The sequence below is a fragment of the Caballeronia sp. SEWSISQ10-4 2 genome (assembly GCF_030464885.1).
In the GTDB taxonomy this organism is placed as follows: Bacteria; Pseudomonadota; Gammaproteobacteria; order Burkholderiales; family Burkholderiaceae; genus Caballeronia.
The window spans coordinates 1-51814 of record NZ_JALPRJ010000061.1 but is presented as its reverse complement, the minus strand read 5'-3'; the positions used below and the strand labels follow the sequence as shown (position 1 = coordinate 51814).

The following is a 51814-nucleotide window of genomic DNA, read 5'->3' as shown; positions in this document are numbered from 1 at the left end:
GGGGGGGGGGGGCGACTCGGCACCGCATGGTTTCGTTTTTTGTGGCGCCTGGCAACGCCGCGAGTCGTGATGCCGCGCATCGAGACTCGAATAGAGCCGTTCGTGGCTTGAAGAGGAAGCATCCCTGCGCCGAAGCGCGGAGCCGACGAAAGCCGGCGGATGCTGACGCGAAGCCAAAAGACGCAGAGCTCACACAGAGGGCCAACGTCCTGAAGCCGAGCCCTTCCAATTCAATCCGAAGTCGGAACCAAAATTTGGCTCCCGGCAATCGCCAGATGCCAATTCCCGTTGTGCTAAGGCGTATGCAAAAAAGAAATGCCGGATCACGGGGTGACGAGTGCCGCCACACGGCATCCGCGCCACTTCAACCGCTTCAGGCGCCCATCCGTAAATTCAATCCGCGATAGCAGCCTCGGTTTGAAACCGAGAACCGCTGAGCGCACCGAACTTTATGCGCATAAACCCCACGAAAAACCACCCGAACGACCCACTAGCTGAGTTATCTCTAGAAAAATTGAGTTTTCAATGTAAAATTCCAAAAGCTAAATTTGGGAGCAAAACGTGGCAGCTGAAATCGTTGCAATCACGCAGCAGAAGGGTGGAGTGGGGAAAAGCACGATAGCAATGCATCTCAGCGCCGCGTTTCACGAGAAAGGGAAGCGAGTGCTGGTCGTCGACGCCGACGGGCAAAACACCCTGGTCCATTGGGCCAGCGCTGCGTCCGACGAAGCCAGCGGTATCCCGTTTCCGATCGTGAACCTGTCCGAAGCAGGAGCCCAGATTCATCGAGAGATCAAGAAATTCGTCAATGACTACGACATCATCGTCGTTGATTGCCCGCCCTCCATTACCGAAAAGGTTTCGGGCGTCGTCCTCCTCGCTGCGACAGTCGCCATTGTCCCAACGTCATCGTCGCCTGCCGACTACTGGTCCAGCGTGGGCCTCGTCAAACTCATTCAGCAAGCACAGGTCATGAACGAAGACCTGCGCGCGGTTTTTCTTCTCAACAAGACCGAGGAAAAACGCATGCTGACGCGCGAATTGAAGCGCGCGCTGGAAGAGCTAGGCTTTCCTTTGCTTAAAACGCAGATTCCAACCCGCGAGTGCTACAAGCAGGCGATGGCTCTAGGGCAAACGGTGCTTCAGATGAGCGACCGGGGCGCGCGACTGGCAGCCATCGAAATACGTGCGTGCGCAGACGAAGTTCTCGCCATGCTTCCCTGACTTTATGCGCATAAAGGACCCTGAATGAAACCAACCCAGTTCGCAAAAGGCTTCAAAGCCCGGCCAGATACCACTAGCAGCGAGAAGCGCACAGCCCTTGATCGCATTAACGCTATCGACGAAATCGTCAATCAAGAGGCAGGGAACGATAGGCAAGTCGCTGGTCGTTCAAGCGCCTACACCGAAAACGAGTTTCACGACGACCCAGCGGCGCAGGAGTCGGAACAATTCAAGGCATGGCGTCGAAATAACAGATACGTACACGGCCAGGTGATCGAGCTGCCGTTAAAGGCCATCAAACCCAGCCCGTTCAATCCCAGGCATTTTTATCTGAAGGCGTCCATAGCAGAGCTGGCCGTAAATCTGGCGAAACAAGGCCAGCAGCAAGCCATTCACGTGATCCCCGATCACGAAAACCCTGGCACATTCTTCGTCAGCGACGGTGGTCGGCGGGTACGGGCATTGAAGGAGGCCAACAAGGAAACGGTGAAAGCGATCGTCATCGACCTTCCTATTGGCATCGAGAGTTACAAGCTGGGTTATGACCTGAACGTACAGCGAGATTCACAAACCGTCTTCGACAACGCCGTCGTCTGGAAACGCTTTCTCGACGAAAGCTACTTCCAAAGCCAGCGAGAACTCGCCGACCACCTCGGTCTCGATGAATCGACGATCGCCGTTGCCTTGGCTATCGCGAAGTTACCCGAGAACATAATGCATGAAATGGTCGCCAGACCGGATCGATTCGGCTCGAACATGGCTTACCAGGTCTCGCGTTTTCATACAGCGCGCGGCGCGGATGCCACGCTGCGGCTGATCAACAAGATTGCATCCGACGATCTGAGCACCCGGCAAGTCGCGGACATTGTGAAAGGCCGTGCGAGCACGCAAGAAACGCCCAAACCTGCAGGCCGTCAGCGCTATGCGCAGCGGCTGGAAATCAAGCTGGAAGGGGTTGCGGTGGGCGATCTCAAGACGTACGGCGACGACAGGCTGGAGTTGCGCTTACGTGGTTTGTCGAAAGACAAGCGCGACGAAATCCTTCAACAGCTCGAGAAGATGCTGCAGGCGAATCCAGTAAAACGATAAGGTAAGCGGGGTAATAAAAGAACTCACAAAGAACTCACAGAGGGGCAGACGCTACAAAGCGCAGTCCCTCTGCTGCGTTCTCATGCAACGCGGCTTTGATTCAACGTGAACGCTAGCAAGTCGCCGTCAGTCGGCTCGCCCCATGTCTTGCGCGCGAGCCAGTCGAAAAACGAGGTTTCTCCCATTTTGGAATCGAGGCCGCGCTTGCGCCAGTCATCGCGCATATGTGCGCCGAGCTCCGGCAACACATCTTCCTCAAATGTCTGACGCGCCAGCTCCCGTTCAGACTCACCTTGTTCCTCGTACAGCGCACGCGCTTCCTTCCTGCGATACACGGAATATTCGCTCAACAAACGCGCCTTCAGATCGTCGGCCGGCGCCCCATTGGTTTTCACCGGAGCAGCGGCTGCCGGCAACGCTTCGAGCGGAGGCGCGTAGCCCTTCTTCAGAGCATCCTTGAAAAGCGCCGCGGCACTTCGCACCGGCGGCAGTGACGTACTTCGCATTCTCTGCTCGGTCATCTGCAACGCCGCTCGAATCCGGTTTTCCTCGCTGTCTGCGTAGAGCGTTTGCGCGTCTTTCAACGGAATCCCGATCTTGACCATGCGGTCGACCAGCGTACTGTCGAAGACGTTCGGATGTTCGTCGAGTGCGAGCATCGGCTGCTTGCGTTCAGTCACGCGAAACTGGATTTCAGCCACCCGCCGACCTTCCCGATGCTCGATCAACTCGACGAAGATGTTGGTGACAGCGTTGACCTCCGCAATCGCGGGCCGAAGATAATCGCGCTTGAAATATTTGTATTCGCGCTTCGCTTCGTCGCCAGCCTCGGTATCAGGCGTTCCGGAGAGGATAGGCCGCCACCATTCCCAGGTCTCGCGCATGGTGAGATGACTCGGATTCGTCAGATAACGGACGCAGATTTCGTACAGCGCAAGGCCCGCGCTGCTGCGGAGTTGACTTTGGAACTGCAGACTCAGGCGTGCGTATTGCACCGGGTCGAGCAGCTTTTTCTTGATCTTGGGCGCGAAGGAGAACTCAACCCACACACGGCGCGTGGCAGGGTCTTCGAGAATTTCCGCGTCGGCAATCAACGTCGATATGCCCCACTTGCGCCCGGGCTTTTGACTCGACGTGCCCGTGCTCCACTCAACCTGCACCGACACCATGCGCCGCAAATGCTCTTTCACCAGCGCGGTATCGTTGGAATCGAACGCCGAATTCGCGACAATGTCTGATAACAACGCGCGATAGGTATCCCCGGATTCGTCCGCCTGCTGAGCAACGGCCAGCAGTACGTTGAATAACTTGCGAGTCAAAAGCGTGATCTTCCCGCTTTTTGGCTGAATGGCGATGGCTTCGACGGCTTTTCGCAGCTCAGCCGAACTCGGACTCACCACATCGGTCTTCTTCGCGCGTTTGGTTGCCATGCTGGAGTCAGGAGAATTTTGGGAAAGCATACTCATGACGGTGAAGCTCGTCTACAGGTGCGCACTCACCCTGTAGCGGTGAAGGGGACGTGCCACACACGACTCACTGAGGTGCGCTCCTGAAAACTCTCACCTTCACCGTCACGCGTCATCTCATTTATGCCCCGTGCCATGCGGGTAAACGGATTGGGCGCTTGTGGAATCGAATCGCGGCGCTTCGAAGCTGATCCCGTATCTCCTCACCTAAAATTTTTTTACGCGTCCCTGTGGTTTTTACGATATTTCCCCAGAAGGCGAAAATTCGTAAAAGCGCAGAGAAATTGCGGTAATCGTCGCGATATCAAAGCTTTAGACTCTGATAGCACGTCAGTTGCCGCCCAATCGATCCCGCAAAAGCTCACCCTAGACCCTGCGGAGAGCCCCATTCAGCCGAGTTGGTGTTTAAGAACAAGCCTCCGAAGCTCACTCCCGTGCTCCCGCATAACCTCACCTTTGGGAGTTTCCACGGGTAGCTGTATCGACACATGCTGTCTACCGGCCCCCGCAAACCCTCACCTTTGCAGTCAAGAATGGAAGATTTGATCGGTTTCAGCACTGCAAAACCCCGCTTAGCGCCCAAAATCGGCCAAATATGATCCTGTAAAAGCTCACCTCTCCCGGTTTTCTGTACGCCAACGATAGACCGCATCTCTGCGCAACTCCTCCCGAAAACACTCACCTTTACTGGAATATGGACGTACGGTGATGTCATAAAATGTATTTAAATCAAACACTTAAACTAAATCTGGTTGAAAATGTGTATGCATGGCTGCTCCCCCGGATCGCGACATTGAGACCGCTACATCCCGAAAAGCCTCACCTTTGGTCGTCGCCAACGGAATCAGCGCGATCGCAGACAATCCGAGCCAGCTCCTGAAAACCCTCACCTCTAGCTCGATTCAACGCAAATACCCCTTAAAACCAGCGAGATAGTGGAAGTGCATCGGTTCAAATAGAGCAGCACCCATCTCCCGTATTTCCTCACCCTAACCCGATTCCGTGCCGCGCACACTGTAGCTTCGGGCGCGATCACGCCCGGATAGGCTCACCCTGAGATGTGTTTGGCCCCTGCAAAGTCTCACCTATAGGTAAAAATTACCTATATCGGGCGGGAAATTTCGTATTTTCTTTATCCTGCAAACGCTCACTGAAGAAACCGAGGATTTCAAATGCGTTGTACCGCAGCATATGGGCGCCGGCCGAAGCAGCCCCCGTATTTACTCACCTTGCTAAAACAGCAGCCTCCCGAACTCGCTCACACTTGCTCCTGTGACTCCTCACGTTAGCCCCCGAACCTATACACCGATCACCCCCGCGTTACCTCACCTTCTATCCTGCAAACACTCACCGATGAGCTCTGAGAGCCTTATCTGGTAAGGCTTTGCCGTGGCGTTAACGTCTTTAACTAGGGTTCAAAGGTGTTTACTTCTAATACTCTCAAGCAGCAGAGCGATCATAGAAATAGAAGCGTGAAACAACACCCCCGTGAAACACGAGCGAAAATGGGGAGATTGAAAAAAGATGCTAGTAATCAAAGGCTTGACGGATTAACCTCGACATGTTTCACGGATGCCACTATGACGGTTGTGTGATACGAAGCGCGCCGCTAACAAGAAAGCGCAAATCATTACCGCTTGGTGGATTGACTTCAAATATGTAGCGTTTGATACGTAAAGTATTATTATACGAACGAAATTAATTCGGAGCTTCCTATGAACGACGAAGAACGCCTCGCGCTGCGGACGGAACTCGCGACTATGCGAACTAGTGGCGCGCGTCGGCAGGATCTGTCGCAGCACGCTTGTAAGCGACTTTTCTTCGATTTCGGCATCCGCCCTTCAATGGCCACCGTCAGAGATCTGACCCAAACCGGCAGCGCAAGCGATATCCCAAAGGACATCGATGCGTTTTGGGCTCGGATTAGGTCTGCCTCGCGTGTTCGCATCGAAGGCGGAGCGCTTCCCGAAGGATTGCAGGAACGAGCGGGTGAATTGCTCGGCCAGCTTTTTCAGGAAGCGCAGCGATTGGCGATCCAATCGCTGGAAACGGAGCGCCATGCAGCAGAGGATGACGTCGATGCCGCGCTGGGCCGGCTTCGCGATGCAGAAGTGCGTTGTGCGACGGTTGACGAGGCACTTCGTCGAAGCGAAGCGCGTGCCGAAGCTGCGTTAGCCCGCAATTCCGTCCTGGAGATTGAATTGGGTTCGTTTCGCGGCCGGGAGCTGGAGGCACAAAACGGTCTGCAGGCGTCGATTCATCGGCTCGAAGGCGAACACGCCGCGCTTACCCAACGGCTTGAAACTGAGCAAACCGCGAACGCCGCGTTGCGCGACCGCGTGGATGCGTTGAACGCCGAGCTGCGGCATAACACCGAGCATTACGCGCAACAGATCAAGGATGCGATCAGCGAGGCTGAGCGCCGAGTCAAGCCCATGCTCGTGGAACTTGATTCGCTGCGCGGGATGGCCGCTACTTATCAAGCGGGCGTACGTCAGGCAAGTCAGAAGGAATTCGATTTTATTCAACAACTTAGCATCGCAAAGGCGCGCGCGGATCGCCTGGAGCTGCGAATTCGCGAGCAATCCGACGAAATCGATGCCCTGGCCCTCGAACGTGACGCTTTGCGCGGACAAAGCGGAATGAGCGAAAACGTCGCCCGGCTAATTTGCTCGATGGTCGAGGAAGGACGACTGTCGACACAGGAAATCCGCGCGTTGGGAACCGATATCGATGGCTTTGTGGCGGTGCCAGCCCGCTGCCCCAGGTGTGTAACCGGAGAACCGGAACTTGCGCAGCACGACAATGAGTTCGAGTTGTCCTGTCCGGATTGCGAACGCTCGTCAGGCGCGACCACGTCCCGACTACTCGCCGTAGCCCGTTTTCACTCCGCCGACATGGTCGACGCAAGCGAGCAGATCGAAAGGTGAGCCTTTTCGGGAGGTGAACGTTATTCGAATCCGCGGCTTTCGTCTTGGCTGCTTTCCCGCGCCTGGGCTAGATCCCGCTCCCGTATTTCCTCACCTGTCCAGTTTTGCCATGCTCGATACAACCGATGTGCCGAGATCTGCTGCTGAAAACCCAGCCATTGTCCGACGCGTTCTGGTGCCGTGCCGCTTTCGAACAAGCCGGCGGCAAACGTGTTGCGCAAGGTTTGTGGACTGGCGCGCGCGGCTCGCGAATCGGCAATGCCGGCGGCCTCGATCACGGCATCGACGGCGCGCAACATGGTGGCTTTGTGCATCGGGCGCCCTGAGGGGGCGGATGGAAACAGCAGGTCGCCGAGCAATCTTGCTGTTTTCCGCTCGCTGATCCAATGGTCGAGCAACGCAATTGCAAATGGCGCGAGCCGGGTTTCTCTATTCAGTGCAGAATTTGCGGCCTCGACAATTAGCCACGGTTGATTCCAGGCATAGTTACTAACGGTCAACGCTGCCGCTTCACCTGTTTTTACCCCGCCGCCCACGAATGCGCCGACCAGTGCACGGTCACGGCGCTCCCGCCAACGTTGTGCCGCCGACAAATCACCTAACGGCGAGAAAAGATAATCAACCAAGGCTGCTCGTTCACCGTGGGCGAGAAACCCGGTTGGTTCGTTCTCGCGCGCGTCGCGCCACGAAGCTTCGCCGTCCTGGGCAATGAAACGAGCCGGGTTTGTCGATGCCATTTCGATTTGGCGCACATAGTCGAGTACGCGCTCAATAAGACGCAGATACCGCACACGCTGCGGTTTTCGAACATCTAGTTGAGTGACAAACTGCTCGATGGCGAGCCGATCAACCGTTCGGAGATCGGTGCGTTTGACGCTCAGCCATTCGAGGAAGAGTCCCCATTGCGCCCGGTAGACGTGGGCGGACGATGCTTTGAACGCTTGTTGCGCCATCCAGGAGTCGAACGCGCTACGCGGATCCGCATACCAGCTGGCGCGCTCGTGATCGAAAATCTCTTGAGTTTCGGCGGGTGCGGGCATTGATCCGTAAATCCGTTAGTTGTAAAACTTCATGTAGCAGATTATGCGATGGCTGACGGCGATGTGCATCGGAGGAATTTTATCAATGTGCTCGAGTGCCGCGAAATTGTCGCGTGCACCTGGCCGCCGGTTTCCCGGCGGCCAGGTCGACATTCGCGCCCGAGCAATCGTCTCTCAATGTGCGACGGCGACAGCCAGTTCCGGGTGTCCGGCACGTGCCGCGCAATCGTAGGCATCCACGGCAAATACAAACACCGGCGGCAATGCATTTGACGTCCCGAAATCGACGAGATCATCGGTTTCGGGAAAACTCATGTCGGCCGGACGCGCAAACAACTCGCGGAGTGCCGATTCGTGCCGCCCCGCAAAACCCAGGTCCGCGAGTGCTTCCGCCTCGATAGCCAGCAAGAGCCGCCAGGTCAACGGCACGCCCTGCACAATGTAGCGCGTTGCTATATCGCGCGTGATCCGCTCGAGGTCGCGCACTGTGCGCGCAAATTCGGGGGTGTCCATACGATCTTCGTCGAAGTCCATTTGTTGTCTCCTCCATTCGTGCCATTGCGCCAAGATGTGTACTGTACAAACATACAGTGTTTACCGCAATGTTCCTCTAGCGTCGCGCTGACGGCCGCGCGCGTATGTGCGATTCCGCCTACGCCGGAATCAGACGTGTGCGGCTGTTCCACGGCGCTGAAAATAGCCATTCTGATTACACGTTCAGGGCAATTTCCCTGACATGCGCCGCGAATTCCATTGGACCGGGAATCGCGTTTCGATACGAAAGGAGATCAAGATGAATAAGGATCAGAAAGACGGCGTGGTGAATCAAGCCAAGGGCAAGGTTAACGAGGCTGTCGGCAAGGTGACTGGCAACAAGGCCCGGGAAGCAAAGGGCGATATGCAACAAGCAGCCGGCAAGGTGCAGAAAGGCATCGGCGACGCGCGTGAAGACGTAAAGGATGCTTTCAAGAAGCATTGATTGATTGCGTCCGGCTGCCGCGATTAGCGGACGTTAACGGACGGCGTGCCATGCGCTAGGCTACCGCTGTCGATAAAATCAATTGGCCGTTCCAATGCGAATTGGAACGGCCTTTTCCGCTTACTTCATCTTTCGTTGAACGCCTCGCATGTTCAGGACTAGACGTTTATCAACCGTTGTTTGTCCTGAACGTTCCTTCGGCTAGCGAGTTATCGGATCAGCTTCGAGTCGGCATATCTGTTTTCCGACAGCTGTTATGCGAGCTGAATCGTGCGAGAGTCCGGTTTTTCTAAGTCCACGCCCCATCCGATGGTGGTGCCCCAGCTTTGAGGCACAGCCGGAAAACTTTATGCGCATCAAGTTTCGGGTTCCGGCACCGGGCACAGCTAAGCCGACTAAGCCGCTTGGCTGACGTTCCGGACGACCAACGTCACTACAGCGGGTTCTCCAAGAAATCCTTACGCCCGATGTGTCCAAAGGGATTCGGTTCCGACGTGCGAGCGACGCGCGTTTCGTTGCCTATCGCGCGATATCGACATGTCCCGATTTCACACAAATGCACATAGCGTTCATGTAAAGTTCCGCTCGAACTTCATATAAAAAGGCGTGGTCGGGAAGACTGCGACGGCGGAACGCACAGGTTTTAACCCGAATGAAAACGTCAGCGATAATCTCAAAAGGAATCCACGTTCCACTCTTGCTGGCGGCGCTTGCGGCATTTGGCGCGGCATCCAATGTCTCGGCAGCTGAAGTGTGCGGTGACGGTTTATGGGGGGACGCGATGATCGGTTCGTATCACGTTCATCCCAAAAAACACTTCGATCAGTTCAATCCGGGCATTGGCGTTGAATGCTGGGTTGCGCCTCAGTGGGCGCTGACTGGCGGGTATTTTCGGAATTCGCTTTCCGCGCCGTCGTTTTACGGCGGCGGTGTCTGGGCGCCGGAATTCGCGCGTTGGGGTTACGTCCGTCTGGCCGCAATGGGCGGCTTGATATCGGGATACGACTACGGCAAATGGGGCATCGGCCACGATCACAAGGTGGGTCCGGTCCTCGCGCCGGTCATCATGGCGGAGTACGGGCGTGTCGGCGCGAACATCATCCTGATTCCTCCGATTCCCTCCAGCGATCTGCCCTTTACGCTCGGGTTTCAGTTACGAATCCGATTTTGGTGACAATGCCGTCCCTACGCACCTTGAAACCGCTACTTCCTGCTTTGCACGAAAATACGAAGTAACGACTCGACCTGCCTTTGGACGCTGCGATTCGTTTCGACAGGCTTGCCAGCGGTCGTCCCCACCCCCTTTTACATGCTCGATCAAAAATCCGATACGTAGTCCAGATCAAAACTATCTACTTAGTAAAACTGGACAAGCATCCAGGACTGTTGACGCTTTAAGTCTGGCTCCCGTATCAGCTCACCTTGGTGTCGTGAACGTTTCTGAACGTCATGCCCGAAAAATAGCCTTCTACAAGATTCGCTCGTACATTACGAACCTTCATCGGTGAGTGTTTTCGGGAGCCGCAACCCAAACACAGCATCCCACCAAATCGAGCCGACTCAAGACATCTGCTTCGCGCCTTTCGGCGCTCATATCTTTTCGTTCCTTACCAACGGTCTGTCATAAACGGACTGTATTCTCAGCGCCATCGTTTCGGTGCATCGCTCTGCTTGCTGCGCGCCTGGCGTATCCGTTCACTCCGATCCTTCCTGAGAAAGCCATGCGAACGTCGAAACTTCGACTCTGCGCGCTCATAGTCGCGTCGATACTCCCCGGACTGCTGTTGTCTGCCTGCGGCAGTTCGGATAGTCCCAGTCAATCGGCGTGCGGTGGCGCGTCTGTGACAACCAAGATGAGCTGTCCGCCCAGCGCTACACCCGCTTCGTCATCCTGAACGTTTTCGATACCATCGACATAGTTCGTAAAAACGGCGGCTGTACGTCCGCGAGTCGCCGATCATTCCCTGCAGAACACAAAAAAGGTAAGCGCATGGTCACGAAGAGCCGCCGCGATTTTCTGAAAATTTCTGCCAGCCTGGCGGGTGCCGGCGCGGCAGCGTCACTCTTTCCGGAGTCGATCCGCAAGGCACTGGCGATCGAACCGAATTCCGTTACCGGCACGATCAACGATGTGGAGCATATCGTCGTGTTCATGCAGGAAAACCGCTCGTTCGATCATTACCTTGGACATTTGAGTGGTGTGCGAGGTTACAACGACCGCTTCCCCGTGACGCTTCCGAACGGTCTGCCTGTATGGTTCCAGCCGCGTCAGGAAAATCAGGCGCAGACCATCGTTCCGTTCCGCTACGATACGACCAACCCGGCCGTCAACGCGCAATGTATTGGCGGCTTGCCGCACACGTGGGCGACCACGCATGGTGCAATCGACAACGGCCGCGCCGACAAATGGGCGGTTCAGAAGACCGACATGACGATGGGTTATCACGTGCGCGCGGACATTCCGTTTCACTACGCGCTCGCCGACGCGTTTACGGTCTGCGACCACTATTTCTGCTCGATACCCGGCAACACGCATCCGAACCGGATGTACCTGATGACCGGCATGGTCGACCCGACCGGTGCGGGTGGCGGCCCGCTGCTCGACAACACGGACTATGTCGATAACCAGTTCGATACGCTCAAGCTGGCGCCCTTCAACTGGACGACTTATCCCGAGCGGCTGGAGGCGGCCGGCATTTCGTGGCAGGTGTACCAGCAGGGAACGAACTTCGATAACTACACCGGCAACTACGGCACCAACGTGCTGGCGAACTTCCAGAACTACGTGAATGCGCCGGCCGGTTCGTCGCTGAACACGAAGGCGATGACCGCTCGCACGATCACGCAACTCAAGGCGGATGTGGTGGCCAACGCCTTGCCGCAAGTCTCGTGGCTGCTGCCGCCAGCGGCATACTCGGAGCACCCGAAATTTACGCCGCTCTACGGCGCGGAATACATCTCGACGATCCTCGATGCGCTGACCGCCAACCCGAGCGTGTGGAGCAAGACGGCTCTCTTCATCATGTATGACGAGAACGATGGTTTCTTCGATCACATGGTGCCGCCGCAAGCACCTACTTTGCCGGGCTCGGGCTTGAGTACGGCGGACATCACGCTCGAACGCCATACGGTGGTGACCGCGGCGCAGGCCAGCACATACACCGCGGACAACTTGCCTTACGGTCTTGGCCCGCGCGTGCCGATGACGGTTGTCTCGCCATGGAGCAAGGGTGGTTTTGTCTGCTCGCAAGTGTTCGATCACACGTCGGTGATTCAATTCATCGAACAGCGTTTCGGGGTGATCGAGACGAACCTCACGCCGTGGCGTCGTGCGATATGCGGCGATTTGACGTCGGCGTTCGATTTCTCGAAATCCGACGCCACCGTTCCGGCGCTGCCGAGTACGACGGGATACATTGCACAGGCCGACATGCAATGCGCGTTGCCGACCAGCCAGACTGCGCCAGCCGCCACCGCGCCGCAGGTTATCGCGGCGCAGGAGCCGGGCACGCGTCCGGCGCGTCCGTTGCCTTATGAGTTGCATGTGAACGGTGCGCTGCAGGTGCAAAGCCAGACGTACACGCTGAGCTTCGCGAATACCGGTAAGGTGGGCGCAAATTTCTATGTGTACACCGCCGACGCAACGGCGATGCCGAAGCGCTATACCGTCGAGGCAGGCAAGCAGCTTTCCGATACTTGGCCCGTCGACAAGAACGGTCAATACTCGTTGAGCGTGTTTGGTCCAAACGGGTACTTCAGGCGCTTCACGGGTGCGCTCGCAGCCGACGCCGCCACGCCGGCCAAGATACTGACGTGCTACGACGTGGCTAACGGCAACGTCTATCTGACGATCAGCAACCAGGGCACCGCGCCGGCGGACTTCACGGTCACCGATCTTGCCTACGGCCAGCCGCCGCGATCGTTCAGGGTGCCTGCGCTCAAGACCACGGAAGATCACTGGGACCTGTCGTGCAGCAGTAACTGGTACGACCTGCAGGTCACGATGTCGGGCAACTCGGCATTCCAGCGCCGTATCGCGGGTCACGTCGAGACCGGACGTGCGGGCACAAGCGATCCGGCTGCCACAGCGCCGGTGACGAAGCCGGTCTGACGCCTATCGACGATAGATCGCGCCGGCTTCGGCCGGCGCGCATCGAAGCGATTTACAGCGGCGCTTCGCTGGAGTCGATGCTGCCGCTGATCAAACGATAAAACGCACGACCCGCGAGCCGATATAAGCTGCCCAAGGCGAATTCCACGGGCATCTTGCGCGCGATCATATCGTCTACTATGATAGACGATATGACATCAACAATAGACGATACTGGACCCCGCATAGCTCGTCGTATTCGGCTTGAGCGAAGTGCGCGCGGATGGTCGCTAGCGGATTTGGCTGAATCTTCCGGCGTCGCCAAGGCGACGATCAGCAAGATTGAGCGTGAGGAAATGAGTCCGACCGCCGTCACGCTGGTGCGACTGGCTGCCGCCTTCGACCTGACCCTCGCGGGTCTTTTGGTGAGGGCAGAAGGTAACGGGGATCGATTGTCGCGTGCCGTCGATCAGCCGCTCTGGCGCGACCCCAAAACCGGCTATCTCCGCAAGCAGGTATTCAATAGTCCAGATCACCCGGTGGAGATTGTCCAGGTGGATCTGCCAGCCGGACGACACGTGGTGCTGCCGCCATCGTCTTACGCGTTTATCCGCCAGGTTGTGTGGGTGTTGGCGGGCGATCTCGTCATCCTGGAAGGCGGCGAACGACATGTCCTGGGCACCGGTGATTGCCTGGGATTCGGACCGCCGTCGGAAGTGACCCTGGCCAATGAAACCACTACTACCTGTACCTATCTTGTCGTTCTCGCCCGGACTTAGCCGCCATGTCAAAGATTGAAATCAGCGAACTAAACGCTTCGTCGAAGCCCTGCAAGATGCTCAGCGGTCTTTTGATGGAGACAGTTGCTAACGGCGGCTCGGTAAGCTTCATGCATCCGCTGCAGCCTGAAGTAGCAGAAGCGTTCTGGTCCGACGCACTGGCGGCAGCGACCCGCGATGAACGAATTGTTCTGGGTGCCTGGGACGGTGAGACGCTGGTCGGAACGGTCACTCTGTTGCTCGACTGCCCGCCCAACCAGCCGCACCGGGCAGAAATTGCCAAGCTGATGACTTGCCTGAGTCATCGGGGGCGAGGTGTGGCAGCGCTGCTGATGCAGGCCGCCGAGGACCTGGCCGTGAAGCGCGGGCGCACGCTATTGGTCCTGGACACCGCCACCGATGGCGGGGCGTCGACGCTCTACGAACGCCTCGGGTTCACTCTTGCCGGAGAGATTCCGGACTATGCGCTAAAGCCGCATGGAGGACTGACCGGGACAAAAATCTATTGGAAGCGAATTGGCGAGCGCGCCTTAACCGGTCATTGATCCGCTTAGCCATTGAGTCGACTACTCCGAACGTCTTCGCTGCCTGCATCTCGTGTCGTGAAAATCGGCGCATCGTGGCCGCGTGTAGCCACAGTGAAAACTCCTCAGCGATGCTTAGGTGAGAGTATTCGGGAGCGCTGCACATGAACTCGATATAAGCCAGGAAGACGGTCGGCGCAAAGCTGCGTCAAGGTGAGCAAAGGCCGCCAAGTTCAGCCTTGAGCGCCGCCAATTTCGAAGTGAAATTCTGCTATCCCATCGACACCGCCAGCGACTTTATCGCCGGGATTCAACACGCCAACACCCGCCGGCGTGCCGGTAAAAATCAGATCGCCGGGCTTGATGACAACCGCTCGCGAGACGTGGCTGACGATGTCCGCTACCGGCCAGATCATATCGCCGAGATCACCTGTTTGCCGCGTCTCGCCATTGACGGACAACCAGATGGCGCCGCTACCCGGATGACCGATCTCTGTGGCACGACGTATGGATGTCACCGGCGCAGATTCGTCGAAGCCTTTGGCCCAGTCCCACGGACGGCTCATCTTCTTCGCGACCGCTTGCAGGTCGCGCCGCGTAAGATCCACGCCAACGCAGTATCCGAATACGTACGATAGCGCGTCCTGCGGTTCGATCTGCCGTCCCTCTTTTCCGATGGCAATGACCATCTCTATCTCGTGGTGCAGATCCTCGGTCATCATCGGGTACGCGAGTGTTCCCGCCGCGGCCACCACGGCATCGGCGGGCTTTGCAAAGAAGAACGGCGGTTCGCGGTCGGGGTTGGCTCCCATCTCGCGTGCGTGATCGGCGTAATTGCGCCCTACGCAAAAGACCCGGCGTACAGCAAAGGAGGCGCTCGATCCGGCGACGAGCACAGCGACGGTCTGGGGAGTGGGAAAGACGTATTCGGTCATATCGGCGAACTCGAAGGTAGAGGTTGTTTGGCGCGGACTACCGCAACACCCACAAACAATATGCTTCGCGCACTGTCCCGTGCAGGACAAATCCGCCCCACGCCTTGGATTAAATTGCTCTATTTCCGGCCGCGTGACCCAAAGGCCGTGCAACAACCGATAACTCGAATTGCAACGCACGGTACTCGGTAGGCGACGTCCCCACAGCCTGGCGAAAGCGCCTGGTGAAATAAGCCTCGTCGCGAAAGCCGACCACGAACGCGATGTCTTTGACGCGACGTGTATCGTCCGCAAGCAACGCTTTCGCCCGGCTGATTCTTTGATCCGTAACCCATTGCACAAAGGTTCTGCCGGTCTCTTTTTTCATCAGGCGGGCCACATAGCCGGGTGTCAATGCGGCTGCATCGGCCGCCGACCCCAGCGATAGCGTATCGTCTTCGAGATTCTCCAGAACATGGCGCATCACTTTGCTGATGGAGTCGCGGCGGTTGACTGCGCGCTCGTTGAGCGCCGCCAGCCGCAGAAGCGGGTCCGCGTATCTCGCGCAAACCAGTCCGATCAACTGCAGGAGGTAGCCGCGAAGCCGGCTGGTCGCGCCAAACCCGCGTGCACTGTCTATCTCCATCATGAGGTGAACGATACGTTCGACCTCGACGAGATCGGAATCCGTCAGCCTGAAATCCATCTCGTCTTGAAAGCGGAAAGGCGCCAGCTCCGGGAGGCGGATGATGGGAATACTGCCGAGGTCGATCCGGCCATCGACAGCATCGACATCCAGACCGAGGAAGTCCAGCGCAAAGTTGATCACGATGAACCGCGAGTGTTCAGGGTGAGGAATCATGTGCAGACGGTGCGGTGCGATGAATGCAAAGGAACCGGTTGGGAACGCACGCGTTACGTCGCCGATCTGCTGCTTCGTATCGCCCCCCAGATTGATCTGGACCTGGAAATAATCGTGCTTGTGCGGTTCCGTGATGGCCGAGCGCAAGGTCTGGTCGCGAATATAGAAGTCGAGGCGGTCGCTTCGTTCGGGCATTGCGTAGGTGCGGGACGTGCGTTTGGCGAACGCGCTCATTGGCATGAACTCCTTTCCGGGTTCTGCGTGAACAAGCGCCAAGCATACCGCTTCGCTTAACGATCTGCCTTTTGCCAGTTGACCCTATTCCCACTAAGGCCTTCCATCAACACGAGAGCCCAAAAGCCACATGAACAGTAGGGTGGGAAATATGAATGTCCGGCAAGCGGTAACATCATCGTGATGCCTGAAGTTTGGGCGCCGATCCGTCCGGCGTGATCGAAGCCAGGGAAAATGCGGACATCACGCGGGCACCATCTGTTGGGCATATGAATGGCCCACGTCACTGACCTATAAGCGTTCTATGACCTCTGTTCTTCTACTCGAAAATATCCACGACACCGCGATTGCGCGTTTCAGCGAAGCGAAACTGGAGGTCGAGCGTCGCGCGGGTGCGCTCGCCGGCGGGGAATTAACGCGTGCACTTCAAGCACACAAGCTCATCGGGATTCGATCGGCAACGCATCTCCGGCGAGAGGAAATCGATGCCGCGCGTCACCTGCTCGCAATAGGCTGCTTCTGCATTGGAACCTCGCAGGTCGACTTGACCGCGGCTGCGCATGCGGGGATCCCTGTTTTCAACGCGCCGTTTTCGAATACGCGCTCGGTGGCTGAACTGGTGATTGCCGAAGCCATCTTGCTGCTGCGTCGCGTGCCGGAGAAGAGCGTGCTGGCGCATGCCGGGACATGGGCCAAGGGCGCGAGCGGATCGTTCGAAACGCGGGGCAAGACCATTGCGATCGTCGGGTATGGGAACATTGGATCGCAGGTCGGCGTGCTGGCCGAAGCAATGGGAATGCGGGTCGTGTATTACGACGTGCAAGCGCGGTTGTCACTGGGTTCCGCCCGCGCGGCACAATCGCTTGCCGACGCGGTATCGCACGCGGATGTCGTGACGCTCCACGTACCGGCGACACCCCAGACGAACCGCATGATCGACGCAGCGACGCTTGCGTGTTTCAAAGCCGGCGCGATCCTGATCAATGCATCGCGCGGTTCAGTCGTCGATATCGACGCGCTCGCGCAAGCGCTGCAGGACAAGCGGTTGGGCGGGGCTGCCATCGACGTATTCCCGGAGGAGCCGAAGACCAACGCCGACATTTTCAAAAGCGTGCTTCAGCACCTGCCGAATGTAATCCTGACGCCGCATGTGGGCGGTAGCACGGAGGAAGCGCAGGAAAACATCGGGACCGAAGTCGCGACCAAACTCATTTCGTTTTTGACGACAGGCGACACCGTCGGGTCGGTCAATTTTCCCCATGTCAATCCGGGGCCATTGGACGCGCCCGCGCGCCTGCTCAACGTTCACGGCAATGCTCCGGGTGCACTTGCCACGCTCAATACGCGGCTTGCCGGAGAGGGCGCCAACATAGTTGCGCAGCATCTGCAGACGCAGGGCGAGACCGGCTACGTGGTAACGGATCTGGATAAAGCGCCCTCCAGCGAGTTGATACAGGCACTGGGCAAGGAACCCGGTTTTATCCGGACGCGCCTGCTGGTGAAGTAATCCAGCTTCATGCAAGGCGCGTTAGATTGCGCCTCCTCCATCAACAAGTGTCGGGATGCTTAGCTTATTGTGCGCAGTGTGAGACGACCCGAGATCAACACTGTGCCAAAGGCATTTACCCACCCTGACTAAACCGCTCTTCCTGAACCGGAATGCCAAGCCACTGGAAACATTGGCTTGGCAATGAGCCGCATGCAAGCGCGTCGCTCCAGCTAGTCCTCCCTGCCTATCCCACTCCATGCACCATCCCCGGGCGTCGGCCAATATTCTTACCAGAATGGCGGATATAGCATGCGGTCGCGTCCTAGGATAGTAGAGCGTCAGCACTCACACGCGGAAGACGCTGTGAGGCGATCTAGTCCCTGCACGGTGGTGCGTTCCCGATGATTCGAGGAGGACTATGCTCGACGATTCTCTTCCGATCCGAAACGAGATGATGACTCCCCGCCAGCGCTGGACGATCTTGCTCGTCAGCATTGGGGGCGCGCTTGAAACTTTCGACTTTGTCATCTATGGATTTTTTGCGCACGAGATAGGCCGTGAGTTTTTTCCGGCTAACGTCGGCATGTCGGCGGATACGCTGTCGTATGCGGTCCTTGCAATTGGTAATCTCTCAAGACCAATAGGCGGAATCTCCCTCGGCCGTCTCGGCGATAAATACGGGCGGCGATCCGTCTTCACCGTTTCGGCGATGGTTGCATCGGTCTCCACCCTGCTCATTGGAATGCTCCCTTCATACCGTGCGTGGGGCATGACGGCCGCCGTGACTTTGCTTCTGCTGCGCCTTACACAGGGTTTTTGCGTTGGCGGCGAACTGTCCGGCGCGGTCGTCTATGCCGTGGAAATCACGCGTGAGAACCGTGGCGTCTTATGCGGCATGGTGTTTTTCGCCGTCAACATGGCGTTGCTGCTTGCTGCCGGAATTAACCTGACCGTGCAAATGGTGCTCACGCCGGACCAAGTCAGCTCGGTCGGATGGCGCATCGGTTTTCTGCTGGGTGGCGTTATCGGGCTGCTCAGTTTCGTTCTGCGCCGTACCCTGATGGAGACGAACGAGTATGTGCAAACCGTCGGTGCGCGGCATAAGGAGCCGCTCGCCGTGTTGTTTCGCGGGCATCTCAAGCCCCTTGCAACAGGCATTGCGGCAACGGTACTGGTGGGAGCGTCCAATGGCCTGTTCGTCGCGCACATGCCCACTTATCTCCGGCAGCTTGGCTACGACCCTCAGCGGATCGCGATGGCGCAGACCCTGTACGTGATCGTTGTCTCGGCGTGCATCCTGGTCACGGCGCGTATGGGTGACGTGCTGCCACGACGTTATGTCTTTCGATTGGGCGCCGTGTTGTCGGCGCTGTTCGGCCCCGTTTTCTACGTGACAGTCGCCCGTCATCAGGCCAGCCTGCCCGTGTTGTTCGTGTTGTTCGTGATGGCCGGCATGGTTGCTTCGTTCGCCAACGGAACCTTCGCCTGTGCGATTGCGGAGCTCTTTCCGGTCGGCGTGCGTTTCAGCGGCGTGGGCACCGCGATGAATCTCGGTCTGGCTGCATCGATAGGAACGGCTCCCCTGATCGCCAACGTTCTGGTAACCCGAACGCACTGGCCTCCGGCACCCGCGCTGTTCATGATGCTGTGCGCGACGTTCGCATTCATGGCGTCTTTCGGGATGAAAGATACAAGAGGAGCCGTTGGCGCTTTGTAAAGCGCACACAAGAATCGATCTCGCTGGAGGGCACATGAAGACACACGAACCCATCACGATCGGAAACGTAGAGCTCGACATCGAGCGCTACGAACTGCGCCGCGAGGGGCAGCACATTCGTCTTGAACGCTTGCCGATGGAATTGCTGATTTTCATGGTGTCCCGCGGCGGCGAACTCGTGACGCGTGCCGACATTGTCAGGACGCTATGGCGCGGCAACGCTTTCCGGGACACAGACAACAGTATTAATACGGCGATCCGGAAGATCCGGATCGCGCTTGGCGAAAATCCCGACGACCCGAAGTATCTGCTTACTATCAAGGGCAAGGGGTATCGTCTCGATGGCGTGCGAACGTCGTCCGCAGAACCGCTGACCGCCGCGCCAGCCGCCGTTCGCGTACTGGTCCTGCCCTTTGAAAACAAAAGCGGTGATCCGACCCAGGACAGCTTCTGCGATGCGCTCGCAGACGAGACTTCCGCCAACATCGGCATGCTGCATCCGGAGCAGATCTACGTCATCGCGAGGACAACCGCTGCGCGTTACCGGCACTCCAACAAAAGCATTGCGGAGATGGCGCACGAGCTGGCTGTCGACTATGTGCTGGAAGGTTCGATCACGCGGGAGGGCGGGCGGGTTCGCATCCTGGCGCAGTTGATTCGCTGTACCGACCAGGCGCAAATCTGGGGCCGCGCCTATGAGCCGGTGGCACAGGGTGCGCTGGATAGTCAGAAAGAGGTTGGGACTGCGCTGGCCCGTGAAGTGTCGCCGACGCTCGCTGAACAGCAGCAGCATATGCTGGCAAGACGGCTTCCCATCGATCCGGCTGCCCACGATGCGTACCTGCGCGGCCGGTATTACTGGACCCGTCGCGTTCATTTCCACGCGGGATTTGCCGCCCACCATGCGCTGAGCGGCGAGGACTTCACCCGCGCGCTCGGCTACTTCGAGACCGCCATCGAGCGTGATCCGACCTACGCGCTGGGTTACGTCGGCTTGTCGAATATCTATGGATCGACCGCGACACACGGCCTTTTTGCACCGTCGCAAGGTTATCCGAAGGCGCGGGAAACCGCGCTTCGCGCGTTGGAACTGGACCCGGACCTGCCTGAAGCCCATCAGGCACTGGCCGGCGTGCACTATTTCTATGACTGGGACTGGCGCCGGGCAGAGGCGGAATTTCTCGAAGCGCTGCGTCTGAATCCTAATCACGCTGAAACCAGCCGCCTCTACGCGAGACTGTTGCTGGTGCTTGGACGAGAAGCGGAAGGACACGCGCAGTTCGAGCGTGCCGAGCGCTTCGATCCGCTCGGTTTTGAAGGCTCACGAATATTCGGCATGGTGCAATCGGGCCGGTACCAGGATGTCATCAGGGAGTTCCTCGCCGACGGGCGTGGCAATCGGTCGTCGCTGATCTATCAGGTGTTGTCGATCGCGTTCGAAGTGCAGGGCATGCACAAGGAGGCGGTCGAGGCGACCCTCGACGCGCTGACGCGGTGTAACGAATTCGCTCGCGCGGAGATGATCCGGACGGTGTGGGAAGCGGGTGGCTACGACGCGCTCCTGCAGTGGTTCTTGCAGGATTTGCTGGCGCGGCGGCAGAGGGGTTATGTATCGCCGCTGCTGTTTGCGGAGATCTACGCCCGGCTGGGGAGGCAGGACGAGATGTTTCATTGGCTTGACGCGGCGCTTGCCGAACGCTCGTCTCGCCTGTGCGAACTTCGTACGAATGCGTGGTTTGATCGATACCGGTCAACCGGGCGGTTTCGCAATGTCGAAAGGAGGATTGGCTATTGAGGGGGTGGAAGCGTTGGAGAAAGATGAACCGGTCATGGATTCCCGGCACGCCGAGCACCTGGCAAAACTCAGCGTGCCGGCTCGCCCCCGTTGTGCGGATACGAGCACCTGACCACGTCACTGACCGTGATAAAGGTCTTGCAACCGGGCTTTCTCTCCGGATTGCTGCGAACGAAGGAGGTCTTGATAGACCTGTTGCCGGGTAATTCCCTTCGGTGCTCCTGCATCGCTTCTGGACATATCCGTCACGCCGCCGACGTCCTGAGCAGGCTGTGCGGTTTCCATGGTCGCAGCCTGTTCTTGCGCCCATGCGTGTCCAACGACGAGGGTGGCTGCGCATGCCACCACGATTCTAAACGTCTTCATGTCGAGTGCTCCACAAAAGAAGGTCGGACACGGTCAGCAGATCGCTGGCCGAAAAAGGCGATACCGGACGATTCAACGCTTGTGCGGTGCGCAGTCCGGATCGCGTCCGCTCATGTTGCGACGCCGTTTCATGGAACTCCATCGACGCAAGATGAAGAAATCGTTAACGTGCTGCACGTACCGTAAAAGAGTTAGGGACGCTAAAGATACGCGCACCGTCCGTGCAGCCAGGACCTGGCACGATGCCGCCAACGGCGGCTTGAAATCGGCCGGTGGATTGAGCCATGAACCAATGAGCGAGGACGGCGCTACGCGATCCAAGCCGCTTTCTCCGGCCCGATTCGATCGGTTATATTCGTCATGACGTTTAACGTAGCCGCTTGGGAACTGCGTGAGTACAAGAAGATGAAACCGCTTATCCAGTACTGCGCGTGGTGTTTGCTGGCACTGGCACTGGTAGCCAGCCAGTCAGCGCTCGCCGACGACTCCCTCAGCAACCGCGGAAACGATCCGTTTTTCCAGATTTCCAAAGCGATCCCGCAATGTCCAACGCCCTTAGGACCGTTGGAGACGGAACAGGAGTGGCTGGCAGAAGGCCATTACCGCATCGAACGCGGCAATAGCTGCTGGGTGGAGGGGCGGTGTCGTTTGTCCAATGCGTATCGCTACGATGCCGAGATAGCCGAAGCCGTTCAGCGACGCCTCAGCACCATCAATCCCGCCACACATTGGCGCGAACAATCCTCGTTATGGCTGATGCTGCAGCGAAGGTTTATCTATGTGCAAGGCTGTGTATCGCCCGGTTTCGATAAGGATAAGTTCCTGTCCGAGCTGGCAAAAACGGCGGATGTCGATCAAGTCATCGACAACATGACCACCGATCCCAAGGCGAATCCTTTACCGTATAAAGCGCTCGCGGATCCGCTCAAGGCACCATAAAACAAGGAGAAAAACGCAGATGAAGGTCAAACGAATCGTCGCCAACCTTGCAACGCAAGACGTTGCGCGGGCCAAGCGGTTCTATCAGGATGTTCTGGGTCTCGATCTGCTGATGGATCACGGCTGGATCCAGACTTACGGTTCCCAGACAGAAATGAGCGTGCAGATCAGCGTGGCTTCGGAGGGCGGATCCGGCACGCCGGTGCCGGATCTGTCGATTGAGGTCGACGACGTCGATACCGCACTCGAGCGCATGAAGAGCGCGGGTTTCCCGATTGAATACGGACCCGTCGATGAACCCTGGGGCGTCCGGCGTTTCTATGTCCGCGATCCGTTCGGCAAGCTCATCAATGTTCTCGCGCACGCATGAGTGCAGAGCCCGGTGAATCGAACCCTAATACCCCTGCGGCACATTCGCTTTATTCCCCGCCAGCGGCGAACCATAACCGCCGCTTTGCGTGTTATTCGGCAAGCCGTTGACCAGCTGCGCACGCGGATCGGTAGGATTCAGGTTCAACTCGCCCGCTTGCTGATTGCCGTGCGTCGGATACTCGCTGCCGAGCGGTGCATTTGGCATCAATTTCGTACTGTTAGCCGCTGCGTGCATGTCGTCGTTTGGGCTTAAGCCCATGCTCATGGTTTGCGCATACGTCGCATGAGTGGCAAATGACGTGACGAGCACGGCTGCGGACATCGATAAAACGCGTTTCAACTGAACGATGATGGTCATGACTGAACTCCGGAATAGTGAGTCGGGTTTCGTGTCCTTGTCGTTTTATCGCGTCAGGCCGGCACGCGTTGTTGTCTGTCAAAAGCTTGTCAAAAGAACGCGATTGCGCGCTCGCGGAGGCCTCGCGTCACTTCTTCGCTTTCTTAAGCTTAGCCTCGCGTTTAGGCCGTTCATCGATAATTTTTGTCCGGGTTTTGTTCTTCAGCTTTTTCCATTGCTTGCATTCGTCCTTGGTTCGCAAGCAACCGGTGCACAGCCCGGTCTTGCCATCGAATTCGCAAATGTTGATGCAGGGTGACTCCACAGCCATTAGAAATCCGTTGCGCGCGAACGCTTTATTTCGACCCGGGAAATCTCGCACGATGTATGCCCGTGGACCTAAAACATAATCCCGATGGGGACAATAGGCGCGCGCCGTCGTGGGCATGAAAAGCGCAACCCGGGACTGAGCCATACCGGATGCTAAGATTTGGAACACTTCGCTCGTTGCACTGTGCCTGACTTACCGGCTTTTGCTTTCGACCATGCAGAAACCTCTGCTGTTTTCCACGCTGAGCCAGCTCGAATTCGAGCGGGCCGTGCTTGGGCGCGTCGTGGCGGGCATGCCGCTGCAAGAGGTGCTCGAACACGTGATTCATCGGGTCGAAAACCGCTCCGAATTGCCGTTGCGCGCTTCCGTGCTGCTCGTGGATGCCACCGGGAAACGCCTGGTTCACGGCGCTGCGCCGAGTTTGCCCGACGACTACAACCGCATCGTGGACGGTCTCGAATTCGGGCCGCTCATGGGTTCGTGCGGGGCGGCGGCGTTCCGGGGCGAGCCGGTGATTGTCGAAGATATCCAGACGGACCCGGTCTGGGCGGCTTTCCGCGATATCGCCCGGCAATACGACCTGCGCGCCTGCTGGTCCATGCCCATACGCGCCGCGGATGGCCGCCTGCTCGGCACCTTCGCCAACTACTACTCCGTGCCGAAAACGCCGTCGCGCCAGGAACTGGACGACATCGCGCAAGTGGCGAGCGTGACGGCGCTCGCGATAGAACGCCATGCGGGCGACCGGGCGTTGCGGGAAAGCGAAGAGCGTCTGCGGATCGCGCAGCAGGCCGGCGGAATTGGCACCTTCGAGTTGTTTCCTCATAGCGGGCGGATGGCGGTATCGGAGGAACTTTGCTGGCAATGGGGTTTGACGCCGCGCCATGAATACCATCTCGACGATCTGCTGGAACTCGTGCATCCCGAGGACCGTGAACGCGTGCGCGCCGGGCATCTCGACATGCCGGCCGGCGCGCTTGATTACCTCGAATACCGGATTCGCCGCCCCGACAACGGCGAGGAGCGCTGGATGGCGCGGCGGGGCGAAGCGATCCAGGACAATGCCGGCGGCTTGCGTTATCTCGGCGTGACTTACGACATCACGGGGCATAAGCGCTTCGAAGAGCGCTTGCGGGTCAGCGAGTCGCAATTGCGGCGCCTGAACGACTCGCTGGCCGCGGAAGTCGACGCCCGCACCCGCGAGCGCAACAGCATCTGGCGCAATTCGCGCGATCTGTTCATTGTCGCGAGCAGTGCGGGCGTGCTGCGCGCCGTCAATCCGGCATGGACGGATATTCTCGGCTTTCGTGAAGACGAACTGATCGGCAAGTCGTTCGCGGAGATCGTTCATCCCGACGACGTGGAGGCCACTGAAGCCGCGTTGCTATCGGCGGCTCGTTCGGGACTCGTGCGTTTTGAGAACCGCAATCGCCACAAGGACGGCTCTTACCGATGGGTATCGTGGGTCGCCGCGCCCGAAGGCGACACGCTTTACGGCAACGGCCGCGACGTCACCAGCGAAAAGGAAACTCAGCGCGCGCTTCAGCAAACCGAAGAAGCGCTTCGCCAGGCGCAGAAAATGGAAGCGCTTGGGCAACTGACGGGCGGGATTGCGCATGATTTCAACAATCTCCTGCAAGGCATTACAGGGCCGCTCGAACTGATCCGCCGATACACCCAGCTCGGCCGGACGAACGACATCGACCGTTTTATTTCGATGGCCATCGGTGCTGCAAACCGGGCGGCATCGCTCACACACCGGCTGCTGGCGTTCTCGCGGCGGCAGCCGCTCGACCCCAAGCCGGTGAACGCGGACGAGCTGCTGCATTCCATCGACGACCTGCTCAAACGCACGATGGGCGAGGCGATCGAGACGCGCGTGGTGCGCAATCCGCACCTCTGGCTCACGCGCTGCGACGCGAACCAGCTCGAGAACGCGTTGCTGAACTTTGCGATCAACGCGCGCGACGCCATGCCGGAAGGCGGGCGTCTGACGCTTGAAACGGACAATGTGGAGCTCGGCCACGACTTCGCCGCGCGTCATCCCGATGTGACGCCGGGTTCCTACGTGATGGTATCGGTGTCGGATACGGGCGCCGGCATGCCCGCCGACGTCAAGGCGCGCGCCTTCGATCCGTTCTATACGACCAAACCACTGGGCCAGGGAACGGGGCTGGGTTTGTCGATGGCTTACGGGTTCGCCAAGCAGTCGGGCGGGATTGCGACGATCGACAGCGCGCCCGATGTGGGCACGACCATCCGGCTTTATCTGCCGCGCTTTTCCGGCGATCCCGGCAAGCAGGAAATCACGAGCGAACTCAACGAGGCGCATCGCGCGGCCGGGCGGCACGCGATCCTGGTGGTGGAAGACGACGCTTCCGTGCGTGAACTGGTGTGCGAAATCCTGCGCGATCTGGATTACGAAGTGCTCGAAGCCGTCGACGGCCCGTCCGGGCTGGTCATGCTCAATTCGCGCGCACGTATCGATCTGCTGGTGACCGACGTCGGGCTTCCCGGGCTGAACGGCCGGCAGCTCGCGGACGCCGCGCGTGCGACACGGCCCTCGTTGAGAGTGCTGTTCATGACGGGTTATGCGGAAGCGGCGACCCGCGCGAACGGTTTCCTCGACACCGGCATGGAAATGATTACCAAGCCGTTCACGCTGGAATCCATGGCGAGCCGGATTCGTCGAATGGTCACGCCGGGCGTGACGGGGGAATAGGCGCGCGCCGGTGCACCCGTACTCCCGCAAACACTCACCTTTTAGCTCCCGTATACACTCACCTTTTTGCGTGAATGGCATGTCGCTTGCTCGGGACAACGCAACGCTCCTTCGATCCCCGAGACTGCCGGACACCGGCTCGTGGCAAACCAGATCGAAATGTGTGCGCAAACGCTGCGCTGCTGCCAGCAATCCCGTGCCCTTCGCGTGGCCCTTAACGAGAACGATGTCATGACTCCAGATCCCGTGCCCCGCCGGCCGTCCGCCACGGTCTTGCAACCTGAAGCACCGGGTTTGCGGGCGCTGACATCGCTGATTACCGGCGTGGTCGTGATTTGCACGCTGTATTTCGGTCGCGCGGTGTTGATTCCGATCATTCTCGCCGTGTTGCTGAGCTTCCTGGTTGCGCCGTTCGTCGATTTGTTGCGGCGGTTGAAGTTCGGACAAGTGCCGTCGGTGATCGTGGCGGTGCTAACGGCGCTGGCGGTGCTGACGGCCGTCGGCGCGCTGATCGGCGCCCAGGTGGCGCAACTGGCCGGCGATCTGCCGCAGTATCAGGTTGCGGTGGAGCGCAAGATCAATGCCGTGCAGGAGAAGACCATCGGGCGGGCAGATGCGATTCTCGGCAAGACGGCGGCGGCGCTCAAACGCCTTTCGCCGAATCGCCAGGACGAGATTCGCAAGAACGAGGAAAACCCGGCGGCGTCTCCCATCGATTCCCCGATGCCAGTCGAAGTGCACGAACCATCACCGTCGCCGGTGCAGCTGGCGCAGCGGTTTTTATCGCCGGTGATCAGTCCGCTGGAAACCACCGGCATCGTGCTCGTGGTCGCCATCTTCATTTTGTTGCAGCGAGAAGACCTGCGCGACCGCCTGATCCGGCTGTTCGGCTCGCGCGACCTGCACCGCGCAACTACCGCCATGGACGAAGCCGCTCGCCGGCTATCGCGCTATTTCCTCGCGCAGCTCGGCATCAACATGGGCGCGGGCATTGTGATCTCAATCGGGCTGGCGATCATCGGCGTGCCCGGCGCGTTGCTGTTCGGCGTGCTCACCGGCTTGCTGCGGTTCGTGCCGTACGTCGGTACGTGGATCGCGGCATTGCTGGCCGTGGTGTTCGCGGCGGCCGTCGGGCCCGGCTGGTCGATGATGATCTGGACCATGGTCCTGTTCGGCGTGACGGACGTGGTCGCGGGGCAGGTGGTCGAACCGCTGTTGTACGGGCACAGCACGGGGCTTTCGCCGTTCGCGGTGATTGTCGCGGCGATTTTCTGGAGCTGGATCTGGGGACCGATCGGGCTGGTTTTATCGACGCCGCTGACGTTGTGCCTGGTCATTCTTGGGCGGCATGTGGATCGGCTGGAATTCCTCGATGTGCTGTTCGGCGATCGTCCGGCGCTGACGCCCGCGGAGAATTTCTATCAGCGGCTGCTCGCCAACGATCCCGATGAAGCGCTCGTGCAGGCCGAGTCGCTGCTGAAGGAGCGCTCGCTCAGCGCCTATTACGACGAAGTGGCGCTCGAGGGTTTGCGGATCGCGCATAACGACGTGTTGCGCGGCGTGGTGACGGCGGATCAGTTGAGGCGCATCAACGAATCGGCGATGGACATTGTCGAAGGACTTGAGGAAGTGGAAGACGTGGTGATGGCGGTGAGGCAGGAAGAGGAACCACCGGCGAGCCTCGAGATGTCGGATCGCGAAGCCGGCATCGTGCACGAAACGCCGCCATCTCACTTCGATGCCGCTCAGGAGGGCCACACGTCGTCCGTGCTGTGTATCGCAGGGCGTGGTGTGCTCGACGATCTGGCGGCGACTATCGCGGTGCAGTTGTTTCGCAAGCATGGCCTGGGCGCGGATCTGGCGCCGTACGAGCGGTTTTCGCGCACGCGGTTCGACGAAGTGGATCTAACGGGCGTGTCGCTGATCTGCGTGATCTCGTTCGATGCCGCGGAGTCGCCGCCGTATTTGCGCAATCTGCTGCGGCGGTTGCATCAGCGGGCGGCTACGGCGGATCTGATCGTGGGGCTGGTAGTGCCGGACAGCGCGCTGGAAGGCGAGGCGGTGATTCGCAAGACCGCGGCGGCAACGTCGTTCAAGGAATTGGTGGAGGCGTGTGTAGCGGCGGCGCGGGGGCAATCGACCGATGGCGTTTCGTGGGAGGGGTTGAATCCGCCGGATGCTGCTGTGGCCGCAGAGGCGGGAGGCGCGAAGGAAAACGCGCCCGTGGTTCCTGTATTGCGGGGAGCTTGATAGTTTCGTTCACGCCAGGGTTGCGGTTCCTGGCAGAACCCCAACCCATCCACCGGAGCGATAGAAACCCTTCTAGCGATTACCGTCGAAGAGATCGTTCAACATCGTGTCGAATGCGGCTTGCGCTTCTTCCAGCTCCTGCAGCGCAGCATCGAATGTCTGCAATGCCATCTGCGACGGCCGGCCGTCGCCCGCGGGCGGAAAGTGCCCCTGCAACGCCGTAAACGCGGTCTGCACCTGCCGCGTGGCATTGACGATGCGCTCCATTGCCCGCGCTTCTTCTGTTCGATTATGTTCAGCCGTCATCGGAGTCTCCGTTCTACGAACCCCGATAGTACCAACGGTTGCCGGAGCAGGCACGCGCTCCGGCAACGGCAGATTTACTGCGATGTCCATCCGCCATCAATCTGCAATGCCGCGCCGCGCATTTCATCGGCGGCTTCGGAGCACAGGAACACGGCCAGCTTGCCGATCTGTTCCGGCGTAACGAATTGCTCCGACGGTTGTTTCTCTCCCAGCAACTTCGAGCGCGCAGCGTCCGGCGAGAGGTTGTCGCGGGAGGCGAGATCGTCGATCTGCTTTTGCACCAGCGGCGTCAGCACGAAACCCGGGCAGATCGCATTCACCGTCACGCCCGTGCGCGCGTTTTCGAGCGCGGCCACCTTCGTCAAACCGACAATGCCGTGCTTGGCCGCCACATAAGCCGATTTCCCCACCGATCCCACCAGCCCATGCGCCGATGCAACGTTGATCACGCGACCCCAGCCGTTCTCGCGCATCTTCGGCAGCGCTACGCGCATGGTATGAAACGCCGACGTCAGGTTGATCGCGATAATCGCGTCCCACTTCTCGACGGGGAAGGTATCGATGGTCGCAACGTGCTGAATGCCCGCGTTGTTCACGAGCACATCGACCGCGCCGAATTGTTCGATGGCGAAGGCGATCATCGCTTCGATCTCAGCGGACTTCGACATGTCCGCGCCGTGATGCACGGCCTTCACGCCATGCTGTTCGATTTGCGCGATCGCACTTTGGATAACGGCGGCGTCACCGAAGCCGTTCAACACGAGATTCGCGCCTGCTCGCGCGAGTGCGGTCGCGATCCCAAGGCCGATGCCGCTCGTCGATCCGGTGACGAGCGCGGTTTTGCCGGCGAGCGGCGATGCTGCGGATGAGGTCATGTGGCGAGTCCTGTCGGAGAGGAGTGGGGAGGCAAAAGCGGGTGCCGCAAAGTTTGCCAGATGCGAACGGGGCGTGTATCGAGTATCGGCGGCTTTCAGCGAAGCCACCGATACACGCAAGGCGTAAAGCAGACGTAACGCCTTAAACCAGCCCGGTCACGTAATACACCGTGATCACGAAAAACACGGCGAGCGTCTTGATGATCGTCACGGCGAAGATGTCGCGATAAGACTCGCGATGCGTCAATCCGGTCACGGCGAGCAATGTGATCACCGCGCCGTTATGCGGCAGTGTGTCCATGCCGCCGCTGGCCATCGCGACCACACGATGCAGCACGTCCAGCGGAATATGCGCCGCCTCTGCGCCCTTGATGAACGTATCCGACATGGCGGCCAGCGCGATGCTCATGCCGCCCGACGCCGAGCCTGTGATCCCCGCGAGCGAACTCACCGACACAGCCGCGTTCACGAGCGGATTCGGAATGCTCTTGAGCGCATCGCTGACCACGATAAAGCCCGGCAACGCCGCGATCACACCGCCGAAGCCGTACTCGGACGCGGTATTCATCGCGGCGAGCAATGCACCGCCGACCGCCGCTTTCGTGCCCACTGCAAAGCGATCACGCACGCGCCCGAACGCCGTCAACACGACGAGCAGAATACCGAGCAGCAACGCGCCTTCGACGGCCCAGATTGCAATGACTGATTTGATCTGCGTAACGACTGGCGCATGAACGCCGGGCAGCACGTCGGGGGCGACGGCATAACTGGCGCCGTACCAATCCGGAATCAACTTGGTTAGCGCGAAGTTCGCGATACCGACCAGCACCAGCGGCGCGAGGGCGAGCAGAGGATGAGGCAATTGCGCGCTTTCCACGCGATCCGGTTCGTTCACGAGCGACGTCCCGTAGCCTTCGCCGGTTGCCATCGCCGAACGGCGGCGCCATTCCAGAAACGACAGCCCGACCACCACAATAAACAGTGAGCCGATAGTGCCAAGCCAAGGAGCGGCCCAGCCGGTGGTCTTGAAGAACGTCGTGGGGATGATGTTCTGGATCTGCGGCGTACCGGGCAGCGAATCCATGGTGAAGGAGAACGCGCCGAGCGCGATAGCGCCGGGCATCAGCCGCTTCGGGATATTGCTCTGCCGGTACATTTCGGCTGCGAACGGATAGACCGCGAACACGACCACGAACAGCGACACGCCGCCATAGGTAAGCAACGCGCACACCGCGACGATCACCGCATTGACGCGGGTCTTGCCGATGTATCGAATGGCGGCGGCCACGATCGATTCGGAGAATCCCGACAACTCGACCACTTTGCCGAACACCGCGCCTAGCAGGAACACGGGGAAATACAGCTTCACGAAGCCGACCATCTTCTCCATGAAGATGCCGGAAAACACGGGTGCAACAGCGGCGGGTTCGGTCAGCAGGACGGCGGCGAGCGCGGCGAGCGGCGCCGCCAGAATCACGCTATGGCCGCGATACGCAGCAAACATGAGGAACGCCAAAGCGGCGAGGACGACGAGAAAGGACATTGAGTCTCCGTTACTTGTTGTGTCTCCAGGCGTTGAGGGCGCCCGGAATTAGGTGCGCCCAATACGCAGCATTCATGCCAACGGCTGAGAACCGTGACTCAGCAAGGAACTAAGGCTTTAACGAGCCGTGTGCGTCTCAAAGAATGTCTACTAATCGAGACAGCGTGGTGACTCAAGAATTGGCCGAACGGTCGGTTACACAATGTTTCCCCGCAGTCTTGCTGGATTTCCACGTTTCGAGATATTCTGTCTCGATATCGAGAAAACCCACGAGACACCCGATGCACAACGACTGGACGCATGTCCCCGTCGATTACAGCGACGTTTTGCGTCGCGCGATGGATTCGCTTTTCAAGACCTTCGAGAATTTCAGCGAGGGCACGTTCATCGTCGATAAGGACGCGCGAGTCGTCTGGATCAACAAACGCTACGCGGCGCGCTTCGGGTTTTCGGACCCGCAAGAAGCAATCGGCCGCGATTGCGAAGCGGTGATTCCGAACAGCCTGATGCGCGAAGTCGTGACGACTGGCAAGCCGATCCTGCTCGACCTGCTGGAAACGGATCGCGAGCCGCTGGTTGTCACGCGCTTGCCGCTGAAGGACGATTATGGCCAGACGGTCGGCGCGATCGGTTTCGCGCTCTTCGACGAAATGAAGGCGCTCACACCGCTCTTTTCCCATTACTCGCGGGTGCAGCAGGAACTCATCGCGACGCGGCAATCGCTCGCGCAGGCGCGGCGCGCGAAATACACGTTCGCGAGTTTCGTGGGGACCAGCGCGGCGAGCCTCGATGTCAAACGTCAGGCACGGCGCGCGGCGCAAGTCGATTCGCCCGTGCTGCTGTCCGGCGAAACGGGCACGGGCAAGGAGCTGCTGGCGCACGCGATTCACGGCGCATCGACACGCGCCGCGCGGCCACTTGTCACCGTGAACGTCGCGGCGATTCCCGACACCTTGCTCGAAGTGGAGTTTTTCGGCGCGGCCGCGGGTGCATACACGGGTGCGGATCGGAAAGGGCGCGTGGGCAAGTTCGAACTAGCCGATGGCGGCACGCTGTTCCTCGATGAAATCGGCGACATGCCGCTCGTGCTGCAGGGCAAGTTGCTGCGTGTGTTGCAGGAGAAGGAGTTTGAGCCGCTGGGATCGAACCGGATCGTGCGCACGGATGTCCGGATCATCGCGGCGACGTCGGCGGATCTGCCGGCGCTGGTCGCCAGCGGCCGGTTTCGCGCGGACTTGTTTTATCGGCTGAACGTGCTGTCCATTCACGCGCCGCCGTTGCGCGAGCGGGCGGGGGATATCGAAGCGCTGGTGTACGCCATGCTCGAAGAGCTTTCCGCCGATGCCCGTCCGCGTCACGCCGGCCAGTTCGTGCTCCACGACGACGCGCGGCGCCAGCTCGCCGCGTATTCGTGGCCAGGAAATGTACGCGAGTTGCGCAACGTGCTGGAGCGCGCGGTGATGTTGTCGGATAGCGAGCATATCGATGCCCGCGCGCTCGGCGCCTTCATGGGCGCAGCGAGCCCGCAAGACGCCAGCGCCGCGCCGGTGTCTGAGGAGGCCGACGCAACGTCATACGCCCAGGCCATGGCGGGTTTCGAAAAGCGTTTCCTCTCCGATGCCCTGCGCGCAAGCGGCGGCCGCGTGGCGGAGGCGGCGCAGCGGATCGGCATTGGCCGCGCGACGATGTACAAGAAGATCGTCGCATTAGACATAGAGGTTTGAGCGTGAGCAAAGAGACGAACACAACGCCGTTATCCCGTGAGCACGAGGCGCTTGCCATCGCCCAGTTGCAGCGTCTGGCGGAAGAGCGTTTCGACGCGCGGCTGGGACAGTTCGAGGCGAAGGAGTGGCTTGATGAGTTATCGAAGACGATTGGTGCGCACTTCTACAACCAGGCGCTCGCCGATGTAAAAGCGAAAATCGATGCCCGCGTAGAGATGATCGACAGTGACATTTGGGGACTTCAAAAGTAGCTCAGAAGCGCCCGGTAAAGTGCTGCAAGGAGGCAAGCCGAAAGCTCCGCATGGCATACTCGCGAAATCAAAAAAACAGCGTTAAAAAGGGGTTCCGGATGAAGCTTGTCAGCCTATGTGCATCGCGTTTCCTGGCGCTGTTGCCGCTCGCGGCTGCGGTGTCGGTGTTGTCTGCCTGCAGCAGCGCGCCGCCGCTGTTTTCATCCGATGGCCGCCCGACTTCCATGATCCAATGCCCGACTAATGGCGGCTGGAGCAATTGCCAGCAAAACGCCCGCGCATTGTGTTCGGGCAGTTACGACGTCCTCGATCAAAGCAGCGACAACGGCCAGAACAGCTTGTTGATCGCGTGCAGGGCGAAGTGACGCTTGGGGCTTTGTCGAAGCGCGGCACTAAGCCTCTGGTGGGGCGCTTGGCATCGGATGCGCGGGCAGATTAAGCAGCAGGCGGAGCAGGTCGACCTGACGATTCGTCGCGGTCTTCTGATAGATCGCCTGCAATTGTTTGCGCACGGTGTCGTGCTGCACACCGATCGTCGCGGCTATCTCCTTAGGCGTGCGCCCCTCCGCGATATGACACGCAACCCGGCATTCCGCCAGCGTCAGGTCGAACGCGGTCGCGAGCAGATTCGAATCGACGAGAGGCGGTGAATCCGGGTGATAGAACGTGAATAGCGCCGCACGATCGCGGTTCGCCGAGACCGTGACCGGGTGATAAAACACGTACACCGCGTCCACCGTCCCACCTTCCGTTTCCGTCAGCCGAAGCATTCGGTACGCCGGCGTTTCGTCCGCCGTCGAATGGCACTCGTCCAGAATCCGCTGATGCTGCCTGCCTTGCAGTTCCAGCAAGCCATCGACTATCTGAACCAGCGTGGTTCGCTTCAACATTTGCGTGGTCGCGTCATTAAAGCGGAGCACGGCGCCGCTCAACGCGACGAGCATGGCGGGCTGACGCCATTCGTCGAAAAAGGGAACTTGGGCGAAAAGCTCGGACGCGGCGAAAAAGCGTGCGTTCTGAAGTTGTGCAGCGCGTGACACATGCGGCGTCAGGCGATCGAGCCATTGCCCGGCTGACGGAGCAAGGGCGTCACTCTCCGATACAAACTCGCAGAGAAGCGCGATGAGCCATTCGCCGGTATCGAGAATATGCCGGCTTAAAACATGTCCCGATTCGCTTACCTGTCCAAAACCCGGGCCTTTCTCATCGGATTCGAAGCGCGCAAACGATTCAATCGACTTAATTCCTAATACAGGAACCCAATATTCGGGAAGATTGTAATAATCCGTATTTTCTTGGAGTGTGAAAATTTCGGGATGAAAATTAACAAGCTGCTTATCGCGCACGGTAATCCTGACTGCGCGGGCGCCAATCAAGCCGGCGATTGTGGCACATACGTTGTGCCACGCTTGCGGGCGTGTCAGTGTTTCATATATAGCGTTGACGGTCTGGTCGTATTGGTCGCTTTCAGAAAGCATCCATTCCTCCGGTCATGCGGATAATTTGCCGATCCGACGCGCCGGATAACCGCATTTTTACTGTTCCGCATTTGCGGAATATACAGCACCCGGCAACCTTCGCTACTCTAACCCAGGTCCTTCGAGGGCCTGCGCTGCTTCAGTCTGGCGGCGCGCCGCGCATTGTGCGAATCCTGAACATTCAGCTTGCGACATGTGAACTGTAATGTTCCGCGCGCTGCCGCAAGTTCGTTCCAAAAAAGTAGAAATAACATCTACCTTGGAGTTGCAAATGAATCATCGGCAAATCGAGACGGATATTTTGCATCTGGAGCAGGTAATCGGAAGAATCTCCGCGGAAGACCGCATCCCCTTGTCTTATTGGCGTAACCGGGTTGATTCGGTTGCGTCCAGCGCACTCGTACCGGCGCAGCAATCGCGCATGCAGAGAATCATCGACCGGCTTGAACAACTTGAAGCCAGCATGGGATTGAATTGCTCGCTCGCTTAAAGATTAGAATCCGTAACATATTGATGTATTGATTTCCGGCGTTATGTAACGGAGTTACAAGCCGAGGTAAAACTTCCCTTGGTGTCACATTTCCGGCATGTTTAAATGTCGTGCTGAGAGAATGTGACCATAAGAGGGATATTTGAATGTCCGACGCGGGATTCAGCGCGACGCGCCTCGAGCGCACACGTATTGCCATGCAGCAGTACGTCGAGACCGGCGACGTTGCCGGCTGCGTCACCCTGGCCTGGCGGCATGGTGAAATTGCCCGGGTCGACATGCTGGGTCACAGCGACAGCGAAACCCGCACGCCCATGATGCGCGACACGCTGTTTCGCATTGCCTCCATGACCAAGCCGGTGACGAGCCTCGCCGCCTTGATGCTCGTGGAAGAAGGGCGGATCGCACTCGATGACCCCGTGTCGCGCTGGTTGCCCGAACTGGCCAATCCCAAGGTTCTGACGGATCCCGCTGCATCCCTCGACCGCACGGAACCCGCGCGCGCGCCGATCACGTTGCTCGATCTGCTCACGCACCGCGCCGGGTTCGCGTATCACTTCAGTGCGCTCGGCGCGCTAGCTGATGCGTACAGCAATGTTTTCAACGGCGTCGAGGCATCGGTCGATCCCGGCGCATGGCTGCAGCGCGTGGCTGACCTCCCTTTGATGTTCCAGCCCGGTACCCGCTGGCATTACGGCATCTCCACCGACGTCCTCGGCGCGCTGATCCAGCGCATCAGCGGCATGTCGCTCGAAGCGTTCTTCCGCACCCGCATTTTCGAGCCGTTGGAGATGAATGACACCGGCTTCGTGGTGCCACCTGAAAAACTCGGGCGCTTGTCGGTGGCCTACGCCATCGATCCCGTGACGCGACAACGCGTGGTGGAAGATCATCCGGCATCGAGCCGCTTCGCTAAACCCGAGCGCTTTCAAAACGGCGGAGGGGGTCTTGTTTCCACTGCCGACGACTATCTCCGTTTCGCGCGCCTGCTGCTTGGCCGCGGCCGTTTGCAAGGCAACGCCGATGAACGCGCGCGCGGTTCGCGCCTGCTGTCGCATCGTTCTGTCGATCTGATGCGCACGAATTTTCTCTCGCGCGACCAGCGCCGCATTCCGGCATTCGGGCAGATCGTGTGGGCGGGGCAGGGGTTTGGTCTCGGCTTGGCGATCGTCGATGACCCTGCGCAACAGCGCACGCTCGGTTATCGTTCGACAGGTTCGTTCGGCTGGCCCGGCGCGCTCGGTACGAGCTGGTTCGCCGATCCGGTCGAAAACATGATCGGCATCATGCTGATCCAGCGACGCAGCGTGGAACCCTTTCCGATGGCAGCCGTGTTCGAACGCCATCTCTACGACGCCATCGACGACTGATTGCCGACGCGTGAAAATCGACGATTAGTGTCAACATGTCATGTCCACTTCGCGCGCATACCGAACCTACAGAGCAGCTTATGGCCACCTACAAGCAACTGACCGTACAACTCGAAAAACTGCATAAGGAAGTTGCGATCGCGCAGCAGAAGGAAGTTGCGGTCGCGATCGAGGAGATCAAGCGCAAGATTGTCGAGTATGACCTGACGGCCGAAGAGCTTGGCTTTTCAGCCAGGCGTGGCAGGGCGCTCAAGAAGCCGCCGCTGCCGCCCAAGTATCGCAATTCGAAGACCGGCGAGACGTGGAGCGGACGCGGACGCCCGCCCGGTTGGCTGGCGGGACGCAACAAGGAACGCTTTCTGATTGGTACGTGATTGAAGCGAATGATCGGCGAGTGAAGTTCGAAGATCATTCATGCGCGATGAATTTCAATGCAGCGTTTCGCGCAGCAACGTCATGTCGTAGCCGAGCTTGCGCGCGCGTTCGATCAACGCAGTGCGCGTGGCCTTATCAGCAAGCTTCACGCCGTTGTATCGGGTCCCGCATAGCCTCACCTATAGCGGCTTGAATCCATCGGAAAGCGCTGCTGGTGAGCACTTAAAGCTCATGAACACGCGTATCAACTGTTTTAACAACGGGACGCAACTCATTGATAGAGAACGCTTTAACGTGAAGCGCACATGACGAGAAGAGAGAGAGGAACGGCTCTTAAAGTTCTTTCTCAACAACGCTGAATCACCCTCCCGTATTACCTCACCTATAGCGTCACTCACCGCTCGCTCACGCGAGCGCAGTGTCGAACCTGAGTGGCGCATAACGCTTGCGCTCGCAACGGACGTCTCGAAACCAAGTAAGAGCGAAGCCGTGAAAGCCTTATGGGTAAAGGCTCACAGCGATGCACCTCAAGCACTTGATGAAGCTCGCTCACCTCTGCCATCTAGTTAGCGATACTTGCAAATAGCCTCAAGCGTGAGTTTTCATCGGGTCTCGCACCTCACCTCGCGCAGCTCCCGAAATCGCTCACCTTTATCGAATCTGCTCTGCGGCAAGCGATTCCTGCAGCTATGCTTCCGGCCTCGTTCACTTAGCTTCGCTGCTCATGTCGCTCTTCACCAATGCGCCATTTGGGGACATAAAAAAGCCCGGTCCTGGGACCGGGCAATCCACCATCGGAGCGAGGCGGAGGATGAACGTCTTCGACAGATCACGCGGCTTCAGCAATTGAATCCGCTGTGATCTTTTGTCTTTCTCGATAACTTGTGCGTGCGCTTATTGCGTGTTCGCACGCGCGCCGTTTGCTTGCGTCACGGCTGTCGTGTTCGTACTCGACGTGACGCGTGCAGCGCGCGCCGCTTGATACGGCAACAACTGCGGATAGCTGTCCGTGTCGATCGCGTCGAGCTCACCGCTTGCTTTCGCAGCGGCCAGTTCGGCTTTCACTTCGGCTCTCGTTTTTGGCCCGTAGGCGTTCGGCTGGGCAACGTCCGAGGATTGAGCAAAGGCGGGTGCCGACGAGACCAGCACTGCGACGAACAAACTACCAATAAGCGTGCGTTTCATGGTGAACCTCTGACTGTTTGGAGACAGCGCGTTTCACGCCATCAATGTGAACCAGTCTATTCACAACCCTATCGCTGACCAATGCCGATTGGGAAAACATATTGTTGTGCGTCTTGCATGAATGTGAAGTTTTGTTTCTAAGCACGGAGAGCGAGCGCCGGGTCTCTCAAGTTCTAAAAAGCCCGCGGAGCCTGATTCATTGCGATTCCGGTAAAGATCAATTCCTTACCCGGCCATTTTTCTGCATTCGCTTAATCGATATTCTCGGTTCATCGATCCAGTCAGATCGTTGTCAAACTCACCGAGGAGTCTCATGAAACGCGCACTTTCCGTCTTTGCCGCTGTCGTCTTGTTCGCTGTGGCGGGCGCTGCCAGCGCTGCAGACAATGCCAAATCGCAGTCCTCGGCATGCCAAGGTCCGTCGTCCCAGTGCAACGTGTTTTTCGGTCAATAACTTTTCGCCCGGCACGGGTGATAAAGGCATTTTTGGGCGTTTCCGGACGCTTTAACCCCGCCTCCAGCCTTATTCCGCCAAGCGCTTGGCCGTTTAGTGCGAATTATTAAACATCTGCAAAGTTGTCCACAGTTTCTGTGGACAACTTTGTGGAAATCATCTCGAAAATGGCTTGCGGCGGGGCTGCCGCCCGGTAACCGATTGAAATGCCCATCTCGAAGCGGAACACGATGAGAAATGTGCGCCCCAGAGGTTGAGCCGATCCACAATCCGACCCATTCCGGATAGCCGTCGCATCGACCGAACGCCTATGATGGTTTGGCTGGTACGTGTCAGATTCGTGGATGCACTTCATTCCTCAGCTTCATTCAGTCACCGGGAAAAGCCATGACCTACAAGATTGCGGTTGTTGTCGGCAGCATTCGTCGTGAATCATTCAACAAGCAGCTCGCGCACGCGGTAGTGTCGCTCGCGCCGCCGGATTTTTCGTTCGAGTTTCTGGACATCGCGAGCTTGCCGCTCTATAGCCAGGACTACGATCACGACTTTCCTGAGGTCGCGCGAACGTTCAAGCAGAAGATATCGGCGGCGAATGGTTTGCTGTTTGTCACGCCGGAATACAACCGCTCGATTCCCGGCGTGCTGAAAAACGCGCTGGACTGGGGTTCGCGGCCGTGGGGGCACAACGCGTGGGCCAACAAGCCGGGCGCGGTGCTGGGCACGTCGCTTGGTCCGACCGGCACGGCGCTCGCACAGGCGCATCTGCGCAATGTGCTCGCGTACCTCGATGTGCCGCTGATGGGCCAGCCGGAGATGTTCATCAAGCACGACGCGAACCGTATCGATGCAAGTGGCAAGATCGTGAACGAGGAGACGCGCAAGTTCCTGCAGGCATTCGTCGATAAATACACCGCCTGGGTTCAGCGCCTTGCGACGGTTTAAGTGAGGTGAGTTGTTAGCTCCCGAACCCGAATCCGTACGCAAAACGCCAACGGCCCGCTTTAGCGGGCCGTTGGCGTTTCAACAACGTTTCAACAACAGCAAGCAGCATGAGTTACATGTGATGGTGATGTCCCGTCACGCGATCCCAGCCGTGACGCACCGCGAGTTTGAAGCGCTCCCACGTATCTACGCCCGGATTGCGGCCTTCCCAGTCATGGCGCAGTTCGGTTTCCATCATGTCGTCCCAGTTGCGGCGGCCATAACGCTCGTCGCTGCCGGCCGAGGCGCCGTATTGGTACGCTTCCTCGTACTCTTCGTAGCGCGCGCCTGTTGCCGCATATTTCGATTCGAAATCCGTGCGGAAGTCGTCCTCGTACTCCATGTACTCGTCCGGCATGGTGGGTCGCGTCCCTGAACGGGTGTCGAGCGTCGGATCGCCGGTCTGGCTGAGTGACCCCGGAACCGGCGAGCCGGTCGTACCGGTACCCCCCATGGCGCCCCTTCGCGACGACGTTTCGGTTTCATCCAGCGGATCGCGCGGGTCGACGGGACGCCAGCCTTGCTTCGATGCAGCGCTGGTCGGTGGCTCGCTCGCAGCCGGCGAACGATAAGCCGAGTCCTCGCCAGCCAGCGGTTCATCCAACGAAGTCGCGGCACAGGACGCCGAGCGCCGAATTGTTTCCTTCGTGTCCTGCCGGACGGTGCCGCTGGTCATCGGATCGCCGCCCGTTGCGCGATACGACGAGTCACTGCCGCCGGCGAATACATCGCGGGCGACGGGGGTGATCGGATCAAGCGGCTGCACGGCCGGATCGCCCTGATCCGCGTGCGGATAAGCCCGTGCCCGGTTGGCGTCGGCGCGGGCGGTTGCAAGGGGATCTCCGGGCGGATTCACCGGTGCGCGACCCGGCACGGCGCTGCCTGAGCCGAGGCCGAGTTCATCGAGCAGGGAATGATCGCGGTCGTCGGCTGCGGACGCCGCCGTGCGTCCATGGCTTAGCGTGCCCCAACTCGCCGCGCGTTCGTCGATATCGATCGCACCTTGTTCCGCCAGCGTCCGGCGCGCGACGTCAGCGCGCGCTTCGGTGGCGGTATCGACGGCAACCAGCACGCCTCCGCGCCGCACCGCTTCGGAATAATGCGCGACTTCGGGCGGTTGATCGCGGCCGCCGAACAACATCGCAAAGAAGCGTTCGATGTTCGCCAGCACGCCGCCGGTTTCAGGCGGCCCGCCTGCGCCGGCTGCCCAGGCGGGATCGTCGGGCGCAGCCTGGAGTTCAATGTCGGAACGAGGGAAACCCGAGGCAACAAGTGCGCTGCGCGCCACTTCGGCCTGGTCGTAGGTATCGAAGATACCAATAACTGTGTGTCGCATGGCTGCCTCCGTGGGTGGCCTGTAAGCAGTTGCGACGCGTGAAAAAACATTCGTCGCAAATCTAGTTTAGGTCGCAACTCACGTGTTATCTCGCAACTCGCGTGCCGGGTCGCGAGCGCGCGCGCCGTGACGCCGCCCAAAACACGGCTATCCATCGCGATGCGAGCCGGCGTGCGGATGTTTTTACAAAACGTGTGGAAAAAGTCGCTTGGCTCAGTGCGGCGCTTCGCCATGCTCGCGGTTGTCGGCGCGCGCGCTCAGATCTTCGCGAATGGCCTGCAGAAGCGAATCGAGCAATGTGATGTCGAACGGTTTCGACAACACGCGCGCGTCGACCTGACGCGCCCGATCCAGCTCTTCGGCGTAGCCGGTTACCAGGATCACCGGCATGCGCGGCGTCCAGCTTTGCAGGATCTCGGCCAGATCGATGCCGTTCAGTTTGCCCGGCATGTGGATATCGGAGAGCACGACGTCGAACGGCAGCGCACCGCCATTGTTCGCATCGCGACGGGCGGTTTCGAGCATCGCGATTGCGCCGTCCGCGTTGAAGACGTGCGTGACGTGGTGATTCATCATCGATAACAACGCTTCCGTGCCCGCCGCGACTTCCTCGTTGTCTTCCACCAGCAGCACGCGCAAACCGTGCGATTCGCTGGCGGCGGTAGCGTCGTGCTGAGCGTCGAGCGCTTCTGCCGCGGTTGCGCTCGCGCGCGGCAAATAGAGCCGCACCGACGTGCCCGCGCCCACCGCGCTGTCGATTGTCGCCACGCCGCCCGCTCGCTCGCAGAACGCGAACACTTGCGGCAAGCCGAGCCCCGTACCCATGCCTTTGGACTTGGTGGTGAACAGCGGTTCGAACGCGCGGCCGAGGATTTCGGGACTCATGCCCGCGCCCGTGTCCTCCAGCGTCAACTGCACGAATTCGCCGATGATCGGAAAACCGTCCTCGTGCCGGAAGCGCACGTTGTCCGCGCGAACGGAGAACGTGCCGCCGCTCGGCATGGCGTCGCGCGCATTCACCGCGACGTTGATCAGCGCGAGCTCGAGTTCGGCTGCATCGACGCGGATCGGCCAGCTATCCGTATTCGTTTCGAGGTTCAGCGCGACCTTCGCGCCCAGTGACGCCTTCAGCAGTTCGCGGCACGCCGGCAGCCACTTGCCGATCGCGATGGTCTCGTTGCGCAGCGGCTGCTTGCGGGCGACACCCAGCAACTGGCGCGTGAGCGACTGGCCGCTTTTAAGCGCGCGTTCCATGGCCGACAACTCGCGATCCAGCCCGGTAGCACCGCGTCGCCGGACGATCTGGACGTTGGTGGAGAGGATCATCAGCAGGTTGTTGAAGTCGTGCGCGACACTGCCGACCAGATTGCCCAGCGCTTCCATCTTGCGTGCCTGCCGGTAAGCCGATTCGATCGAACGGCGCATGGACGCTTCCGCCTGCCAGCGCTCCCAGGCATCTTCTTCGTGAGCGAGACGGCGCAGCGACAGCCAGATCACGCCCCATAACACCACGCACGGCGCGAACAGCGTCAGCATCAGCACGCCGATGCGGCGATACCACCCGGCCCAGATAGTGGCGAGGGGATAACCGCTCGACACGAACACGGGATAATTCCCCACCTGCCGATACGCCACGATCTTCATTTCGTTGTCGAGCCCGGAGCGCATTCGCACGACGCCGTTGCGAAGTCCCGAGGTAAAGGCATCGCGCAAGGGCGAACTCGCGGCGAGTTCCATGCGGTCGGGGGGACGCGTCGGATACCAGGCGAGCACGGCGCCGTCCGAGCGCGTGAGGCCGAGCGATACGGTGGAGTGCTCGCCCAGCAACTCGCGATAAAACCCGGCGAAATAACTGGGGCGAAGCGCAATCGTCACAATGCCGGCAAAGCGGCCATCCGAGTTCTTGCGCGGCACCGCCGTGTTGAATACCGTCTCGCCGCCCACTTTGCCGAGCATCACGCGGGAGACGTTTTCGAGCATCTTGCTGTCGCGAATGCCAACGAAGTCGTCGCGGGTTGCTATCGAAACATCCGGCGAGGGGAAGATGCGGCTCGTGGCAATCAGACGCCCGTCCGCGCCGAAGATGGCCACCGACGCCACTTGCGGATAACCCCCGCCCATCGCCTTGAGTTTGTCGTGGATAGAGGTTTCTTCGCGGCGCAGGGTCTCGTCGTCCACACCGTCGATCAGATCGATTACGCGGGCGTTGAGCGTCTCGTTCATGTCGAAGACTTTCAGCGCGTGTTCTTCGGCGACGTGCGCGTTGCGTTCGGCCACTTCGGCGGCGTCGCGTTCGCGAGCTTTCAGGTCGCTCCACGACATGCCCGCGAAATACAGGCAAGGCAATACGATGGCCGCAATCAGCAGGAGCCGGAGGGTGGTGCGCTGGGCGGCGAAATTGCGCTCCGGTACAACGGGGAACGGCGGCTCGTCTTGCCAGTGGTCAGCGCCTGATTCCTCGCGTTGCGGCGTCATGGTGAGTCGTCGTCCCGATGTAAATGGCTAAGCGCGGCATCTTTATGCATCGGTGAAAAGCAGCGATTGCAACGCGGAGAGTTGCACGCATTCTAGCCGCTGCCCGATTTTCGCCGACGCTTGGGAAAGATAACGTGCGCATAAATCATGCCTTTCAAATTGATTCTGTCAAACACGCTGTAAAGCGCGGGCTCGCGACGCGTCAAAAGGACGGTAAGTTTGATGATAAAAAGACGGCTGACCGGTAAAGTTGGCTGGGAATAATGGCGATCAGGTTCAGTGAAGCGCCCAGCAATTCAAAACCGGCGCCGTGCTACTCCACAGCACGTAACGAGCGTTATATCCTTGGAGCGGACGGTTTTTGTACGAAGGTTAAGATTCACGGAAAGCACGTCGCAAGCCGTCCTCAGGCAACGCGTCACAAACTTGATATACTTTTCGCCGCTTCCGGCATGGCTTGTCTGCCGCCTGAAGCCGGTTCGCGCCGGGTTTGCATCCAGCTTCGAAGCAATTTTCAGCGAAGCGCCGAATTGCCCGGCGCCCGATCTAACACACTGCCCTTGGGGGCGCCACAGCGGAGTCCGTCTTGGCCGTTTCCAATCTTATCGCCGACGATCCTGCTCCCGACGCCGCCAAGGTGACATCGGGTAGTTCGTTCTATCTCGCCATGCGCATCCTGCCGGCTGCGCAGCGCGACGCCATGTACCAGGTCTACGCGTTCTGCCGCGCGGTGGACGATATCGCCGACGGCACGCTGCCGCGTGGCGAACGTGCCGCTGCGCTTGAACAATGGCGTGTGGATATCGACGATTGTTACGCCGGCAAGCCACGCAAGTCGCTGGCCGCGCTGACGCAACACATTCAAAGTTTTCACCTGTCGCGCGACGACTTTATCGCCGTGATCGACGGCATGGCGATGGACGCCGCCGAAGATATCGTCGCGCCCGACGAAGCCACGCTCGACCTTTATTGCGACCGTGTGGCGAGCGCGGTCGGGCGGTTATCGGTGAGGATATTCGGGATGCATGAAGACGCCGGACGGCGTCTCGCGCACCATCTCGGCCGTGCGCTGCAACTCACGAACATTCTTCGCGACATAGACGAAGACGCCGACATCGGGCGTGTTTATCTGCCGCGCGAACTGTTGTCCCGCGAAGGCATTTCAACGACTGACATTGGTTCGATAGTCGGCGACGCCCGCTTGCCGCGCGTCTGCCTGACGCTCGCCGACCGTGCGCGGACGCATTACGCGCAATCCGACGCGATCATGGCCACTGCGCCGCGCGCTCAGGTGCGTGCGCCGAGGATCATGTCGGGGGCGTATCGCTGCGTTCTTGAAGCCAATCTGAAACGTGGCTTCGATCTCCCGCGCAACCACGTCCGCACGCCGCGTTCGCGGCTGCTGTGGATCGTTGCGCGACATATTTTCTGATGGCGCGTCTTGTTCATGTGATTGGCGCAGGGTTGTCGGGACTCGCTGCCGCGGTGCAGTTGCAGCGTCGCGGAGCGCGCGTGGTCCTGCACGAAGCTGCGCCGCACGCAGGCGGCCGCTGCCGTTCGTACTTCGATATCAAGCTCAACGCGACTATCGACAACGGCAATCATCTGGTGCTGTCGGGCAACCACGCCACGCTGAACTATGCCAAGGCGATTGGCGCCGCCGATGATCTCGTCGGTCCGACCCAGCCCGAGTTTCCGTTCATGGATCTGCGCAGCGGCGCGCGTTGGACCGTGAAGCTATCGCCGGGCCGAGTGCCGGGCTGGATCTTCGATTCCGCCGCGCGTGTTCCGGGCACCATGCCCGCGGATTATTTGTCGCTGGTGCCGCTGCTGTTCGCCAAACCCGGCCGCACGATGCAGCAGACCATGCGCACCAACGGGCGGCTGTGGGACGCGCTGATCGATCCGCTGTTCCGGGCCGTGCTGAATGTCGATCCGCGTGAAGGCAGCGCGGTGCTTGCGGGCAACGTGCTGAAGGAGACACTGCTGGCCGGCGGTCAGGCGTGCCGGCCGCTGGTCGCACGCAACGGCCTGGGCCATGCGTTCGTCGATCCGGCGTTGCGCCTGCTGCAATATGGCGGCGCGGAGATCAAGCTCGGATCGCGGGTGCGCGAGATTGGTTTTACGGGCACGGATTCGAAGACACGTGTTACATCGCTTGATTTCGAGGATGGTCGCGTGGACGTCGGTCCTAACGACGGTATAGTGCTTGCCGTGCCGCCGAACTCGGCGCAGCAACTGGTGCCGGGTATCAGCGCGCCGAACGAATTCCGCGCCATCGTCAATGCGCATTTCGCCATCGATCCGCCGCTTGGTTTCAATCCGATAACCGGTTTGCTGAACGGCACCGCCGAATGGCTGTTCGCCTTCGATGGCCGCCTTTCGGTGACCATCAGCGGCGCCGATCATCTCCTCGATACCCCGCGCGAGACGCTAGCCCACACCATCTGGCAAGAAGTTGCGAAGGCGGTGCGCATGCCGGTTGAGCGTATGCCGACCTGGCAGATCGTCACGGAAAAGCGCGCGACTTTCGCGGCCGTGCCGAGCCAGGAAAACCTCCGGCCGGCTACGCGTACGCGCTGGTCCAATCTGATGCTTGCCGGTGACTGGATCGCCAACGGGCTGCCCGCCACTATAGAAGGCTCGATCCGCTCCGGCCAGAAAGCCGCGGACCTGCTTATGAATCCCTCGATGAACTTCTCGGTGCAACGCTGATGAATGAAACTGTCCAGCTGCCCGGCATCCAGCCGGTGACGGCGGCGGCGCTGGAAGCGTCGGTGGCGCGCGCTGCCGATGCACTGCTCGCCGACCAACATCCCGATGGCTACTGGCTTTATCAGCTTGAAGCCGACGCGACCATTCCCTCCGAGTACGTGCTGCTCGGGCATTACCTTGGCGAGACGCCCAAGCCTGAGCTCGAAGCGAAGATCGGGCGGTATCTGCGCAGGATTCAGCGCGCCGATGGCGGCTGGCCCTTGTTCACCGATGGCGCCATGGACGTCAGTGCCACCGTCAAGGCGTATTTCGCGCTGAAGATGATCGGCGATTCGCCCGAAGCCGAGCATATGCAGCGTGCGCGGCGTGCGGTTATCGCGGCTGGCGGCGCGGAGAAATCCAACGTGTTCACGCGGATTTTGCTGGCGCTGTTCGGCGTGGTGTCGTGGCGCGCGGTGCCCATGATGCCCGTCGAGATCATGCTCTTGCCCGACTGGTTCCCGTTCCATCTGTCGAAGGTGTCGTACTGGGCGCGGACCGTGATTGTGCCGCTGCTCGTGCTGAACGCGAAGCGGCCGAAGGCGCGTAATCCGAAGGGCGTGCGTATCGACGAACTGTTCTTCGATGCCCCCGTTAACGCCGGCATGGCCGCGCGTGCGCCGCATCAGCATCAGGGCTGGTTCGTGCTGTTCCGCTGCGTGGACACCTTGCTGCGCGCCGTCGATCCCCTGTTCCCGCGCCACACTCGGCAACGCGCGATAGAAGCGGCTGTGCGTTTCGTCGATGAACGGCTGAACGGCGAAGACGGTCTCGGCGCGATTTTCCCCGCGATGGCCAACTCCGTGATGATGTATGACGTGCTTGGTTATCCGGAAGATCATCCGAACCGGGCGATTGCGCGCAAGTCGATTGAGAAGTTGTTGATCATCGATGAAGCGCCGGGCGGCGAGGCTTATTGCCAGCCGTGTTTATCGCCGATATGGGACACGTCGCTCGCCGCGCACGCGTTGCTCGAAGCCGATACGCCCAAGGCGCGGGCGGCGGTATCGCGTGGTCTGGATTGGCTCGTGCCGCTGCAGATTTTGGATGTTCGCGGCGACTGGATCTCGCGCCGGCCGAATATCCGGCCGGGAGGGTGGGCGTTCCAGTTCGCGAATCCGCATTATCCGGACGTTGACGATACAGCCGTTGTTGCCATGGCGATGGAACGCGCCGATCGCGAAAACGGGACGGCGTTGTATGGCGAAGCGATTGCGCGCGGGCGGGAATGGGTTGTCGGCATGCAGAGCAGCGACGGCGGGTGGGGCGCTTTCGAGCCGGAAAACACGCAGTATTACCTGAACAATATTCCCTTCTCCGATCACGGGGCGCTGCTTGATCCGCCGACCGTCGATGTCTCCGGTCGATGTCTTTCGATGCTCGCGCAACTGGGTGAGCAGCCCTCGACGAGCGAGCCGGCGAAGCGCTCGCTCGACTACATCTTGCGCGGGCAGGAACGCGATGGAAGCTGGTACGGGCGTTGGGGGCTGAACTATATCTACGGGACGTGGACGGCGCTGTGTGCCCTGAACGCTGCTGGTTTGCCTCTCACCGATAGCCGTATGCAGCGCGCCGCGCATTGGCTCATCAACATTCAGAACGCCGATGGCGGATGGGGCGAAGGCGGGGAGAGTTACAAGCTCGACTATCGCGGATATGAAGCGGCGTCGAGCACGGCTTCGCAGACATCGTGGGCGTTGCTCGGGTTGATGGCGGCGGGGTTTGTCGATCATCCGGCCGTGGCGAAGGGCGTCCAGTATCTGCATTCCAAGCAGCGTGACCACGGCTTGTGGGACGAGACGCGATTTACGGCGACTGGATTCCCGAGAGTGTTTTATCTGCGATACCACGGGTATAGAAAGTTCTTCCCGCTATGGGCGCTGGCGCGGTACAGGAACATGATGCGCGATGGGGCTTCGCGCGTGACGGCGGGAATGTGAGTTCGCTGTCTGGTTCCGGTTCTGGCTCCTTCGACGAGCGTTTGCCCGTCATTGCGGTGACGGGGATGGCGTTTGAAGCGCGCATCGCGCGTGGGCCGGGCATGGAAGCGGTGTTTGCGGCGCGGTCGGATCTGCTTGAACGTGCGTTAAGCGAAGCGTTGGCGCGGGGGTGTTCCGGGATTATTAGTTTCGGCACGGCGGGTGGGCTCGCGCCTGAGTTGGAGCCGGGGACGCTGGTTATCGCCAGTTCTGTGTCGGGACCGTTTGGAATCCTCGATACCGATCCGGAATGGTCCGCGCGGCTGTTCGCTGCTTTTGCCGGGACGCCGCTGGAGGCGCGCGCGGTTAGAGGGACGATGGCCGGTGTGGCCGCGCCGTTGACGGGGGTGCAGGAGAAGAGCTCGATGTATCGCGCTACCGGCGCGCTCGCCGTGGATATGGAATCGCATATTGCCGGAGCGATTGCTACTGCGCGGGGGTTGCCGTTTGCGGTGTGCAGAGCAATTGTTGATCCGGCTTGGCGGAGTTTGCCGAGTGCTGCGACGGCGGGATTGCGTGATGATGGGACGACGACGATTTTGCCGATTCTGCGCGAGTTGTTGAGGGAGCCTTCGCAGCTTGGGGCGTTGTTGAGGGTCGCGGGCGATGCTCGGGCGGCAAGGACTTCGTTGGTGCAGGCACGGCACGCTTTGGATGTGGCGGGGGCGTTGAGGGTTTAGGGGTTTTGGCTTTGTTTGTTGTTTGTTGTTTGTTGTTGGATTGGCTGTGTGCTGCTGCTTTGTTGTGGGTGGCGATTGCGCGGTTAGGCGGGAAATTGCGGCCGGTGGTTTGGTGTCCGATCGCGTTCCTATCACCCATGCAGCGATAAGCCCTTGATGGCTTTATCGACTGCTTTCTTCGGGCCTCTTACGGCCAGTCCGACCAGATCGGGCGCATCTGCCGGCTCCTTTAGAAACACTTCCCGATTGGCTTCATCGTGGCCAGTTGAAAACATCGCGCGGACATAGACGGCGCGGGTCAGTTCTCGTTCGATTCCCTGGCGGAAGGCGCGGAGGAGGCCGGCGCTGTCGGCTTGGTAGACCATCATAGGCTGGCCAAGGAGGCGCGCGTGGGTTCTGCCGGCGGCATCGATGTAAGGCTCGCCCATCGCATCAGGCACCGCACCTGCGATGCCAGGCGCGAGGAACGCGGTGACGTTGAGTTTTTGCCAGACGGCAAGGTCGTCGAGGACGATGATCGCTACTTTGGTATCGAATTCCATGGGGCGAGAGGGCGCGAAGGCTTTAAAGGATGTTCACGATGGAATGGTATTCAAAGTGATCAACTCTGCCAACTCTCCGTCGAGCACCGCGACGTGCGTATCGTCCTCTCCAATTTGTGACAATCGGTAGATGCATAGCCGTTCCGACACTGGATACGACGCCCTTTGAACCTGTGCAGGAATGTGCGACGCGACTTCGTTTTCTCCGCGCATCGATCTAAACAATGCGACGCGGTTCTTTCCTTCACTCGCAATGAAAAGACCGAGTGACTCGACCCACAGAAACTGGGCTCGCTCGAAACATTCAGGACTGGCATATCGCGGGTCGCTGAGCTGCTCCAGCAACGCTTTCTGCGCTTTCGGAGTCAAGTGCTCCGGGTGCCAGCGCCAACTCTCGCCCAATACCCGGTCCGAGGGGACCAGGGCCGGAAACGGCGAAGATGGCTCTGGCCGATTCCAGATCTGCTCCGCGAACGGAAGCAGCAGACGACAGTATTCAAAGCTGGCGGTCGGTGTTTAAACGCGGTGCGTGGTCGTTCAGCCAAATTTCGGAATGCAGAATGCCGGGCGCGAACGGTTGGAATTATTCGCTCCGATGGTTTGTGGCTTTAGAACGCCACCCTGGCGGTCGACATTTATGTCCTAGATGAACGGCTGCTGTGGCCCGCAACTACCGTTCGACTGAGAAGTTCGTATGACAGTTTCCCGGCGCGAGTTATCTGTTGATAACAATCGCAAACCCGGATAGCAATCCGCAAGCTCGTAGGAACGATCAATCATCCCCAAACGGATTCCCCTTCTTAGTCGCTGGCGTTTGCGTCTTTGTCGCCAGATGGTTCTGCAACCAGAACATCGCCTTGTTCAATCCGAGCGTATGCCAGTCCTGGCCTATTTCGCAGATAAACACTCGATCGTCCGCTGCCGTCGCACGCGAAAACGAACCCGCCAATTCCTTAGCGTCACGATCAGTGTTCAGCACCAGGAACGCGCCCATCTGATGAAGATGCAAGAACTCATAGTCGTCACCTGACACTTGCGCCGCGATGTCTTTGATCTGCGCGTGCTGCTGTGTCGGAGTACCGATAAATATGCTGACCAGATACGTCACTTTCTTGTTCATGTGCTTCCGCCGTACCGTAGTTGAATGGATCGAGAACTTTGATTGTCACACAACGGGAAGCCACACTCTTCAAGACGCTAAGCGAACAGCGGCGATAAAGCGGTTCATGCAAGCACAACCATCATTCGAGCGCCGCCAGAAGCCCACCGAACAGCGGCAAGACTGCCGCGAGGTTCAGCTTCATCTTGCATCGCAGCGTGTCGCGAAACGGACGCAGTCCGCGTTCGCAGCTTGACGAGCAAGACTCCAAACCGCCCCAACCGCCAACCCCAAAACAAAAAAACTGGCAAGCCACCCACGCTCGCCAGTCTATCCATCCTCACCGAGTCATCGAAGCGTCGCGATGCTACTTCCCACGCCCCGCATCCAACGGCTTATGCTGCTCCGCTCCCGACCCGGGAAAGAACGTATCCCAAACCGCTCTAACCCCTTCCGCCGCCGTCGCCTCCGCATCGATGTTCTCCACACCGTCCACCTTACTTGGATCGGCGGAAAGGCCTCGCCAGTGCGTGAAAACGAGCATCGGTTTTTCGGTCCATCCGTCTACACCAAATTTCGCGAACGCCGTGTCACCGCTCGTGAGTTGCACCTCGTACCACCCGTCGCGCGTCGGCGTGTAGTCGCTCAACGGAAACCATGCAGTCGATTCGAGTTTCACAAGTGCCCCCATCGGTCATTAGGACATTGCTGTCGATAAAGCGATTCCGCATACCGCATGCCTGACATCGTAGGTAAAGCGCTTAACCACCAGGCATTAACCGTCCACCGCCCCAACGACCATGCGCTACCCCACGCACCACATCAAATTGACACAGTTAGTCTGTATAAGAAGCGCTCCAGCCCGGTGCATGTATCGAATAAATGAAGTGCTCGCCACATCGGAACGGCCCAAACCGTCCCTATAAACCCTGAATCGCACAAATCCCGTTGATTCTTGGCTTTTGTTTATTGATAATGCCTAAACACAAAGACGTGCCAGATCGACTGGTGCGCTGAGAGAGTAGTGAGTCGTCCACATGAGGGGGATCAGACATGCAATACGCTGAGATCGCTTACGAGAACGTCGTATTGATTCCGCTGGCCGCGTACGACGATGGAATGTATGCAGCTATGCTAATCGTCAGGGAGATCGATGGCTTGCAGCGCGCGACAGGCGTGCTGGGGCATTTCCCGTGTCCTGTCGATGCCCGTAAGTTTGCCCTGGCGTATGGCATGGCGGAGATCGACCAACGCCGTCATGCACCGCAACAGCGAGTAATGCAGCAGTCTTTCGATAAGGCTGCATAAACCCGCGCATTCCAAGCCGAAGCCGCTTGAATCAATCCGTATAAGCGTCGATAAAATACGCCCGCCGAAAAGCGGGCGTATTGTGCATTGCATCGGCTAATTCGCGTTGACGTCCTCGCGGCCCTAAAGGACCGGGATTCCTTCTGCAAGACGGCCACGT

General features: G+C 59.4%; 46 protein-coding genes. 27 read left to right on the top strand and 19 right to left on the bottom strand.

Translation table 11 applies throughout. The annotated features are described in order from the left end of the window. Nucleotides 1-561 precede the first annotated feature (561 nt). On the top strand, nucleotides 562-1224 hold the full coding sequence (gene parA, locus M0D69_RS31780; protein WP_301785807.1) for a ParA family partition ATPase: 663 nt from the start codon (nucleotides 562-564) through the stop codon (nucleotides 1222-1224). 24 nt (nucleotides 1225-1248) lie between these two features. Next, on the top strand, nucleotides 1249-2313 hold the full coding sequence (locus M0D69_RS31775) for a ParB/RepB/Spo0J family partition protein (RefSeq protein ID WP_301785806.1): 1065 nt from the start codon (nucleotides 1249-1251) through the stop codon (nucleotides 2311-2313). 80 nt (nucleotides 2314-2393) lie between these two features. Here the strand turns inward: M0D69_RS31775 and M0D69_RS31770 are convergent, their stop codons facing one another. Next, entirely contained in the window at nucleotides 2394-3743 is a 1350-nt protein-coding gene (locus M0D69_RS31770) for a replication initiation protein (protein ID WP_301785805.1), read from the bottom strand. Nucleotides 3744-5494: 1751 nt separating this feature from the next. Between M0D69_RS31770 and M0D69_RS31765 the strand changes: the two genes are divergently transcribed. Next, complete coding sequence (locus M0D69_RS31765) at nucleotides 5495-6709, top strand: DNA-binding protein (protein WP_301785804.1); 1215 nt, start codon at nucleotides 5495-5497, stop codon at nucleotides 6707-6709. Nucleotides 6710-6729: 20 nt separating this feature from the next. On the opposite strand, the gene M0D69_RS31760 is transcribed toward M0D69_RS31765, so the two are convergent. Together M0D69_RS31760 and M0D69_RS31755 are read right to left on the bottom strand one after the other, a co-directional pair. Further along, the gene (locus M0D69_RS31760; protein ID WP_301785803.1) at nucleotides 6730-7749 is read right to left on the bottom strand and encodes a tyrosine-type recombinase/integrase; all 1020 of its coding nucleotides are present in this window, start codon (nucleotides 7747-7749) and stop codon (nucleotides 6730-6732) included. 174 nt (nucleotides 7750-7923) lie between these two features. Beyond that, nucleotides 7924-8283, bottom strand: a complete 360-nt coding sequence (locus M0D69_RS31755) for a DUF2471 family protein (RefSeq protein ID WP_047847357.1) — start codon at nucleotides 8281-8283, stop codon at nucleotides 7924-7926. A gap of 259 nt (nucleotides 8284-8542) precedes the next feature. Between M0D69_RS31755 and M0D69_RS31750 the strand changes: the two genes are divergently transcribed. From M0D69_RS31750 to M0D69_RS31730, 5 genes are all read left to right on the top strand, one after another. Then, nucleotides 8543-8728, top strand: a complete 186-nt coding sequence (locus tag M0D69_RS31750) for a CsbD family protein (RefSeq protein WP_301785802.1) — start codon at nucleotides 8543-8545, stop codon at nucleotides 8726-8728. A 652-nt stretch (nucleotides 8729-9380) separates the two neighbouring features. Next, a complete protein-coding gene (locus M0D69_RS31745) occupies nucleotides 9381-9902 on the top strand; it encodes a hypothetical protein (RefSeq protein ID WP_301785801.1) in 522 nt (173 codons plus the stop codon). Between the two features lie 816 nt (nucleotides 9903-10718). Next, nucleotides 10719-12839: a phosphocholine-specific phospholipase C gene (locus M0D69_RS31740; RefSeq protein WP_301785800.1), complete on the top strand. Its 2121-nt coding sequence runs from the start codon at nucleotides 10719-10721 to the stop codon at nucleotides 12837-12839. 179 nt (nucleotides 12840-13018) lie between these two features. Beyond that, nucleotides 13019-13597: a helix-turn-helix domain-containing protein gene (locus M0D69_RS31735; RefSeq protein ID WP_367619783.1), complete on the top strand. Its 579-nt coding sequence runs from the start codon at nucleotides 13019-13021 to the stop codon at nucleotides 13595-13597. A 5-nt stretch (nucleotides 13598-13602) separates the two neighbouring features. Further along, on the top strand, nucleotides 13603-14142 hold the full coding sequence (locus M0D69_RS31730; protein WP_301785798.1) for a GNAT family N-acetyltransferase: 540 nt from the start codon (nucleotides 13603-13605) through the stop codon (nucleotides 14140-14142). 212 nt (nucleotides 14143-14354) lie between these two features. On the opposite strand, the gene M0D69_RS31725 is transcribed toward M0D69_RS31730, so the two are convergent. Together M0D69_RS31725 and M0D69_RS31720 are read right to left on the bottom strand one after the other, a co-directional pair. Then, nucleotides 14355-15056: a fumarylacetoacetate hydrolase family protein gene (locus M0D69_RS31725; RefSeq protein ID WP_301785797.1), complete on the bottom strand. Its 702-nt coding sequence runs from the start codon at nucleotides 15054-15056 to the stop codon at nucleotides 14355-14357. 109 nt (nucleotides 15057-15165) lie between these two features. Further along, the gene (locus M0D69_RS31720) at nucleotides 15166-16131 is read right to left on the bottom strand and encodes a helix-turn-helix domain-containing protein (RefSeq protein ID WP_301785796.1); all 966 of its coding nucleotides are present in this window, start codon (nucleotides 16129-16131) and stop codon (nucleotides 15166-15168) included. A gap of 256 nt (nucleotides 16132-16387) precedes the next feature. On the opposite strand from M0D69_RS31720, the gene serA reads away from it, so the two are divergent. The 3 genes from serA (at nucleotide 16388) to M0D69_RS31705 (ending at nucleotide 21132) form a co-directional block, all read left to right on the top strand. Continuing rightward, entirely contained in the window at nucleotides 16388-17638 is a 1251-nt protein-coding gene (serA, locus tag M0D69_RS31715; RefSeq protein WP_301785811.1) for a phosphoglycerate dehydrogenase, read from the top strand. 433 nt (nucleotides 17639-18071) lie between these two features. Further along, entirely contained in the window at nucleotides 18072-19337 is a 1266-nt protein-coding gene (locus M0D69_RS31710) for an MFS transporter (RefSeq protein ID WP_301785795.1), read from the top strand. 34 nt (nucleotides 19338-19371) lie between these two features. Next, nucleotides 19372-21132 (top strand): winged helix-turn-helix domain-containing protein, encoded by a 1761-nt coding sequence (locus M0D69_RS31705; RefSeq protein WP_301785794.1) that lies wholly within the window; start codon nucleotides 19372-19374, stop codon nucleotides 21130-21132. A gap of 117 nt (nucleotides 21133-21249) precedes the next feature. Here M0D69_RS31705 and M0D69_RS31700 read toward each other — a convergent pair whose 3' ends face one another. Beyond that, nucleotides 21250-21498, bottom strand: coding sequence for a hypothetical protein (locus tag M0D69_RS31700; protein WP_301785793.1), 249 nt, complete (start codon nucleotides 21496-21498; stop codon nucleotides 21250-21252). 360 nt (nucleotides 21499-21858) lie between these two features. Between M0D69_RS31700 and M0D69_RS31695 the strand changes: the two genes are divergently transcribed. Further along, on the top strand, nucleotides 21859-22437 hold the full coding sequence (locus M0D69_RS31695; protein WP_301785792.1) for a hypothetical protein: 579 nt from the start codon (nucleotides 21859-21861) through the stop codon (nucleotides 22435-22437). A 19-nt stretch (nucleotides 22438-22456) separates the two neighbouring features. Then, nucleotides 22457-22807, top strand: a complete 351-nt coding sequence (locus tag M0D69_RS31690; RefSeq protein ID WP_301785791.1) for a VOC family protein — start codon at nucleotides 22457-22459, stop codon at nucleotides 22805-22807. Nucleotides 22808-22831: 24 nt separating this feature from the next. Here M0D69_RS31690 and M0D69_RS31685 read toward each other — a convergent pair whose 3' ends face one another. Both M0D69_RS31685 and M0D69_RS31680 read right to left on the bottom strand, forming a co-directional pair. Continuing rightward, nucleotides 22832-23074, bottom strand: coding sequence for a hypothetical protein (locus tag M0D69_RS31685; RefSeq protein WP_301785810.1), 243 nt, complete (start codon nucleotides 23072-23074; stop codon nucleotides 22832-22834). Between the two features lie 220 nt (nucleotides 23075-23294). After that, the gene (locus M0D69_RS31680; protein ID WP_301785809.1) at nucleotides 23295-23477 is read right to left on the bottom strand and encodes a DUF1289 domain-containing protein; all 183 of its coding nucleotides are present in this window, start codon (nucleotides 23475-23477) and stop codon (nucleotides 23295-23297) included. A gap of 214 nt (nucleotides 23478-23691) precedes the next feature. Between M0D69_RS31680 and M0D69_RS31675 the strand changes: the two genes are divergently transcribed. Together M0D69_RS31675 and M0D69_RS31670 are read left to right on the top strand one after the other, a co-directional pair. Further along, on the top strand, nucleotides 23692-26199 hold the full coding sequence (locus tag M0D69_RS31675; protein ID WP_301785790.1) for a PAS domain-containing protein: 2508 nt from the start codon (nucleotides 23692-23694) through the stop codon (nucleotides 26197-26199). A gap of 231 nt (nucleotides 26200-26430) precedes the next feature. Beyond that, a complete protein-coding gene (locus M0D69_RS31670; RefSeq protein WP_301785789.1) occupies nucleotides 26431-28449 on the top strand; it encodes an AI-2E family transporter in 2019 nt (672 codons plus the stop codon). 72 nt (nucleotides 28450-28521) lie between these two features. Here the strand turns inward: M0D69_RS31670 and M0D69_RS31665 are convergent, their stop codons facing one another. The 3 genes from M0D69_RS31665 to M0D69_RS31655 all read right to left on the bottom strand — a co-directional run bounded on the left by M0D69_RS31665 (nucleotide 28522) and on the right by M0D69_RS31655 (nucleotide 31173). Beyond that, on the bottom strand, nucleotides 28522-28755 hold the full coding sequence (locus M0D69_RS31665; protein ID WP_047847342.1) for a hypothetical protein: 234 nt from the start codon (nucleotides 28753-28755) through the stop codon (nucleotides 28522-28524). Between the two features lie 74 nt (nucleotides 28756-28829). Next, on the bottom strand, nucleotides 28830-29630 hold the full coding sequence (locus tag M0D69_RS31660) for a 3-hydroxybutyrate dehydrogenase (protein WP_301785788.1): 801 nt from the start codon (nucleotides 29628-29630) through the stop codon (nucleotides 28830-28832). A 142-nt stretch (nucleotides 29631-29772) separates the two neighbouring features. Beyond that, on the bottom strand, nucleotides 29773-31173 hold the full coding sequence (locus tag M0D69_RS31655) for a GntP family permease (RefSeq protein WP_301785787.1): 1401 nt from the start codon (nucleotides 31171-31173) through the stop codon (nucleotides 29773-29775). Between the two features lie 281 nt (nucleotides 31174-31454). Here M0D69_RS31655 and M0D69_RS31650 point away from each other — a divergent pair, with 281 nt between their 5' ends. The 3 genes from M0D69_RS31650 (at nucleotide 31455) to M0D69_RS31640 (ending at nucleotide 33513) form a co-directional block, all read left to right on the top strand. Next, nucleotides 31455-32897: a sigma-54-dependent Fis family transcriptional regulator gene (locus M0D69_RS31650; RefSeq protein WP_301785786.1), complete on the top strand. Its 1443-nt coding sequence runs from the start codon at nucleotides 31455-31457 to the stop codon at nucleotides 32895-32897. Nucleotides 32898-32899: 2 nt separating this feature from the next. Next, the gene (locus M0D69_RS31645; RefSeq protein WP_047847338.1) at nucleotides 32900-33148 is read left to right on the top strand and encodes a DUF2164 domain-containing protein; all 249 of its coding nucleotides are present in this window, start codon (nucleotides 32900-32902) and stop codon (nucleotides 33146-33148) included. Between the two features lie 98 nt (nucleotides 33149-33246). Further along, nucleotides 33247-33513, top strand: coding sequence for a hypothetical protein (locus M0D69_RS31640; RefSeq protein WP_301785785.1), 267 nt, complete (start codon nucleotides 33247-33249; stop codon nucleotides 33511-33513). Nucleotides 33514-33540: 27 nt separating this feature from the next. On the opposite strand, the gene M0D69_RS31635 is transcribed toward M0D69_RS31640, so the two are convergent. After that, a complete protein-coding gene (locus tag M0D69_RS31635; protein WP_301785784.1) occupies nucleotides 33541-34626 on the bottom strand; it encodes a helix-turn-helix transcriptional regulator in 1086 nt (361 codons plus the stop codon). Between the two features lie 271 nt (nucleotides 34627-34897). On the opposite strand from M0D69_RS31635, the gene M0D69_RS31630 reads away from it, so the two are divergent. The 3 genes from M0D69_RS31630 to M0D69_RS31620 all read left to right on the top strand — a co-directional run bounded on the left by M0D69_RS31630 (nucleotide 34898) and on the right by M0D69_RS31620 (nucleotide 36860). Further along, complete coding sequence (locus M0D69_RS31630; protein ID WP_047847336.1) at nucleotides 34898-35116, top strand: hypothetical protein; 219 nt, start codon at nucleotides 34898-34900, stop codon at nucleotides 35114-35116. A gap of 146 nt (nucleotides 35117-35262) precedes the next feature. Beyond that, the gene (locus M0D69_RS31625; RefSeq protein WP_301785783.1) at nucleotides 35263-36486 is read left to right on the top strand and encodes a serine hydrolase; all 1224 of its coding nucleotides are present in this window, start codon (nucleotides 35263-35265) and stop codon (nucleotides 36484-36486) included. Nucleotides 36487-36566: 80 nt separating this feature from the next. Further along, nucleotides 36567-36860, top strand: coding sequence for an H-NS histone family protein (locus M0D69_RS31620; RefSeq protein WP_301785782.1), 294 nt, complete (start codon nucleotides 36567-36569; stop codon nucleotides 36858-36860). A gap of 895 nt (nucleotides 36861-37755) precedes the next feature. On the opposite strand, the gene M0D69_RS31615 is transcribed toward M0D69_RS31620, so the two are convergent. Continuing rightward, nucleotides 37756-38046, bottom strand: a complete 291-nt coding sequence (locus M0D69_RS31615; protein WP_301785781.1) for a DUF4148 domain-containing protein — start codon at nucleotides 38044-38046, stop codon at nucleotides 37756-37758. A gap of 841 nt (nucleotides 38047-38887) precedes the next feature. Here M0D69_RS31615 and M0D69_RS31610 point away from each other — a divergent pair. Next, nucleotides 38888-39442 carry an NADPH-dependent FMN reductase gene (locus tag M0D69_RS31610; protein ID WP_301785780.1) on the top strand — a complete coding sequence of 185 codons (555 nt, stop codon included), beginning with the start codon at nucleotides 38888-38890 and terminating at the stop codon, nucleotides 39440-39442. A gap of 112 nt (nucleotides 39443-39554) precedes the next feature. On the opposite strand, the gene M0D69_RS31605 is transcribed toward M0D69_RS31610, so the two are convergent. Together M0D69_RS31605 and M0D69_RS31600 are read right to left on the bottom strand one after the other, a co-directional pair. Further along, complete coding sequence (locus tag M0D69_RS31605) at nucleotides 39555-40817, bottom strand: hypothetical protein (protein WP_301785779.1); 1263 nt, start codon at nucleotides 40815-40817, stop codon at nucleotides 39555-39557. Nucleotides 40818-41030: 213 nt separating this feature from the next. Continuing rightward, entirely contained in the window at nucleotides 41031-43292 is a 2262-nt protein-coding gene (locus M0D69_RS31600; RefSeq protein ID WP_301785778.1) for a hybrid sensor histidine kinase/response regulator, read from the bottom strand. A gap of 586 nt (nucleotides 43293-43878) precedes the next feature. Between M0D69_RS31600 and hpnD the strand changes: the two genes are divergently transcribed. The 4 genes from hpnD (at nucleotide 43879) to M0D69_RS31580 (ending at nucleotide 48705) form a co-directional block, all read left to right on the top strand. Continuing rightward, nucleotides 43879-44724 carry a presqualene diphosphate synthase HpnD gene (gene hpnD / locus M0D69_RS31595; RefSeq protein WP_301785777.1) on the top strand — a complete coding sequence of 282 codons (846 nt, stop codon included), beginning with the start codon at nucleotides 43879-43881 and terminating at the stop codon, nucleotides 44722-44724. Then, on the top strand, nucleotides 44724-46007 hold the full coding sequence (gene hpnE, locus M0D69_RS31590) for a hydroxysqualene dehydroxylase HpnE (protein ID WP_301785776.1): 1284 nt from the start codon (nucleotides 44724-44726) through the stop codon (nucleotides 46005-46007). The genes hpnD and hpnE overlap by 1 nt, the downstream gene beginning before the upstream one ends. After that, nucleotides 46007-47986, top strand: coding sequence for a squalene--hopene cyclase (gene shc / locus M0D69_RS31585; RefSeq protein ID WP_301785775.1), 1980 nt, complete (start codon nucleotides 46007-46009; stop codon nucleotides 47984-47986). The genes hpnE and shc overlap by 1 nt, the downstream gene beginning before the upstream one ends. Before the next feature lie 65 nt (nucleotides 47987-48051). Further along, nucleotides 48052-48705: a phosphorylase gene (locus M0D69_RS31580; protein ID WP_301785808.1), complete on the top strand. Its 654-nt coding sequence runs from the start codon at nucleotides 48052-48054 to the stop codon at nucleotides 48703-48705. A gap of 131 nt (nucleotides 48706-48836) precedes the next feature. Here the strand turns inward: M0D69_RS31580 and M0D69_RS31575 are convergent, their stop codons facing one another. The 4 genes from M0D69_RS31575 to M0D69_RS31560 all read right to left on the bottom strand — a co-directional run bounded on the left by M0D69_RS31575 (nucleotide 48837) and on the right by M0D69_RS31560 (nucleotide 51025). After that, the gene (locus tag M0D69_RS31575) at nucleotides 48837-49247 is read right to left on the bottom strand and encodes a DUF2000 domain-containing protein (protein WP_301785774.1); all 411 of its coding nucleotides are present in this window, start codon (nucleotides 49245-49247) and stop codon (nucleotides 48837-48839) included. A 33-nt stretch (nucleotides 49248-49280) separates the two neighbouring features. Next, a complete protein-coding gene (locus tag M0D69_RS31570; RefSeq protein ID WP_301785773.1) occupies nucleotides 49281-49616 on the bottom strand; it encodes a hypothetical protein in 336 nt (111 codons plus the stop codon). Nucleotides 49617-50019: 403 nt separating this feature from the next. Beyond that, nucleotides 50020-50367, bottom strand: coding sequence for a hypothetical protein (locus M0D69_RS31565; RefSeq protein ID WP_301785772.1), 348 nt, complete (start codon nucleotides 50365-50367; stop codon nucleotides 50020-50022). Nucleotides 50368-50713: 346 nt separating this feature from the next. Next, nucleotides 50714-51025: a hypothetical protein gene (locus M0D69_RS31560; RefSeq protein ID WP_301785771.1), complete on the bottom strand. Its 312-nt coding sequence runs from the start codon at nucleotides 51023-51025 to the stop codon at nucleotides 50714-50716. Nucleotides 51026-51399: 374 nt separating this feature from the next. On the opposite strand from M0D69_RS31560, the gene M0D69_RS31555 reads away from it, so the two are divergent. Further along, nucleotides 51400-51654, top strand: coding sequence for a hypothetical protein (locus tag M0D69_RS31555; protein ID WP_277041910.1), 255 nt, complete (start codon nucleotides 51400-51402; stop codon nucleotides 51652-51654). The last annotated feature ends 160 nt before the right edge of the window (nucleotides 51655-51814 follow it).

Excerpts from the sequence above, each read along its gene's own strand:
- M0D69_RS31775 (WP_301785806.1), top strand. The coding sequence starts at position 1,249 with ATGAAACCAACCCAGTTCGCAAAAGGCTTCAAAGCCCGGCCAGATACC.
- M0D69_RS31770 (WP_301785805.1), bottom strand. The coding sequence starts at position 3,743 with ATGGCAACCAAACGCGCGAAGAAGACCGATGTGGTGAGTCCGAGTTCG.
- M0D69_RS31765 (WP_301785804.1), top strand. The coding sequence starts at position 5,495 with ATGAACGACGAAGAACGCCTCGCGCTGCGGACGGAACTCGCGACTATG.
- M0D69_RS31760 (WP_301785803.1), bottom strand. The coding sequence starts at position 7,749 with ATGCCCGCACCCGCCGAAACTCAAGAGATTTTCGATCACGAGCGCGCC.
- M0D69_RS31755 (WP_047847357.1), bottom strand. The coding sequence starts at position 8,283 with ATGGACTTCGACGAAGATCGTATGGACACCCCCGAATTTGCGCGCACA.
- M0D69_RS31750 (WP_301785802.1), top strand. The coding sequence starts at position 8,543 with ATGAATAAGGATCAGAAAGACGGCGTGGTGAATCAAGCCAAGGGCAAG.
- M0D69_RS31745 (WP_301785801.1), top strand. The coding sequence starts at position 9,381 with ATGAAAACGTCAGCGATAATCTCAAAAGGAATCCACGTTCCACTCTTG.
- M0D69_RS31740 (WP_301785800.1), top strand. The coding sequence starts at position 10,719 with ATGGTCACGAAGAGCCGCCGCGATTTTCTGAAAATTTCTGCCAGCCTG.
- M0D69_RS31735 (WP_367619783.1), top strand. The coding sequence starts at position 13,019 with ATGATAGACGATATGACATCAACAATAGACGATACTGGACCCCGCATA.
- M0D69_RS31730 (WP_301785798.1), top strand. The coding sequence starts at position 13,603 with ATGTCAAAGATTGAAATCAGCGAACTAAACGCTTCGTCGAAGCCCTGC.
- M0D69_RS31725 (WP_301785797.1), bottom strand. The coding sequence starts at position 15,056 with ATGACCGAATACGTCTTTCCCACTCCCCAGACCGTCGCTGTGCTCGTC.
- M0D69_RS31720 (WP_301785796.1), bottom strand. The coding sequence starts at position 16,131 with ATGAGCGCGTTCGCCAAACGCACGTCCCGCACCTACGCAATGCCCGAA.
- M0D69_RS31710 (WP_301785795.1), top strand. The coding sequence starts at position 18,072 with ATGATGACTCCCCGCCAGCGCTGGACGATCTTGCTCGTCAGCATTGGG.
- M0D69_RS31705 (WP_301785794.1), top strand. The coding sequence starts at position 19,372 with ATGAAGACACACGAACCCATCACGATCGGAAACGTAGAGCTCGACATC.
- M0D69_RS31700 (WP_301785793.1), bottom strand. The coding sequence starts at position 21,498 with ATGAAGACGTTTAGAATCGTGGTGGCATGCGCAGCCACCCTCGTCGTT.
- M0D69_RS31695 (WP_301785792.1), top strand. The coding sequence starts at position 21,859 with ATGACGTTTAACGTAGCCGCTTGGGAACTGCGTGAGTACAAGAAGATG.
- M0D69_RS31690 (WP_301785791.1), top strand. The coding sequence starts at position 22,457 with ATGAAGGTCAAACGAATCGTCGCCAACCTTGCAACGCAAGACGTTGCG.
- M0D69_RS31685 (WP_301785810.1), bottom strand. The coding sequence starts at position 23,074 with ATGAGCATGGGCTTAAGCCCAAACGACGACATGCACGCAGCGGCTAAC.
- M0D69_RS31680 (WP_301785809.1), bottom strand. The coding sequence starts at position 23,477 with ATGGCTGTGGAGTCACCCTGCATCAACATTTGCGAATTCGATGGCAAG.
- M0D69_RS31675 (WP_301785790.1), top strand. The coding sequence starts at position 23,692 with ATGCAGAAACCTCTGCTGTTTTCCACGCTGAGCCAGCTCGAATTCGAG.
- M0D69_RS31670 (WP_301785789.1), top strand. The coding sequence starts at position 26,431 with ATGACTCCAGATCCCGTGCCCCGCCGGCCGTCCGCCACGGTCTTGCAA.
- M0D69_RS31665 (WP_047847342.1), bottom strand. The coding sequence starts at position 28,755 with ATGACGGCTGAACATAATCGAACAGAAGAAGCGCGGGCAATGGAGCGC.
- M0D69_RS31660 (WP_301785788.1), bottom strand. The coding sequence starts at position 29,630 with ATGACCTCATCCGCAGCATCGCCGCTCGCCGGCAAAACCGCGCTCGTC.
- M0D69_RS31655 (WP_301785787.1), bottom strand. The coding sequence starts at position 31,173 with ATGTCCTTTCTCGTCGTCCTCGCCGCTTTGGCGTTCCTCATGTTTGCT.
- M0D69_RS31650 (WP_301785786.1), top strand. The coding sequence starts at position 31,455 with ATGCACAACGACTGGACGCATGTCCCCGTCGATTACAGCGACGTTTTG.
- M0D69_RS31640 (WP_301785785.1), top strand. The coding sequence starts at position 33,247 with ATGAAGCTTGTCAGCCTATGTGCATCGCGTTTCCTGGCGCTGTTGCCG.
- M0D69_RS31635 (WP_301785784.1), bottom strand. The coding sequence starts at position 34,626 with ATGCTTTCTGAAAGCGACCAATACGACCAGACCGTCAACGCTATATAT.
- M0D69_RS31630 (WP_047847336.1), top strand. The coding sequence starts at position 34,898 with ATGAATCATCGGCAAATCGAGACGGATATTTTGCATCTGGAGCAGGTA.
- M0D69_RS31625 (WP_301785783.1), top strand. The coding sequence starts at position 35,263 with ATGTCCGACGCGGGATTCAGCGCGACGCGCCTCGAGCGCACACGTATT.
- M0D69_RS31620 (WP_301785782.1), top strand. The coding sequence starts at position 36,567 with ATGGCCACCTACAAGCAACTGACCGTACAACTCGAAAAACTGCATAAG.
- M0D69_RS31615 (WP_301785781.1), bottom strand. The coding sequence starts at position 38,046 with ATGAAACGCACGCTTATTGGTAGTTTGTTCGTCGCAGTGCTGGTCTCG.
- M0D69_RS31610 (WP_301785780.1), top strand. The coding sequence starts at position 38,888 with ATGACCTACAAGATTGCGGTTGTTGTCGGCAGCATTCGTCGTGAATCA.
- M0D69_RS31605 (WP_301785779.1), bottom strand. The coding sequence starts at position 40,817 with ATGCGACACACAGTTATTGGTATCTTCGATACCTACGACCAGGCCGAA.
- M0D69_RS31600 (WP_301785778.1), bottom strand. The coding sequence starts at position 43,292 with ATGACGCCGCAACGCGAGGAATCAGGCGCTGACCACTGGCAAGACGAG.
- hpnE (WP_301785776.1), top strand. The coding sequence starts at position 44,724 with ATGGCGCGTCTTGTTCATGTGATTGGCGCAGGGTTGTCGGGACTCGCT.
- shc (WP_301785775.1), top strand. The coding sequence starts at position 46,007 with ATGAATGAAACTGTCCAGCTGCCCGGCATCCAGCCGGTGACGGCGGCG.
- M0D69_RS31580 (WP_301785808.1), top strand. The coding sequence starts at position 48,052 with ATGGCGTTTGAAGCGCGCATCGCGCGTGGGCCGGGCATGGAAGCGGTG.
- M0D69_RS31575 (WP_301785774.1), bottom strand. The coding sequence starts at position 49,247 with ATGGAATTCGATACCAAAGTAGCGATCATCGTCCTCGACGACCTTGCC.
- M0D69_RS31565 (WP_301785772.1), bottom strand. The coding sequence starts at position 50,367 with ATGAACAAGAAAGTGACGTATCTGGTCAGCATATTTATCGGTACTCCG.
- M0D69_RS31555 (WP_277041910.1), top strand. The coding sequence starts at position 51,400 with ATGCAATACGCTGAGATCGCTTACGAGAACGTCGTATTGATTCCGCTG.